The organism is Mycobacterium kyorinense, assembly GCF_001672775.1.
GTDB lineage: Bacteria > Actinomycetota > Actinomycetes > Mycobacteriales > Mycobacteriaceae > Mycobacterium > Mycobacterium kyorinense_A.
This window is the reverse complement of record NZ_LZKJ01000169.1, coordinates 1-47,949: the sequence shown is the minus strand read 5'-3', so window position 1 is coordinate 47,949 and position 47,949 is coordinate 1. Positions and strand designations below refer to the sequence as shown.

The 47,949-nt window shown below is 63.1% G+C and carries 45 protein-coding genes and 1 pseudogene; 27 read left to right on the top strand and 19 right to left on the bottom strand.

What is annotated here, in order from left to right:
* The 4 genes from A5707_RS18650 to A5707_RS18635 form a co-directional block, all read right to left on the bottom strand.
* Positions 1-773: AMP-binding protein (locus tag A5707_RS18650; RefSeq protein ID WP_156658121.1), on the bottom strand; the 773-nt coding region annotated here is incomplete at its 3' end.
* Entirely contained in the window at positions 773-1,972 is a 1,200-nt protein-coding gene (locus tag A5707_RS18645; RefSeq protein WP_065015926.1) for an acyl-CoA dehydrogenase family protein, read from the bottom strand. The genes A5707_RS18645 and A5707_RS18650, both read right to left, overlap by 1 nt.
* Entirely contained in the window at positions 1,969-2,934 is a 966-nt protein-coding gene (locus tag A5707_RS18640; protein WP_065015925.1) for an acyl-CoA dehydrogenase family protein, read from the bottom strand. The genes A5707_RS18645 and A5707_RS18640 overlap by 4 nt, the downstream gene beginning before the upstream one ends.
* A gap of 7 nt (positions 2,935-2,941) precedes the next feature.
* Positions 2,942-4,138 carry an amidohydrolase family protein gene (locus A5707_RS18635; protein WP_065015924.1) on the bottom strand — a complete coding sequence of 399 codons (1,197 nt, stop codon included), beginning with the start codon at positions 4,136-4,138 and terminating at the stop codon, positions 2,942-2,944.
* 118 nt (positions 4,139-4,256) lie between these two features.
* On the opposite strand from A5707_RS18635, the gene A5707_RS18630 reads away from it, so the two are divergent.
* Positions 4,257-5,351, top strand: a complete 1,095-nt coding sequence (locus A5707_RS18630; protein ID WP_065015923.1) for an acyl-CoA dehydrogenase family protein — start codon at positions 4,257-4,259, stop codon at positions 5,349-5,351.
* A gap of 10 nt (positions 5,352-5,361) precedes the next feature.
* Positions 5,362-6,261, top strand: a complete 900-nt coding sequence (locus tag A5707_RS18625; RefSeq protein ID WP_065015922.1) for a TIGR03619 family F420-dependent LLM class oxidoreductase — start codon at positions 5,362-5,364, stop codon at positions 6,259-6,261.
* Here A5707_RS18625 and A5707_RS18620 read toward each other — a convergent pair.
* Positions 6,251-6,688 carry a nuclear transport factor 2 family protein gene (locus tag A5707_RS18620; RefSeq protein WP_065015921.1) on the bottom strand — a complete coding sequence of 146 codons (438 nt, stop codon included), beginning with the start codon at positions 6,686-6,688 and terminating at the stop codon, positions 6,251-6,253. The two genes, A5707_RS18625 and A5707_RS18620, sit on opposite strands and share 11 nt — an antisense overlap.
* A 60-nt stretch (positions 6,689-6,748) precedes the next feature.
* On the opposite strand from A5707_RS18620, the gene A5707_RS18615 reads away from it, so the two are divergent.
* The 3 genes from A5707_RS18615 to A5707_RS18605 all read left to right on the top strand — a co-directional run bounded on the left by A5707_RS18615 (position 6,749) and on the right by A5707_RS18605 (position 9,133).
* Positions 6,749-7,393, top strand: coding sequence for a cysteine hydrolase (locus A5707_RS18615; RefSeq protein ID WP_065015920.1), 645 nt, complete (start codon positions 6,749-6,751; stop codon positions 7,391-7,393).
* Positions 7,394-7,472: 79 nt separating this feature from the next.
* A complete protein-coding gene (locus A5707_RS18610; RefSeq protein WP_065015919.1) occupies positions 7,473-8,666 on the top strand; it encodes an amidohydrolase family protein in 1,194 nt (397 codons plus the stop codon).
* Entirely contained in the window at positions 8,663-9,133 is a 471-nt protein-coding gene (locus A5707_RS18605) for a MaoC family dehydratase (RefSeq protein WP_065015918.1), read from the top strand. Before A5707_RS18610 ends, A5707_RS18605 begins: the two co-directional genes overlap by 4 nt.
* Before the next feature lie 2 nt (positions 9,134-9,135).
* Here A5707_RS18605 and A5707_RS18600 read toward each other — a convergent pair whose 3' ends face one another.
* Both A5707_RS18600 and A5707_RS18595 read right to left on the bottom strand, forming a co-directional pair.
* Positions 9,136-11,499: a CaiB/BaiF CoA transferase family protein gene (locus A5707_RS18600; protein ID WP_065015917.1), complete on the bottom strand. Its 2,364-nt coding sequence runs from the start codon at positions 11,497-11,499 to the stop codon at positions 9,136-9,138.
* Entirely contained in the window at positions 11,496-12,953 is a 1,458-nt protein-coding gene (locus A5707_RS18595; RefSeq protein ID WP_065015916.1) for an aldehyde dehydrogenase family protein, read from the bottom strand. Before A5707_RS18595 ends, A5707_RS18600 begins: the two co-directional genes overlap by 4 nt.
* Before the next feature lie 279 nt (positions 12,954-13,232).
* Here A5707_RS18595 and A5707_RS18590 point away from each other — a divergent pair, with 279 nt between their 5' ends.
* The 9 genes from A5707_RS18590 (at position 13,233) to A5707_RS18550 (ending at position 20,557) form a co-directional block, all read left to right on the top strand.
* Positions 13,233-14,405 (top strand): cytochrome P450, encoded by a 1,173-nt coding sequence (locus A5707_RS18590; protein ID WP_065015933.1) that lies wholly within the window; start codon positions 13,233-13,235, stop codon positions 14,403-14,405.
* Positions 14,405-15,586, top strand: coding sequence for an acyl-CoA dehydrogenase family protein (locus tag A5707_RS18585; protein ID WP_065015915.1), 1,182 nt, complete (start codon positions 14,405-14,407; stop codon positions 15,584-15,586). Before A5707_RS18590 ends, A5707_RS18585 begins: the two co-directional genes overlap by 1 nt.
* A 17-nt stretch (positions 15,587-15,603) precedes the next feature.
* A complete protein-coding gene (locus tag A5707_RS18580; RefSeq protein WP_065015914.1) occupies positions 15,604-16,155 on the top strand; it encodes an FAS1-like dehydratase domain-containing protein in 552 nt (183 codons plus the stop codon).
* Positions 16,155-16,568, top strand: a complete 414-nt coding sequence (locus tag A5707_RS18575) for a Zn-ribbon domain-containing OB-fold protein (protein WP_065015913.1) — start codon at positions 16,155-16,157, stop codon at positions 16,566-16,568. The genes A5707_RS18580 and A5707_RS18575 overlap by 1 nt, the downstream gene beginning before the upstream one ends.
* Positions 16,569-16,586: 18 nt before the next feature.
* The gene (locus A5707_RS18570) at positions 16,587-17,699 is read left to right on the top strand and encodes an acyl-CoA dehydrogenase family protein (protein ID WP_065015912.1); all 1,113 of its coding nucleotides are present in this window, start codon (positions 16,587-16,589) and stop codon (positions 17,697-17,699) included.
* On the top strand, positions 17,696-18,148 hold the full coding sequence (locus A5707_RS18565; RefSeq protein ID WP_065015911.1) for a MaoC family dehydratase: 453 nt from the start codon (positions 17,696-17,698) through the stop codon (positions 18,146-18,148). Before A5707_RS18570 ends, A5707_RS18565 begins: the two co-directional genes overlap by 4 nt.
* Complete coding sequence (locus tag A5707_RS18560) at positions 18,145-19,314, top strand: lipid-transfer protein (protein WP_065015910.1); 1,170 nt, start codon at positions 18,145-18,147, stop codon at positions 19,312-19,314. The genes A5707_RS18565 and A5707_RS18560 overlap by 4 nt, the downstream gene beginning before the upstream one ends.
* 46 nt (positions 19,315-19,360) lie before the next feature.
* On the top strand, positions 19,361-19,963 hold the full coding sequence (locus tag A5707_RS18555; protein ID WP_065015909.1) for a TetR/AcrR family transcriptional regulator: 603 nt from the start codon (positions 19,361-19,363) through the stop codon (positions 19,961-19,963).
* Positions 19,964-20,092: 129 nt separating this feature from the next.
* Positions 20,093-20,557, top strand: a complete 465-nt coding sequence (locus A5707_RS18550) for a hypothetical protein (RefSeq protein ID WP_065015908.1) — start codon at positions 20,093-20,095, stop codon at positions 20,555-20,557.
* 19 nt (positions 20,558-20,576) lie between these two features.
* On the opposite strand, the gene A5707_RS18545 is transcribed toward A5707_RS18550, so the two are convergent.
* Entirely contained in the window at positions 20,577-21,581 is a 1,005-nt protein-coding gene (locus A5707_RS18545) for a cytochrome P450 (RefSeq protein ID WP_232000757.1), read from the bottom strand.
* Between the two features lie 203 nt (positions 21,582-21,784).
* On the bottom strand, positions 21,785-23,005 hold the full coding sequence (locus tag A5707_RS18540) for a CaiB/BaiF CoA transferase family protein (RefSeq protein ID WP_065015906.1): 1,221 nt from the start codon (positions 23,003-23,005) through the stop codon (positions 21,785-21,787).
* A 291-nt stretch (positions 23,006-23,296) separates the two neighbouring features.
* Here A5707_RS18540 and A5707_RS18535 point away from each other — a divergent pair, with 291 nt between their 5' ends.
* Together A5707_RS18535 and A5707_RS18530 are read left to right on the top strand one after the other, a co-directional pair.
* Positions 23,297-24,910, top strand: a complete 1,614-nt coding sequence (locus tag A5707_RS18535) for a class I adenylate-forming enzyme family protein (RefSeq protein WP_065015905.1) — start codon at positions 23,297-23,299, stop codon at positions 24,908-24,910.
* A 107-nt stretch (positions 24,911-25,017) separates the two neighbouring features.
* Positions 25,018-25,794: an SDR family oxidoreductase gene (locus A5707_RS18530; protein WP_065015904.1), complete on the top strand. Its 777-nt coding sequence runs from the start codon at positions 25,018-25,020 to the stop codon at positions 25,792-25,794.
* Here the strand turns inward: A5707_RS18530 and A5707_RS24795 are convergent.
* The 3 genes from A5707_RS24795 to A5707_RS18520 all read right to left on the bottom strand — a co-directional run bounded on the left by A5707_RS24795 (position 25,781) and on the right by A5707_RS18520 (position 28,785).
* Positions 25,781-26,011, bottom strand: a complete 231-nt coding sequence (locus tag A5707_RS24795) for an SDR family oxidoreductase (RefSeq protein ID WP_082969548.1) — start codon at positions 26,009-26,011, stop codon at positions 25,781-25,783. The genes A5707_RS18530 and A5707_RS24795 overlap by 14 nt on opposite strands.
* Positions 26,012-26,038: 27 nt before the next feature.
* Positions 26,039-26,956: a dihydrodipicolinate reductase gene (locus A5707_RS18525; protein ID WP_065015932.1), complete on the bottom strand. Its 918-nt coding sequence runs from the start codon at positions 26,954-26,956 to the stop codon at positions 26,039-26,041.
* 572 nt (positions 26,957-27,528) lie between these two features.
* The gene (locus A5707_RS18520) at positions 27,529-28,785 is read right to left on the bottom strand and encodes a cytochrome P450 (RefSeq protein ID WP_082969547.1); all 1,257 of its coding nucleotides are present in this window, start codon (positions 28,783-28,785) and stop codon (positions 27,529-27,531) included.
* 187 nt (positions 28,786-28,972) lie between these two features.
* Between A5707_RS18520 and A5707_RS24620 the strand changes: the two are divergent.
* A pseudogene (locus A5707_RS24620) lies at positions 28,973-29,098 on the top strand (dihydrodipicolinate reductase); the annotation flags it as partial.
* Here A5707_RS24620 and A5707_RS18515 read toward each other — a convergent pair.
* Positions 29,095-30,138 (bottom strand): dihydrodipicolinate reductase, encoded by a 1,044-nt coding sequence (locus A5707_RS18515; RefSeq protein WP_065015902.1) that lies wholly within the window; start codon positions 30,136-30,138, stop codon positions 29,095-29,097. The pseudogene A5707_RS24620 and the gene A5707_RS18515 sit on opposite strands and share 4 nt — an antisense overlap.
* 12 nt (positions 30,139-30,150) lie before the next feature.
* The gene (locus tag A5707_RS18510; protein ID WP_065015901.1) at positions 30,151-31,389 is read right to left on the bottom strand and encodes a cytochrome P450; all 1,239 of its coding nucleotides are present in this window, start codon (positions 31,387-31,389) and stop codon (positions 30,151-30,153) included.
* 138 nt (positions 31,390-31,527) lie between these two features.
* On the opposite strand from A5707_RS18510, the gene A5707_RS18505 reads away from it, so the two are divergent.
* Positions 31,528-32,607, top strand: a complete 1,080-nt coding sequence (locus tag A5707_RS18505) for a dihydrodipicolinate synthase (RefSeq protein WP_065015931.1) — start codon at positions 31,528-31,530, stop codon at positions 32,605-32,607.
* On the opposite strand, the gene A5707_RS18500 is transcribed toward A5707_RS18505, so the two are convergent.
* The gene (locus A5707_RS18500; RefSeq protein ID WP_065015900.1) at positions 32,578-33,723 is read right to left on the bottom strand and encodes an ABC transporter substrate-binding protein; all 1,146 of its coding nucleotides are present in this window, start codon (positions 33,721-33,723) and stop codon (positions 32,578-32,580) included. The genes A5707_RS18505 and A5707_RS18500 overlap by 30 nt on opposite strands.
* Before the next feature lie 39 nt (positions 33,724-33,762).
* Between A5707_RS18500 and A5707_RS18495 the strand changes: the two genes are divergently transcribed.
* From A5707_RS18495 to A5707_RS18485, 3 genes are all read left to right on the top strand, one after another.
* Positions 33,763-34,395, top strand: coding sequence for a TetR/AcrR family transcriptional regulator (locus tag A5707_RS18495; RefSeq protein WP_065015899.1), 633 nt, complete (start codon positions 33,763-33,765; stop codon positions 34,393-34,395).
* A 118-nt stretch (positions 34,396-34,513) separates the two neighbouring features.
* On the top strand, positions 34,514-35,302 hold the full coding sequence (locus A5707_RS18490) for an SDR family oxidoreductase (RefSeq protein ID WP_065015898.1): 789 nt from the start codon (positions 34,514-34,516) through the stop codon (positions 35,300-35,302).
* 24 nt (positions 35,303-35,326) lie between these two features.
* Positions 35,327-36,490 carry an NDMA-dependent alcohol dehydrogenase gene (locus A5707_RS18485; RefSeq protein ID WP_065015897.1) on the top strand — a complete coding sequence of 388 codons (1,164 nt, stop codon included), beginning with the start codon at positions 35,327-35,329 and terminating at the stop codon, positions 36,488-36,490.
* 186 nt (positions 36,491-36,676) lie between these two features.
* On the opposite strand, the gene A5707_RS18480 is transcribed toward A5707_RS18485, so the two are convergent.
* The 4 genes from A5707_RS18480 to A5707_RS18465 form a co-directional block, all read right to left on the bottom strand.
* Positions 36,677-37,849 carry a CaiB/BaiF CoA transferase family protein gene (locus A5707_RS18480; protein WP_065015896.1) on the bottom strand — a complete coding sequence of 391 codons (1,173 nt, stop codon included), beginning with the start codon at positions 37,847-37,849 and terminating at the stop codon, positions 36,677-36,679.
* 68 nt (positions 37,850-37,917) lie between these two features.
* Entirely contained in the window at positions 37,918-39,441 is a 1,524-nt protein-coding gene (locus tag A5707_RS18475; protein ID WP_065015895.1) for an aldehyde dehydrogenase family protein, read from the bottom strand.
* A 23-nt stretch (positions 39,442-39,464) separates the two neighbouring features.
* Entirely contained in the window at positions 39,465-40,670 is a 1,206-nt protein-coding gene (locus A5707_RS18470; RefSeq protein ID WP_082969545.1) for an amidohydrolase family protein, read from the bottom strand.
* Between the two features lie 65 nt (positions 40,671-40,735).
* Positions 40,736-41,962 (bottom strand): cytochrome P450, encoded by a 1,227-nt coding sequence (locus tag A5707_RS18465; protein WP_197495370.1) that lies wholly within the window; start codon positions 41,960-41,962, stop codon positions 40,736-40,738.
* A gap of 335 nt (positions 41,963-42,297) precedes the next feature.
* Between A5707_RS18465 and A5707_RS18460 the strand changes: the two genes are divergently transcribed.
* The 6 genes from A5707_RS18460 to A5707_RS18435 all read left to right on the top strand — a co-directional run bounded on the left by A5707_RS18460 (position 42,298) and on the right by A5707_RS18435 (position 47,706).
* Positions 42,298-42,987: a TetR/AcrR family transcriptional regulator gene (locus tag A5707_RS18460; protein WP_065015894.1), complete on the top strand. Its 690-nt coding sequence runs from the start codon at positions 42,298-42,300 to the stop codon at positions 42,985-42,987.
* A gap of 62 nt (positions 42,988-43,049) precedes the next feature.
* The gene (locus A5707_RS18455; protein ID WP_232000754.1) at positions 43,050-45,461 is read left to right on the top strand and encodes a CaiB/BaiF CoA transferase family protein; all 2,412 of its coding nucleotides are present in this window, start codon (positions 43,050-43,052) and stop codon (positions 45,459-45,461) included.
* Positions 45,462-45,665 (top strand): ferredoxin, encoded by a 204-nt coding sequence (locus tag A5707_RS18450; protein WP_331713160.1) that lies wholly within the window; start codon positions 45,462-45,464, stop codon positions 45,663-45,665.
* Positions 45,662-46,777, top strand: coding sequence for an NDMA-dependent alcohol dehydrogenase (locus tag A5707_RS18445; protein ID WP_065015893.1), 1,116 nt, complete (start codon positions 45,662-45,664; stop codon positions 46,775-46,777). The genes A5707_RS18450 and A5707_RS18445 overlap by 4 nt, the downstream gene beginning before the upstream one ends.
* 76 nt (positions 46,778-46,853) lie before the next feature.
* On the top strand, positions 46,854-47,267 hold the full coding sequence (locus A5707_RS18440) for a limonene-1,2-epoxide hydrolase family protein (RefSeq protein WP_065015892.1): 414 nt from the start codon (positions 46,854-46,856) through the stop codon (positions 47,265-47,267).
* A gap of 43 nt (positions 47,268-47,310) precedes the next feature.
* Positions 47,311-47,706 carry a nitroreductase family deazaflavin-dependent oxidoreductase gene (locus tag A5707_RS18435; protein WP_065015891.1) on the top strand — a complete coding sequence of 132 codons (396 nt, stop codon included), beginning with the start codon at positions 47,311-47,313 and terminating at the stop codon, positions 47,704-47,706.
* Positions 47,707-47,949: the final 243 nt, after the last annotated feature.

Here is a 47,949-nt window from a genome sequence, read left to right as displayed (position 1 = left end):
GTAGCCGAGCCAAGCATCGTCGGCCGGTGTGCTGCGATCGCCCTCGGTGTGAGCTCTGGGTCGAATGCGTCGAACAGCACCAGTCGCATACCGGTGAGCAGGCTTGCCGCCAGCATCGCCGCACCGCCGATGTGCGACACCGGAAATGCGATCGGATTGACGTCACTGTTCGAGGCGCCGAACATCCCCACCACCCCGGCCGACCCGGCGATCACCGAGCGATCGCAATGCCGCACGCCCTTCGGGGCCGCGGTGGTGCCCGACGAGTAGTAGACCCACCGAGGCATGGTCGCCGCCGTCGGAGGAGCGGGTAGCGACACGGGATCACCGGCAGGAAGCCGCAGGCCGTCGCCGATGGGGGTCGCGTGATCGACGACGACGACGGTCATCGGCTGATCCCTTGCGAGTTCATCGGCAAGGGCAACATGGTCGAAGCCGCGCCATATGCCCGGCACGATGATCATCTCGGTGCCGAGTTGCTCTGTGACGAAACGGACTTCACTTTCACGCCAGATCGGCAGGATGGGGTTTTGCACGGCGCCAAGACGTGTCAACGCCACCATCACAACCATCGTCTCCAACGTCGTCGGTAGCTGCCAGCACACGACGGACCCGTCACCAACCCCGCGTTCGAATAGTGCCGCTGCTGTGCTCGCCGCTGCATCGTGCAGCTGGGAACTCGTCAGGCTGCGGCCGAAGTCGTCGACGAGGACGACCCGGTCGGGATATGTCTCGGCCGCCGCTTCGACAAGGTTCCAATAGGTTCCGGACATCAGCGGCTCGGCAGCAGCAGCCGCCGCTTCGCCAGGATGTTGCGCATCATTTCGTTGCTTCCGCCGGAGATCGTATAAGCACGCGACCACAGCCAGCATTCTCGCAGACGCTGTTTCGCCAGCTCGACACTCGTGTCGGCGGCCACGGTGCATACGGTCGCGGCGAGTTCGGTGCCGTAGGCCGAAACCCGGTGATACGTCTCGGAGAAGCTGAGCTTGGCGATCGAACCGTCGCCCGGTTGTTCCGCACCGACGATGAGCCGTTCGACGTGATCGTCGATGAACGACTTCGCCACTTCGACGTCGACGGCCAGCTCGGCCACTGTCTGCCTGATGTCATCGTGCTCGAACACCGGGACGCCGTCGAGGGTGGCATTGCGCGCCACCATGACCAGGTCATCGATGAGCAGCTCCAGCAGGATGACGTTCCCACCGATCCCGAAGCGTTCGAAATCCAGGCCCGCCATGATGATCGACCAGCCTTGGCCGACTTCTCCGATCAGGCTTGCCGCAGGCACCGTGACCGCATCCAGAAATACTTCGTTCACCTCGATCGCCTCGTTGATCGTCCGGATCGGGCGGACCTCGATGCCAGGCATCGACAGTGGCACCGCGAACACCGAGAGGCCGTGGTGGCGCGTTGAAGCGGGATCCGTTCGGATGAGGGCCAGCCCCATATCCGCCCAGTGCCCGTCGGAGATCCAGGTTTTCTGACCGTCGATCACCCACGTTCCGTCGGGACGCTCGACAGCCCTGCTGCGGACCGCGGCGATATCGCTGCCGGCATCAGGTTCGCTGAGCAGCTGGCACCACACGTGCTCGCTGCGGCGAATCGGCGGCAGCAGTTCGGCCTTCTGCTCGTCCGTCCCGAAGTGCAGCAGCACGTGGGCCGCAAGGTTGACCTGGTCGACGGGCCGCGGAGCGCGGGCGCGCAGGATCTCCTCGCTGAGTATGCGGTCATGCAGCGGGTGGTGATCGGCACGTCCGCCGTGCTCGACGGGCCAGTCTGCGCCGACGAAGCCGGCCTCGAACAACGTGGCGAACCAGCTGCGCAATTGCGCTTCCCGCTCAGGGTTTTCCGGTGCACGGTGCCCTTCTCGCGCGTCGAATCGGGGTGCGTGTTCGGTGATATGCGCCCTGACGCGATGTCTGAACTCGGTCAGCTGTGCTTCGCTGGGCCTGGCGGGTGCGGCGCTCACCAACCCGACCTCTGGGCGAGAAGCGCACGACTGGAGCGAGCGGTTCCGAGCAGATAGCCGTTCGTGAACACCCTGCGCAGTTCGTGGTGCAAGGGGTACTCCCAGGTGAATCCGATGCCGCCCGACAGCTGCATGCACTCGTCGACGGCAGCGGCTGCCTTCGCAGCGACGAATGCGTGCGCCGCAGCGGACAACGCGATCGCGTCTTCCGAAATTTCGTCGGCCTCCAGGGCACGGGCGGCCTTCATGATGACCGCGCGCGCCTTCGCCTCGAAGACCAACAGATCCACCAACCGGTGTTGCACCGCTTGGAAACTCGCAATCGGCACACCGAAAGCGATGCGCTCCTTCAGGTAGGCGACCAGCCGCTCGAATGTGGTTGATAAGGCTCCCAGCGAATCCGCGCTGAGCAGAACCCTGGCGACCGCGAGCAACCGATCAGCTTGTTCGGGTCCGCCGATCAGGACGCTCGCGCTCCCGGAGAGATCAACGCGCCATGCCGCGCGGCTGACATCCAACAACTCGTCATCGCGGCTCCTCGGCATTGCGTCGGACATCTCAAACAGACTGATTCCGTTGCGCCCCAATGTGACCAGGATGTCGATGACATTGCCGCTCGCAACCCGGACCGTGTCGTCCGCCAGCGTACAGCCCGCCGCCGCGGTCCCGTCGAGCATCGCGGGTAACCATCGGTCGCGCACCTCGCCGGGCGCCGAGGCCAACGCCGCGGCAGACAGCACACATCCGAACCATGTCGACGAATTCAGTGCGCGGCCGAGCTCCTCGGCGATGACGGTCGTCTCCACTGGCCGCCATCCGCTACCGCCGAGCTTTTCCTCGACGAGCAGCCCCGTCCAATCCATTGCCGCGAGCTCTTTGACCGAATCCTGCGCGACCCGCCCGCTCAGGAAGTCGCGCGCCGCTTCGCGCAACAGCTCGAGGTCGACGTCATCATCTGCCATCGAGCGCCTAGCTCCGCCCTATTAACTGATCCGCATTGTCCCGCATGATTCGCTTCTTGGCGGCGTCGTCGAGCGGATCGAGCAACTTGACGAAGTCAGCGGGCTCGGCCAGCCCTTCTGCATGCGGGTAATCGGAGCCCATCACGAGACAGTCGTCGTAGCCCAGGCTGGTGACGATCGCGGGCGTATCGTCCTCGGGATACGGCACCACCCGAACGTGCCGCCGGAAGATCGCAGACGGCTTTTCCGTCAGTTTCCCGCCGATCCACGGACCATTTCGGCCCATGCCGCGGCTCTTGTCCATGTGTTTCGTGAAAAAGGGCACCCACTCGGCACCGTGTTCGGCGACAAGCACATTCAACCCGGGAAATCGGCCGAAAAGGTTGTCGAAGATCAGCGCCGAGAGGGTGTCCTCGATCGGGCGTTGACCGTAGACGTTCATCCACTGCCAGGCCGACATGTGCCACGAGGCAGGATCTGCGCAGTGCCCCCAAGCGGGTGAGATCGCATCGAAGTACCAGAAGGGCATGATGTGGAACACCAGAACGCAGCCAGCTTCCTGAAGTCGGGCGTAAATCGGATCGAAGTAGGGGTCGCCCGGGGATCGGCCATATGCCGGGCCCGTCGGCAGCAGGACGAACTTCGCACCCTGCGCGATCAACGCATCGGTTTCGGCCACGGCCGAGTCTCGGTCGCGAAGCGACAGCAGCCCGGTCGCGTAGATGCGGTCCTGGTAGTTGAAGCCCCATTCCTCGTCGAACCATCGATTGAACGACCGGAGATTCGCGTACAGCGCGGCGGTGTCGTCAACGTAGTGTTCGGCAGCCAGAGCCATTCCGCTGGGATAGATGACCATCCGCTCGACGTTTTGCTTCTCCATCACCGCGAGCCGAGCTGAACGCTCGATGTACTCGGGCTGCATGGGCTGCGGTTCGTAGGACTCCTCTGGGTTGCCGGATCCCATCTGTCTCAGCATCTCTTTCAGCGATCCGGGGCGGTATGCAACGTCCAGACCCAACCCTCCTTCGCTGTTGAAGGTCGCGACACGGTGACCGGCGAGGATTACCTCGACCCCGTCCGCTCCGCGCACGGTCGTGATCGCCCGATCTTGGAACTCCTTGGGCAGGTACCGAGTAAACGCATCCCGCGTCTCGTAGCAGTGCGTGTCGCAGTCGATGATCCCGTAGTCGAGTTTCGTCGTCACCGTGCGGCTCCTTCTTGCGAGAATGATGATTCTCTTATTTCAGGAAAGATACTATCCTCTTTCGGCAATGCCTATCCCGGGTCCGGGTCGGGCAGACCCCACACCAAAGGAATCCGCGATGAGTGAGGCCGACGAGCTCCGGCAGGCGGTGCGGGAGTTCCTGGAGGTCACGTCGCCGTCCGGCCGGGTACGCGACCTCATGTCCACCACGGAGGGATATGACGAATCGGTGTGGAGCCAGATGGCCAGCGAGCTCGGGCTGCACGGCATCGCCGTACCCGAGGAGTACGGCGGGGCGGGTGCCACGATGTCCGAACTCGCCGTCGTGTTCGAGGAGATGGGCGCCGCGCTGCTGTGCGCGCCGTTCTTCTCCACCGTCGCACTCGCCACGCAAGCGATTCTCTGCAGCGGCGACACCGCCGCGATGGGCGACTATCTACCGGGTCTCGTCGACGGGTCCAAGACCGCAACGGTGATCCTCAATGAGAGTCTGGGTGCGTGGGATCCGCAAGCGGTCACACTGACGGCACGCGCCGATGGTGCCGGTCACCGGATTCATGGCGATGCTGGTCTCGTGTTCGACGGCCACACCGCGGATATTGTTCTGGTCGCGGCGAATACGAGCGCAGGTACGTCGCTGCTCGCAGTCGCGGCGGACGCCGACGGGCTCACCCGTGAACCACTCGCCACGCTGGACCGCACGCGAAAGGTCGCGCATCTTCAGTTTCACGACGTTCCCGCCCGGTTGATCGGAACGGACGGGGACGCGGCCACGGGCCTGGCCCGGACCAGCGACCTCGCGATCGCCGCGCTGGCCGCCGAGCAGGTTGGCGCCGCCCAACGCTGCCTCGACATGGCCGTGGGCTATGCCAAGCAGCGAATCCAGTTCGGACGGGCCATCGGCAGCTTTCAAGCCGTCAAACACCGGTGCGCGGACATGCTGGTGCTGGTTGAGGGTGCCCGCTCTGCCGCCGTTCATGCCGCGGAGTGCGCCGACAGCAGCGACCTGCCGATGGCTGCGTCAGTAGCGAAGATGGCCTGCTCGGAAGCCTTTCTCCAAGTCGCGTTGGACAACATGCGCATCCACGGCGGAATCGGATTCACCTGGGAACACGATGCTCACCTCTACGTTCGGCGCGCCAAGGCCACGGAGCTGATCTTCGGCAGCCCCGACAATCACGCCCAACGCTTGGCAACCCTAGCCGCACCATGAAAGGACGATTGTGACCATCTCGTACTCCCTCGAACTGCCCACCCACCGGGTAGAAGCGCTATCCGAATTCGTCACCGCCGAAGCGATCTCCGAAATCGCGCGCATCGGCGAGGCGAGCGGATTCGCCGCACTGCACGTCACCGACCACCCCGCCCCCGACGCGAAATGGCTCGATCACGGCGGACACCACGCCCTGGACCCGTTCGTCGCGCTGTCGTTCGCGGCAGCCGCCACAACGGACGTCAAGCTGCTCACCAACGTCTACATCGCCGCTTACCGCAATCCTTTCCTGGGCGCAAAGTCGATCCAGAGCCTGGCCGTGCTCTCCGGCGGCCGGCTGATACTTGGCACCGCCGCAGGCTACCTCAAACCCGAATTCAAAGCGCTCGGAATAGATTTCGACAATCGCGGAGCATTGCTCGACGAGGCGCTCGACGTGCTGGGCAAGGTGCTCACCGGTGAGGACACCGCCTACGAAGGCAGCTCATTCGCCGCTCGAGGTGTGCGACTGCATCCCGTACCGGTGACTCCGCCACCGATTTGGGTCGGCGGCAACAGCAAGCCCGCGGTACGCCGCGCGGTTGCCCGCGCACAGGGGTGGGCGCCGTTCAACACATTCGGCTACGCGATGGCGTCCCGGACCGCGGAGATTTCCACGCTTGAAGAACTAGCTTCGGCAATCGTCTGGGCCAAGAAATACGCGGCGGAGATCGGCCGTACCGCACCGCTGGACATCTGTTTCTCGGCAGGCAACCTGCTCGACGACAGCAAGTCGACCGACGAACGGCACGCTGCGATCGCACAGCTGGAAGCGATGGGCGTGACCTGGCTGACCGTCGCGCCCCACGGAGATACCCGGGCCGAGTACGTCGACCTCGCGCACGCTTTCGCAGCGGAGTTCATCGCATAAGGCTGTCGGGTGCGAAGGCGTCCACGCTGATGCGCCGATGCGCGAACAGCCACCGGCCGTCGAGTGGGACGAGAACGTCGCGATAGCGTCCCCAGTGGTCGAGGCCGATGTCGGTGTGGACGGCGAAATAGCTGCTGACCTCGACCCGATCCCTGGCCACAGCGCCAAACCGAATGCTCGAAACGTGATGGCGCACATGTGTTGGCGCTTGTCCCTTTGTGTCAGGGTCTCTGGACACGGCGGCGCCGAGTCCCGCCTCGATCTCCGCAGGACCGGTGAGTGGTCGTGCTCCGCCGGTGAACTCGAGGACGCCGTCGGGTGCGAAGCAGGCGGCAAGGCCGCGGAGATCGAACCGGTCGGTGGCGGCAGTGTAGTCGGCGAGCGTCTGGCGCACCGACTCGCGGATGTCGAGTTCCCAGGCCTCCATCTGCACTCCTCGGTCAATTAACTGGAAATTGCGTTCTCACACACGATAACGTCTATTCTCATGCCGCAACCGAGCCTGCTCGACCTGTTGACCCCCGCCACCACTGCCCTGGTCACCCAAGAATGCCAGGGCGGTGTGATCGGCGCCCAGGCCGGCCTGCCGATGCTCGCCGAGGAAGCTAGACGGGAGGCGATCCCCAACATTGTCAGGCTCCTTGGCGCGGCTCGCGCGTCGAGCGTCTCGGTCGTGCACTGCCTGATCCAGAAACGCCCAGACAACCGAGGGTCCAACACCAACGCCAGGCTGTTCATGGCTGGGAAATCGTTCAGCGCCGATTTGACTCCGGGCAGCCCCGGCGGCTCGGTACTGCCCGAGCTCGGCCCGGATCCGCGTGATCTGGTCCTCACCCGCACACACGGTGTCGGACCGATGACTGGTACCGACCTCGACTCGGTGCTGCGCAATCTCGGGATCAAGACCATTGTCGGCGTCGGTGTTTCGGTCAACATCGCGATTCAGAACTTCGCGATGGACGCGGTTAACCGCAGCTATCAGTTCGTGCTGCCCCGTGATGCGGTATGTGGTTACCCGCGCGAATACGCGGAATCGATCATCGACAACACGTTGGCGCTGTTGAGCACGGTGACCACTACCGAAGCAGTCGTCAAAGCGTGGCAGGAACTCGCGGGAGGTAGCCCCGCATAGCTGTTGCGGAGCGTTGGTGATAACGTCGTTTTCACATAGCGTAAATGATCATATTCGCTGCTCTGGAGGGATTAGCCACATGTCTACCCGGTCCTTGCCCTACCCGATCTTCGACATCGACAACCACATGTACGAGACGACGGACGCGCTCACCAAATACCTGCCCAAGGAGCACCGCGGCAAGGTCGGCTATGTCGAGGTCAACGGACGGCCCAAGCTCGTCGTGAAAGATCACATCAGCCACATGATTCCCAATCCGACGTTCGAGCGGGTGGCGAGGCCGGGCAGCGCCGAGGACTACTTCTTGGGCAACAATCCAGAGGGGCTCAACTTCCGCGAGTTCATCGGTGAGGCAATGAATGTCATCCCCGCCTACCAGGATCCGGGTCCCAGACTAGAGCTGATGGATGAGCTCGGCATCGACCAATGCGTCATGTACCCGACCCTCGCCAGCCTCATCGAGGAACGCACCACCGACGACGTCATCCTGACCCACGCGATCATTCACGCCCTCAACGAGTGGATGCACGAACACTGGACGTTCAACTACCACGACCGTATCTTCGCGACGCCCGTCATCTGCCTGCCACTCGTCGACGAGGCCATCAAGGAGCTGCACTGGTGCCTCGAGCGGGGAATGAAAACGTTTCTGGTCCGCCCTGCTCCGGTGCCCAGCCGCTTCGGCGGCTCGCGGTCGATGGGCCTGCCCGAGTTCGACCCGTTCTGGGAGGAAGTCGTCAAGACCGGCATTCCGGTGACCATGCACGCCTCGGACAGCGGATACCAGAAGCACCTCATGGAATGGGAGGGCGGCGACGAGTACCTCTCATTCAAGCCGAGCGCACTGCGCGAGGTGGTCATGGGGCACCGCGCCATCGAGGACACCTTGGCCGCGATGATCTGCCACGGTGCGCTGTCGCGCTTCCCCGACCTGAAGATCTTTTGCGTCGAGAATGGCAGCGGTTGGGTGCGCAATCTCCTCGAACAGCTCAACACCGCGTACAAGATCATGCCCAAGGAGTTCGACGAGCATCCCGTCGAGGTGTTCAAACGCAACATCTACATCCACCCGTTCCTCGAGGACGACGTCAAGGGGATCGTCGACATCATGGGTGATGACCACGTGATGTTCGGCTCCGACTTTCCCCACCCCGAGGGCATCGGCGATCCGTTGAGTTTTGTCGACCGGCTCGACGGCATCTCCGATGCCGCGAAGGCGAAGATCATGGGCGGCAACGCCATTGAGCAGCTAAAGCTCAAGGTCCCGGCATGACACAGGCCTCCCCCACCGTCTACGAGGGCATCTCCGGCTTCGAATCCCACGTCGGCGAACACCTCGGCTACAGCGGGTGGCACGAGGTCACACAGAAGGAAATCGATCTGTTCGCCGAGGCGACCGGTGACCACCAGTGGATCCATGTCGACGCGGAGCGGGCGGCCAAAGGTCCGTACGGTAGGACGATTGCGCACGGATATCTCACGCTGTCGCTGGTTCCCATTCTCGTGCAACAGATTTACCGGGTGTCAGGGCTGTCGATGCAGATCAACTACGGTTCTGACAAGCTCCGCTTCCCTGCCCCGGTGCCGGTCGACTCGCGCATCCGCGCCGGCGCCGAACTGATCAAGCTGGAACGCAACGACAAGGGCGGCAGGGCTACCGTGCGGGTCACCGTCGAGGTTGAGGGATCCGAGCGGCCGGCATGCGTGGTCGACACCATCGCGGCCATGGTCGATGCCTGAACCTACGCGTTGCGCAGGCGTTCGCCGATCACCTGATTGTCGCGCAGCTTCGTCAGCTCATCGTCGGACAAACCCAGGGCGCCCAGCACCTCGTCGTTGTGTTGACCGAGCGTCGGCGACGGTGTGCGGTGATGCCGAAGGGGTCCGGGCGTGATCCGAAATGGCCAGCCCGGGAACCTCTGTCGGCCAGAGAGCGGATGCTCGAGCTCCTGATAATAGCCGCGCGCCGCGAGCTGGTCGACGTCGTACATCCGGTCCGCGGTGAGGATCCGCTCCGCGGGCACACCGCGGCGACGGAGCGCCTCGGCGATCTCGTCGGGCGGTCGACCCGCCGTCCATCCAGAAAGGATTTCGTCGAACGCCTCTTGGTTGTGCAGCCGTGCCCGTGCTGAGGCGAACCGCGGATCGTCGCGCAGTTCGGGTCGGCCGATCATGTCGACGACGGCGGCCCAGTCGGAGTCATCACGTACCGAGATGGCCACCCACTCGTCGTCGCCACTGCCCGGGTAGACACCTTGTGCATAGTTGCGGTGGCGGTTGCCTTCTCGCTCGTACGCCCGGCCCGTGAGCGAGTATTCGATGACCGGCTCGGCAGTCACCGCGGCACCGACCTCGATCTGTGCGACCTCGATCAGTTGGCCTTCACCGGTTTTGCGCTTGTGCTCGAGCGCGGCCAGCAGTGCGACGGTCGCGTGCACGCCGACGATCGGATCGGCAGGCCCTTGCAGGTTGCACGGTGGACCGTCGCGGTAACCCGTGGCTGCCGACATCCCCGATATCTGCTCGAAGTTCAGTGCCCACCCGACGTAGTCACGCCATGGACCTTCGAGCCCAAGGCCCGGCATGCGGACCATGATGACGTTCGGATTCACCTTCACCAGCGAGGCGTAGTCCAAACCGAACTGCTCCACCACGCGCGGCGAGAAGTTCTCCACCACGACGTCTGCCTCGGCGGCCAGCTTGAGGGCCAATTCGTGGCCGGTTTCGGTGCCGAGATCCAAGGTGATATCGCGCTTGTTGAGGTTGGTGCCCTGCCACATCGGTCCTATCTCGTACCAGTCATCGCTGCTGCGCAGCAGCGAGCCCGAATATCGGTGACCGTCCGGACGCTGGATCGACTCGACCTTGACGACATCGGCGCCGAATGCACCCAGATAGCAGGTGAGGTAGGCGCCGGACCAGAAAGTGCTCAGGTCGAAAACCTTGAGATTCGCGAAGGGCATTGTCACATCGTCAACTTCGATTGCGGCGGGCTTCGCTCGTCGACCGTGCAATGAAGCTGCCGCTCGATCGCCGAGCTGCGGCGCTGGCCCCGGTGGCTCAACCGGCGTGCGGGCCAACCGGAACGGAGCGCCCGGCCGGAGGAAGCGCCGGCCCGCCGATTCGCTCTCGATGAAGAAACCGCGCTCGCGGTACTGGGGACAGTCGAGGATGGAGGCTCCGTCGTTGACCGGTGCCGCGGGGATTCGCATCGCCTGGCTCAACTCGACCAGATCGGCCACCGTCATCGAATCGATCCACGGCTGCGCCTTCGCGAAGAACTCCTCACGTTCGGGCCCGCCCAGCATGATGGCTATCTGGCACTCTCCGAATTCCGGCAGCCCTACCATCGCGCAGACGTCCAGCCAGTGCTGCCCGGTCAAGCAGTTGATCCCAATCCAGCCGTCCGCGGCGCGCACGATGCCGAGCATAGGACCCGCCTTTGAATTCGCCGGAAGACCAAGGCCTTTCAAACGCTCAGCCATCAGCATCGGATACGCCAAGGTTGACAACAGAGACTCGAACGCCGAGACATCGACCTCGATCACCCGCTCAAGACCCGCATCCGCGACCCGCAGGGCCGTCAGGGTCCCGAGAGCGGCGTAGCTGCCGGCGATGTACTCGGGGATACGGACGCCGGCCTGCACCGGCGTCCGGCCAAGTTCGCGAGTGTTGACCCATCCCGACGCGGCCTGCAGGGTCAACGACGTCGACTGGCGATTCCGGCGTGGGCCCTCCTGGCCATAGTCGGATATGCGGACGACAACGAGATTCGGATTGAGGCGTTGGAGAGCTTCGCGATCGAGCCCCCAGTGCAACCTGTCGGCCGATCCGACCGGCAGATCCTCGACTACCACGTCTGCTTTAGCAAAAAGCTCAGCAAGCGCACCGGGGTGTTCCTCAAGATCAATTGTTATCCCGTGCTTTCCACTGTTCAAATACTCGAACAGTCCGCTCGACGCACCCCAGCTTCGCAGCGGATCCCCGGCCGGCGACTCGACCTTGTAGACGTCGGCGCCGAGGTCGACGAGCAGTTTGGTGCAATACGGTGCCGCGATGTCGGTGCCGACTTCCACGACTCGCAACCCCGACAGAGATCCAGTCACGCAGGAACTCCGATTGCCTTCGGTTCCATGTATGCCCGCAGCCCCATTACGCCGCCTTCGCGCCCGATTCCGCTCTGTTTGAACCCGCCGAAAGGCGCGTCGCCGGGTATCGTTCCGTTGATCGAGATCTGACCGGTCCTGATCCGTCGGGCAAGTCCGACCGCTCGTTCGATGTCGGTGCCCCACAACGCGCCACCGAGGCCGTACGCGGAATTGTTTGCGATGCCGACCGCTTCGTCATCGTTGCGGTAACGCAGCACCGTCAACACCGGACCGAACACTTCCTCCTGCGCGATGCTCGACTCGACGGTGGCATCGGCCAGAACCGTAGGCTCAAAGTAGAATCCGCGATCGCGCCCGTTCGGCCGCCTACCGCCGGTGACAATTTTGGCGCCGTCGCTTTCGGCGCGCATGACGAAACCCTCGACCCGTTCCAGATGTTGGCAACTGATCAGCGGGCCCATGCCGGTCGCATCATCGGTGGGGTCTCCCACTGTGATGTTGCGAGCCCGTTCGGCCAGGCGATCGACCACGTCGTCGTGCAGCTTCTCCGGGACCAGCAGACGACTGTTGAGGATGCACGCCTGTCCCGCGTGCATCGTGCAGCCTTCGAACAGAAGCCGTTCGAACAATTCGTCGGTCAGCTCGACATCGTCGAGCAGAATGCTCGCTGATTTGCCACCGCACTCGAGCAGGATTCGCTTCATTGAGGTTGCGGCGCCAGCCATTACATCGCGACCGACAGCCGAGCTTCCGGTGAAGCTCACCATGTCGACCCGCGGGTCCAAAGTCAGAGTCCTGCTGGCCTCGACGCTGCTCGGGGTGACGATGTTGACCACGCCGGGTGGAATATCGGTCTCCTCGTCGATGAGCCGCGCGAGCGCGAGACCGGCCAGCGGAGTCAGCGGCGAGGGCTTGAGGACGAGCGTGTTGCCGGCGGCCAGTGCGGCGCCCAGTTTCATCACGTTCAGCGTGTGCGGGAAGTTCCACGGCGTCAACGCCGCCACCACGCCGAGTGGCTCGTAGCGCAACAATGTGGTGCCAGCCGCGCCCCACGCGTCCATCGGTGCCTCGGCCGGCTCCATCGCGAGTTCCGCGGCATGACCGACCATGAAGGCAGGCCCCTCGACATGGATCAGGCGCTCGTTTGCTGTACAGCCCCACTCGGCCTGCGCGAGCGCGTAGATCTCCTCGCTCCGGGCGAGCAGCGCGTCGCTGAGCTGCTGAAGGCAGCGAGATCGCTCGGCAGGATCCGCCGCCGCCCACGGCCCAGAATCGAACGCGGTGCGCGCCGCGCTGATCGCCCGCTCGACTTGACCGATCCCAGCATCCGGCGCCGAGGCGATCACCTGTTCGGTGGCCGGGTTGACCACGTCATATCGCCCGCTGTCCGATTCGACCCATTCGCCGTCGATGTAGACGCCGTAGCTGTCGACGAGGCCCGACTCGGCCATTACATCACTGGACCTTCCTGGTTGGTCTCCGAAGTCTTCGATGTCGCCCGATGCCGGCGCAACAAGTCCGACAATTCATCAGATTATGTACACCTGCAAAGCCTGCGCCGTCAACACTATTGATTTTCAACTGGGAAAAGAGTGATTGACACGGTCGATGCTGGTGCTGTAGACACAGCATCACTGGACAGATAGAGATTTGATGTCCGGTCAGCCCTGTCTCGAGGAAGGCCCGCAGTGTCCGCTAACTCCACCTCCAGACCAACGTCCGTGCTGCCTCTGCACTCGCCGGACTACTACGCCGGCGACCCGTATCCGGGTTATCGAGAACTGCGCAACAGCACCCCGGTCGTCTGGAACGACGTAACGAGTTTCTGGGCGCTGACGAAGTACGAGGACATCCGCCACGTCTCCGGCCACCCGCAGACATTCTCGTCGACGAAGGGCATCACGATCCCGGACCCGTCCATGCCCACCCCGGTGCAGGAGGGAAACCTGATCTTCACCGACCCGCCGCGGCACCGGCAGCTGCGCAAGCTGATCAACTCGGGCTTCACCCGACGGCAGGTCACGTTGCTGGAACCCAAGGTGCGCGAGATCGTCAAAGGCATTCTTGACGGCGTCGACCCATCGCGGGAGTACGAGTTCGCCGAGGAGATTGCCGCGCCGCTGCCGACCCGGATGATCGCCGAGATGCTCGGCGCGCCGCCCGAGGACTGGGAGCAGTTCCGTACCTGGTCGGACGCGGCCGTGGGCACCGCCGACCCCGACATCGAGCTGGACAACATGGTGGCACTCGGCGAACTGTACGAGTACTTCACCAAACTGATCGATGCGCGGCGCTCCGGCAAGGTCACCGGTCAAGACGATCTGCTGTCCATCCTGGCCGCCGCCGAGGTAGACGGCGAGCGCCTCACCGATGCGGACCTGCTCAACTTCTCCTTTCTATTGCTGGTTGCGGGCAACGAGACGACACGAAACCTGATCTGTCTTGGCACGCTGGCGCTGCTGGACCACCCTGATCAGTTCACCCTGCTTCGCTCGAAGCCCGAGCTTCTGCCACTGGCGGTCGAAGAGATGTTGCGGTTCACCAGCCCGGTGACCCACATGGCACGCGAGGCTACCCAGGATGTCGAGATCCGCGGCCAGCAGATCAGGGCGGGCGAAACGGTGGTCATGCTCTACGGTGCGGCCAACCGCGACGAGGAGATCTTCGGCCCCACCAGCGAGGAGTTCGATATCACCCGAAACCCTAACCCCCACATAGCGTTCGGGGCGGGCGAACATGCGTGTCTGGGCGCCCAACTGGCACGGCTGGAGGCAAGGGTGATGTTCGAGGTGCTGCTGGGCACCTATCCGAGCATCGAACTGACCGGCGATGTGACAAGGCTGCGCGCCACGATGGTGCCGGGCGTCAAGCGCATGCCGGTACGGATGCGAGCGGGCGTCTGATGGATTTCGACTACACCCCCGAGCAGGAACAGCTCCGACAGAACTATCGCGAACGCCTCGAGGCTGTCATGACCCCCGAACGGCGCAAGGCCGTCGCGGGGATGATGGAGGGCGGCGTGGCGGTAGCCGAGTGTCGGCGTGCGCTCGGCGAGGCCGGATTGCTCGGTGTGGCATGGCCGGTCGAATACGGCGGCAGCGGCTTGACAGCCCTCGAGCAGTACATTTTCGGCGAGGAAGCGCGCCGAGTCCATGCGCCACTGCCAATGATCACGCTGAACACAGTTGGTCCCACACTCGTCCAGTACGGGACCGAGGAGCAGAAGCAGAAATTCCTTCCGGCAATCCTCAAGGGTACCGTCGAATTCGCGATCGGCTACTCCGAAGCCGGTGCGGGAAGCGACCTGGCCTCGTTGCGAACCAGTGCGGTACGTGATGGCGACGAGTTCGTAATCAACGGCTCCAAGATGTTCACCAGCGGCGCGGAATTCGCCGACTACATCTGGCTGGCCGCTCGCACCGATCCGGAAGCCAAGAAGCACAAGGGCATAACGGTATTCATTGTGCCCACCGACTCCCCCGGCTTCTCCTGGAAACCCCTGCATACGATGCCTGGTGTCTCCACGTACTACACCTTCTACGACGATGTGCGCGTCCACGAGAGCGCCATCGTGCTTGGTGAGAACCAGGGCTGGAAGCTAGTCACCAATCAGCTGAACCTCGAGCGCGCTGCCCTGGGCAACCTCGGTGCGCTGGAGCCGTTGTTCGACAAGACGCTGGAATGGGCCAAGACCACCAAGCTCGACGACGGGTTCGTCATCGACCAGCCGTGGGTGCAACAGGCTCTGGCGCGGGTAGAGGCGCAGGTCGCAGCCTACCGACTGCTCAATCTGCGGGTGAACACCAACATGAGCTCCGGTGCGCTGGGTATGGGTAAGGCTTCGGCAGCAAAGGTTTTCGGCACCGAGCTCACCCAGCAGGTGGCCCGTGAGCTGCTCGACGTGGTCGGCCAAGCAGGCCTGCTTAAGGGTGCGTCGGCCCCACTCAAGGGCGAACTCGAGAGCGCCTATCGACTCGCCGTCATCAACACATTCGGCGGCGGCGCCAACGAACTGCAACGCGACATCATTGCGATGGCCGGCCTCGGAATGCCGCGCGCACCCCGCGACATGCGAGCCTCCTGAAAGGATTACCCAACCCCGTGACCGAATTGACCAAAGATGAACTGCGCCGGCGCCTCGACGCGCTGATCGGCACACCCACCGACGGCGTCGGCAAACCTTCACGCGCGCCGGACCCGGTAAATGCCGCCATGATCCGCCACTGGGCCCACGCGTTGGACGACATGAACCCCGCCTACCTCGATGAGGAATTCGCCCGAAACTCTCGCTACGGCGGCTTGGTCTCCCCGCCGGTGATGCTGCAGAGTTGGACGATGCCGGCACCGAAGCTGGTCGGTATTCGCGAGCGCGGCGGTGTGCCGATCGAAATCAAGAGCAACCCGCTGCAGTTCCTGTCCGACGCCGGCTATACCGGCATCATCGCGACGAACTCCGAGTTCGAGATCGAACGCTATCCCCGGGTAGGAGACCAGATCACCGCCGAGACCGTGTTCGACTCGATCTCCGACGAAAAGAAGACGGCGATGGGCGACGGCTTCTTCGTCACCTGGGTGACCACCTACCGCGATCAGAATGACGAGGTCATCGGCCGCCAATGGTTCCGCACGCTGCGATTCAGGACGGGAACCTGATGGCCAGCAGACTCGCCCCCTCCGTCAGTCCCGACACCGAATTCTTCTGGTCGGGCCTGAAAGACCACGAACTTCGCATTCAGCGCTGCGGGGACTGCCAAACGTTGCGCGTACCGCCACGGCCGATGTGCGGCAAGTGCCAGTCACTGAAGTGGGACTACGTCGTGGCTTCCGGTCGCGGCACCGTGTACAGCTTCGTGATGCCCCAATACCCGCCGCTGCCGTTCCTCCAGTACCCATACGTCGCCGCGCTCATCGAACTCGACGAGGGTGTACGCATCGTGTCGAACCTCTGCGACATCGAACCCGCCGCCATCGAGGTCGGCATGCCCGTCGAGGTCTTCTACGAGACCTTCGAAGCCCTTCCAAGTGGCGACGAGTTGGTACTGCACCAATTCCGCCCAGCCGGCTGACCAAAGGCGATCGGGGCAATGGATTTCACCTTCACCGAAGAACAAGAGACAGTCGGTAAAGTCGCGCGGCAACTGTTCGAACATCGCGCCACACCCGAGCACTTAACCGAACTGGAGTCCGCCGACGTGCGTTACGACGCCGGACTATGGAAGGAACTCGCGTCCGCCGACTTGCTCGGCATCGCACTACCCGAATCCGTGGGCGGCAGCGGTGGCGGATTCCTCGAATTGGGCATTTTGCTCAGCGAGGTTGGATTCAGTGTTGCGCCGGTACCCGTCTATGCCACCCTCGTTCTGGGTGCAGACACCATTGCGCGGCACGGGAATTCCGCGATGCAACACCAGTATTTGCCCGGTGTGATCGACGGCAGCACGATCCTTTCCGCGGCGCTCATCGAACCGGGCAACTCTTCTCCGACCGCACCGCGTACCACCGCACGCTCCGAGGGCGACACGTGGCGGCTTGACGGCAGCAAGGAGCTCGTCCCCGCGGCGCAACTCGCATCGGCCGTCGTGGTGTCGGCGCAGACCGACGACGGCCCCGGGCTGTTCATCGTCGACACCGCAACCGATGGGGTGGCCATTACACCGGTGTCCACCACCAACGCTGAACCGCACGCCGAGCTCGGTTTGACCGGCGCGGTCGGCCGCCGGCTCAGCGAGCACAGCACAGGTAACATCGTCGGCTCGCTCTACAACCGGGCACTCGTCGGCCTGTGCGCGATCCAAATCGGCGTCGTGGATAGGGCTTTGAAACTGGCTGCCTCGTACACCAGCGAACGTGAACAGTTCGGCCGCCCCATTGGGTCATTTCAGGCCGTCCAGCAGCGACTCGCCGACGCGTTCATTGACGTCGAAGCTATCCGGTGGACCACATGGCACGCAGCATGGTTGATCGCGCGAGGACGACCGGCCGATCGCGAGGCCGCCATCGCCAAGTTCTGGGCCGCCGAGGCGGGCGCCCGTGTCACGGCCTCGGCCCAGCAGGTGCACGGCGGCATGGGAATCGACGTCACCTACCCGCTGTCGCGTTATTTTCTGTGGGCCAAGCAGAACGAACTCGCGCTCGGGTCCGCCTCACAGCAGTTGGTCCGGCTCGGTAATACATATGCGGAAGGAAACGGCACATGACCTCCACCGTCAAGCGCGCAACGACCCTGGCTTGGAACGCCATTAATGTGGATGACGAGGTCACACCCATGGACGTGCCGGTGACCACCACGCTGATCGTCGCGGGCGCCATCGCCTCGCGTGATTACATGCCGGTGCACCACGACCGCGACTTCGCCAATTCCCAAGGCTCCAAGGACATCTTCCTCAACATCCTGACCACCAACGGGCTGTGTGTGAAGTTTCTGCACGACTGGGCTGGACCCGAGGCGATGATCAAGAAGCTTTCCGTTCGCCTAGGTGTGCCCGCCTACCCCGACGATCCCCTGCGCTTCGAAGGCAGCGTCACCGGCAAGTCGTCGGCCGACGGCGAGGGCTTGGTCGAGGTCACCTTCAAGGGCACCAACAGTCTGGGCGACCATGTCTCCGGCACCGCGGTGCTGAGCCTGCTCGCGGGAATCGATACATGAGCGCGAGCATCAGTGGGAAAGCGGCCCTCGCCGGTATCGGTCAGACCGAATTCTCCAAGGAGTCTGGGCGAACCGAAATGCAACTGGCCTGCGAGGCGGTTAAGGCGGCCATCGACGATGCAGGCTTGCAGCCCAGCGATATTGACGGCATGGTGACGTTCACCGTGGACGAGAACGAGGAGATTGAGGTCGCCCGCAACGTCGGCATCGAGAACCTGTCGTTCTTCACCAGGGTGCCGCACGGGGGCGGCGCCGCTGCGGGCACCGTGATGCAGGCCGCGATGGCTGTCGCGACTGGCGTCGCGGATGCGGTGGTGTGCTATCGGGCGTTCAACGAGCGCTCCGGCTTCCGGTTCGGTGGTGCTGGACGCCAACCCGGTGTGACGCCGTTGTGGATGGCTCCGTATGCCCCATTCGGTCTCATGACGCCCGCCGCGTGGGTCGCCCTGCACGCTCAGCGGTACATGTCGACGTATGGGGTCACCAACGCCGACTTCGGCAAGATCTCGGTCATCGACCGCAAACACGCCGCGAACAATCCGGATGCCTGGTTTTACGGCAAGCCGATATCCCTTGAGCATCATCAGGAGTCGCGCTGGATCGTCGAACCGGTACTGCGTCTGCTGGATTGCTGCCAGGAAAGCGACGGCGGCGTCGCGATGGTAGTGACAAGCGTCGAGCGGGCGCGGGATCTGCCCAAGCCGCCTGCCGTCATCACCGCGGCCGCCCAGGGCGCGGCCTACGACGGCGAGGTGATGACGAGCTACTACCGCGAAGAGATCACCGGGCTACCTGAAATGGGTGTGGTCGGCAACAAGCTGTGGCGCGACTCCGGGCTGAAACCGGATGACATTTCGACGGCGTTCCTCTATGACCACTTCACTCCGTTCGTGTTCACCCAACTCGAGGAACTCGGGTTCTGCGGACGGGGCGAGGCGAAGGATTTTGTGTCGATCGACGAGTTGTCGTTGGGCGGGCGGATGCCGATCAACACCAACGGCGGGCTACTCGGCGAGGCCTACATCCATGGGATGAACGGGATCACGGAGGGAGTCCGACAGGTCCGCGGAACGTCCTGCAACCAGGTCGACGGCGTGGAGCACGTCCTGGTCACGTCGGGGACCGGGGTCCCGACCAGCGGACTGATCCTGGCACCCGACCGGTGAGCGGCAGCACCGCTACTCTCGTCGGGAGACCAGAAAGGGGACCTCAATGACGCAGGCAACCGCGACCGATACTCGCAGTGTGATCATCTCGGCGGCCTTCGCCTGCTTTCGGACCCAAAGCCTGGCTAAGACGACCATCGTCGACATCGCCCGGGCCGCCGATGTATCGCGCAGCACCTTCTACGAATACTTCCGGGACAAGGAGACAATCGTCGAGGCTTGCGCCGAGGCGGCGTCACAGCGGTTCTACCGCAACATGGCGAAGGCGATCGACCGTCGAGGCGGTAGCACGCTGGAGGGCCGTCTCGTGGAAGCCGCCGTCTTCGTCAGCCAAGCACGGCGCGTCGTCGAGCCGGAGGCGTACTTCGACGAGGCGGAAGTCAGCCTGATGATGACGAAAAACGCGGCGATGCTCCTCAAGGAATGCACCGAGTTCCTGGCACCCTACGTATCGGCAGCCAGGTTGACGGGCGAGGTTCGGAGTGATCTCGACATCCCCACGGCGACAGAATGGTTTGCTCGAATCCTGTTCTCGCTCTTCACGACCCCGTCACCATCGATCGACATGCGCGACGACGACGCGGTCGCCGAATTCGTGCGCGCCTATGTCGTTAATGGATTCGTCGACGGCCGCGCGCGACGGCGATAAACGGCAGCCGAGGAAGGCGGAGGTGGACTGACTGTGGCATCTGCGATGCACGATCCCCCGACACGACCCACTCGTGGACGTCAGGCCAGCCTCGGCAGAGCAACCCCGCACAGACTTCTGGTGCTCGGCATGGATGCGGCCGACATGATTTCCGGTGCGGGCGGACTCATTTGTGATTCAGTTCGCACCGGGTTATATGTGGACGTCTATTTGCAGACCGTTGGCGATGAAATGGCGCTTCAGATCCTCGGTGTCTGCGCACAGACCTTGCCGGCTGAGTTTGACTTCGGGGCAGACTGGCCGGATGCGATCGTCGTCACAGCCGCGTTGCAAGCGCAACACCAAGGTGTGCGCAATCTCGTCATGGATGCGGCTCGAGCTCGACGTTCCGAATTGGCGCTGTGGGGCGGAACGCGGCCGACGAACTTCGAAGCCAGTACCGAGATCGAACATCGACTCAGTACTGCCGCGCAGGCGTTCAAGCGTCACGCGATGAAAGCCGTTGGAGCGGCTTCGGAAATGACATTCACGGAATCGTTCCACGTCGGCAAGAACCGGACAGCCGGACCTGTGTCGCCTCTGCTCGCCAGATAGCTGGCCTTCTCGTCAGTCCTCAACCGATCCTGCGCACGGGAACATTAGACCAGCCACAGACATTCGCCATCGCCACCCGCTGCAGCCCGTCGCGGTCGACTTCGTACATGGGAAGGAGGTCCAACAGCGCGTCGAGTGCGATGCGGCTCTCCATGCGCGCCAGCGCCGCACCGAGACAACTATGTATGCCGTAGCCGAACGCGAGGTTGAAACCCATCTTGCGGTCTCGATCGATGTCCAACCGGTCGGGGTCATCGAACATACGCTCGTCCCGTGTCGCCGACCCTGTGACCAGTAGCACGGCACTGCCAGCCGGAATCGTTGTCCCGTAATAAGTTACGTCCCGCGTCGCGGTCCGAACCTGATATTGGGAGGGAGCCTCGTAGCGCAGCAACTCCTCCACCGCGGCCGGGATCTTGCTTCGGTCGTCGCGAAGCTTGCGCCACTGGTCGGGAAAATCAGCGAAGGCGACCATCGCATTGCCCACCAACTTGGTGACTGTTTCAGCGCCCGCCCCGCCGAGCATCGTTGCGAAACCGGTGATGTCGACGTCGGTGAGCTTTTCCACCACCCCATCGCGTTCGATCTCCGTCTCGATCAAACGGCTGATCATGTCGTCTTCGGGTCGGGCCCGCCGCTGCTGCACCAGGTCGTAATAATACAGACCGGTGTTCACCGACGCCTGGTAGCCCCGCTTGGTGGTAGCGATCTCGCCAGGATGGCGCTCAAGCAGCAAGTCCAGCCAGAGGCGGATCTGGTCGCGGTCCTGTTTCGGCACACCGAGCATCGTCGTGATGACCTCGTTGGGAAACAGGGCCGAGAAGTCGGCAACGACATCGAAAGACGCGGGATCCAGCGCCTCGACACGCTCATAGACCTTCTCGCGCACCATGTCTTCCAACGTGGCGATCGCCCGCGGGGTAAACACGTTGCTGACAAGCCTGCGCATCTTCTGATGCTCGGGCGGATCCATGGAGATGATCACCTTCGGCACCGGGATGGCGTCGTCATGGGCCTTGACCATGTCCAGCGTCGCGCCCTTGGCCGACGAAAAGGTTTCGTGGTCTTTTGTCGCGTGAGCTACATCCTCATACCGGGTGAGCGCCCAGAAATCCCACTTCGCGCTGTAATAGATGGGCGTCTCGTCGCGAAGCCGTCGGTAGGTGTCGTAGGCGCCGTTGAAAAAGTCCGCGGAGAAGGGGTCGAATTCGATGGAGATCGCGGAGCTCACAGGATCGCCCCGGATTCCTTGTACTTCGTGATCGTATCCCAGTCCATGCCCGCATCCATCAGAACTTCCTCGGTGTGCTGGCCGTGCTCGGGTGCGCCTGGCGGGATGACCGCCTGTTCGTCGAATTGAACAGGGTTGGTGGGCAACGAAAATGGCGCACCGTTCACGGTTTGGGTGAGGGCCACGTAACCGTTAGCGACGACGGCGGGGTCCTGACACAGCTCGGCCGGTGTCTGGACGATTCCCCACGCCCCGGAGAGCTCCGCAAGAGTCTTGCGCCATTCGGCCAACGTGCGCTTGGCAAACGCCGCGTCTAGTAGCGCGACCAGGCTGACACGGTTCTCGAACCGCGAGGCGGGATCGGCGAACCGCGGATCGTCGACCAACTCGGGAAGACCGATCACCCGCATCGCCTCTGCGTAGAACTTGTCGAGCTGCAGCATCATCAGCTGCACGTAGCGGTCGTCTTTTGTGCGGTAAGTGGCCACCAGCGGATTGGGCGAATCGGCGTGCCCGTACTTGGGAATGGCGCTGCCACCGTGTATCTGGCTCACCGCGACGTCGGGACTGAGATTCCACGCGGCCAATCCGAGAAGGGAGACGTCGACCACCGAGCCCTTCCCGGTCGTTGCCTTTTTGTAGAGGGCGGCGGCGATCCCTCCCGCGATCGTCATCCCGCCGAGCAGGTCTCCGAACGCGGGCCGCGAGCGCACCAGCTCGTCGGCATCCTCGGTAAGAACGTTAGCGATTCCGCCACGCGCCCAGTAGGAAACACCGTCGTAGCCAGGGTTGTCGGCATCGGGCCCCTTCGGCCCGTGCCCTGATCCCCGGACGTAAACGATGCTCGGGTTGGCCGCTCTGATGTCCTCGACGTCGATGCCGAGCTTCTTGCGGCGCTCCGGCAGATAACTGGTCAAGAACACGTCGCAGGTCTTGGCCAGTTCGCGCACCACTTCCTGACCGCCGGGGGTGCTCAGGTCTACCCCGATAGATTTCTTGCCCCGGTTAGGAATTTCGATCATGTAGTTGACCGATCCGCCGCCCGCGTCAACGATTCCCATCGTGACCAGGCCGCGCTGCGGATCACCGCCGTCGCGCGGCTCGACCTTGATGACTTCTGCGCCCCACTCCGCGAGTACCGCGCCGGCCGAGGGCACGAAAGTCCACGCGGCGACCTCTAGCACACGAACTCCGCTGAGCACCCTCTCCTCGGAAATGACGCCTCCCTGAACTTGCGATAACCGACATTTACGTAAATGAGAATGTCACTTTCGATCGGTATTGTAAACGGACTACGGGCGCCGCGAGAGCCGCCCGGGTTGCTCGGGTTCTCCGTTCTCCCAGAAACGCTCGCCAACGCGGCATCCGGTGCGGCACGGCCGCGCGAAGCGGCACGTCCGTCGACGGCGGGGTATTCCGAGAACCGGTGTTCTCGTTTGCTGGAAAGCCAACTATCCTGTTGAAGCTCAATGAACGTTCGTCGCGAGGATGCCAGGGAGGACCCGGCCATGCCCTTCCCGACCATAATCCCGACGATCCCCGCGCTGGTGAGATCGTCTGCGGCGCGGTTTGGTGACAAACCGTTCCTCATCGCCGACGGGCACGTTCTGACGTACGCCGACCTCAACCTGCGTTCCTCGCAATTGGCGATCGCGCTGCTCGCCGAGGGCATCGGAAAGGGTGACCACGTCGGGATTCTGATGCCCAACAGCGTGGAATCGGCCCTCGCCTGGTTCGCCGCCACACGCATCGGCGCCGTCGCCGTCCCGCTCAACACGTTCTACAAAACGTCCGAGCTGGCCTGGACCGTCCGCCACGCTGACCTGAAAGCGATCCTGGCGTGGTCGGCCTTCCGCAACCACGATTTCGTCGAGCGACTCGAGGAGGCCTTGCCCGGCCTTGCCGAACAGCGCGAACCGGGTCGCATCGTCCTGCCCAAGACGCCGTATCTGCGCACGATCGGGGTGTGGGGACCCTGTGATCGAACCTGGGCGGCCACATTCGAGGACAAGGAACTTCCGACCAGCATCGATGCGCGATTCCTCGTCGATGTTGAGTCGTGCGTGACGCCGGCAGACGAAGCGGCCATCATTTACACCTCGGGCAGCACTGGTGATCCGAAGGCGCCCGTGCACACCCAGGGCACCCTAGTTCGCCACACCTACAACCTCACCTTCCAGTACGGCATCATGCCCGACACTGTCTTGTTTACCGCAATGCCGTTCTTTTGGGTGGGAGGGTTGATCACCGCGTTGCACGCCGTCATTCACCACGGCGCCACGCTCGTCACCCAGCCGGCGTTCGACGCGGCGAACGCCTTGGAATTGATGGAGCGCTATCGCGCGACCATTGCGCTCGGTTGGCCGCAGCAGGGCAAGTCTTTGTCGGAGCACCCCGATTTCGCCGGGCGCGACCTGAGTTCGGTGCAGCGCACCAGCATGCCTGCGATCGTGCCGCTGGACCAGCGACCCAAAGGTCCGAACGCGTTGGGCATGACCGAACTGTGCGGCAACCACATCGGAGTCGATCCGTATTTGCCCCAGCCGCCGGATCGCGCGGAGATTGGCGGATTCTCCGTCGAGGGCCTGAGCCACATCCTCGTCGATCCCGCGACAGGAATACCGGTCCCGGTAGGAACGGAAGGCGAGATCTGGGTGCGCGGGTACTCGCTGATGCAGCGCCTCTACAAGCGCGAGCGTGAAGAAGTGTTCACCGCAAACGGTTACTATCGCACCGGTGATTGCGGTGTCGAGTACGACGACGGCTGGATCAAGTTCACCGGCCGGTTGGGCGATCTAATCAAGACGAGCGGGGGCACCAACGTCACACCCACTGAAGTTGAGCTAGCGCTGACAGAATGCGAAGGCGTGCTCGAAGCCTACGTGGTCGGCGCCGAGAATGGCGCTAACGGAACGGTGGTTGCGGCGGCGGTGGTGCCGCGCGGGGAATCAGCACTCGACGATGAGTCATTGCGAGCGCAACTGCGCGGCAGACTCGCCGCATACAAGGTGCCGAAGTTCATCTGGGTCACCTCAAAGCAGGAGCTTCCGTTCACTGCGACAGGAAAGGTCAAGAGGGCGGAGCTGGCGCAGCAGCTCAGCGGATTGCTGTTGCGCCGCTAGGATTCGTCACGCCGCTTCCAGGTCCCCGGTGGTCTCGCTACCCTCGCAGAGAATTCTCATTCTCCCGTGCGAGAATTATTTCAACTACGGCGCAAGGGGAGCGATTCATGAGCGACCGGCACTCCAGCATTGCAGGGACGCGAATGCTGATCATCGGGGCGTCATCAGGTATCGGACGGGCGTTGGCCATTGGTGCCCAATCCCGGGGCGCTAACGTGGCCCTGGCCGCACGACGAGTGGACCTGCTCTCGGAACTGGCCGATCAACTCCACGGATCGGCGCACGAGCTCGACGTGTCTGACGCGCGCGCCATCGAATCCGTCGTCGGAGAGGTCGTCACCAAATTCGGCAAGCTCGATGCAGTGGTGTTCACCAGTGCCGTGGTGCCGTTCGCGCTGATCGAAGATACCGAAGTGGAGACCTGGCTGCATGCGTACGCCATCAATGCGGTTGGCGCCTCGCACGTATTGCGCGCGACCCTGCCCCATTTGTCCGACGACGCCGTGGTCATCGTCGCGTCGAGCCACGATGTTGGCCGACCTCGTGCAGGGGTGGCCGCCTACCATGCGAGCAAGGCGGCACTCGACGAGATCCTGCGGTCCTGGCGAGCCGAGCATCCCAATCTCGCTGTGATTCGAGTCAGCGTTGGCCCGACCTGTGACACCGAGATCCTGCGCGGAGCCGATCGGGACCTACTGGCGGATCTATATCGGGCCTGGGCGCACGAAGGCCAGATCCCAGATGAGATGTCCACGGTCGAAGACGTGGCGAATGCCATGCTTTCACTCATCGCCATTTCGCGCGCCTATCCCACGGTGGTCAGTGAGATCGTGCACCTCGCGCCCCGAATTACCCAGGCCCAACCGGCTTTCACCGGCAGCTGATCAGGGCAGGACCACGAACGGACCTAGGCTCGCGTGCCAGGATGGAACACCTGTACATCGGACCGCGAGGCGCTCCCCGGACCTCGTTGCCGCTGCTGGTCAGTTCCTCGATGTGGAGATAGCTCTGAGTGGTGGCAGCGTCGGTCAGCCCCGGTCGTACCGCGTTGACCCGAATACCGCGCGGCCCGAGTTCCGATGCGGCGACGCGGATGAGCATTTCGAGCGCGGCCTTGCCCGGACGGACCTAGATGCGCGACTGGCGGCTGACGATCGACGGTCCCGACAGCGGATTGGCGATCACACCCGGCGCGGCGTCGACGACGTCGGGAACCGCGTTGACCGCGGCCATCGCCGTGACCGCGATACCTGGGTTCACCGGGTCGGTTGCCGACTGCTCAAAATGCAACTCCAGGCTCATACTGGGACTGCCCTCGACACGAAAAACCATTCCGCCCTCACCTTCACGGGCAGGCTTCGGCCAGCGATCCGGCCATGGCGTGCTGCTCACTGTCGCGAAGTATTGCACCGCGACAGCCGGCCTCGTGGCGACCACTCCGGCGAGTTGCCAGCGATGGGCGCAAATCGTCCCCTTGGGGATGACCCCTAGCGCGGTCTCCAGATCCGACGGTGCAAGCAGCGTCTCCCACTCCAGTTCTATGCGGTCGAGCTCGAAGCCGAGGATGTCAGCGATGTAGCGAACCACGGTGTCCCAGTCTTTGTTCACCTTTCCTGAGGCGATGCGAGCCGGCACATGACCGTCTGGCTTCCCGAAGCCCATCGACTCGTGCAAGACATCCCAGATCGGATAGGCCTTGTCCAGATCAACCGCGTACTCGTCCATCCGATACGAGTCGACCCGACCTGCGCCTGCGAGAAGAGCAGTGGGAATGTTCAGGCTGATGAAACCCGGCTCACTGCCAGTGGCGTAGAACGTCGAGCTACCCTTAGCTGCAGCGCTTTCCAGAACTGCACGCCATTCGACTGGAGCTGCCGGAGGATAGACCATCGGAATCGTCGAGAATGTCACCACGTTGATGCCCGCCTCAAGATAGGCGGCAATGTCTGCGATGGCTTCCTCTTCGCGGCGGACCGCTGTCGCGCAGTATGCGACACAGTCCGGAGCCAAGGCCAAGACTTCTGATAGGTCGCCGGTCGCCGCGATGCCGACATCCGTCTTCCCGCATAGCTCGCCCGCATCCACGCCGCACTTCTCCGGCGTCGACACTTTGACCGCAACGAGGTCCAGCGCGGGGTCGTCGATGATCGCCCGCAACGCCTCACGGCCGGTCAGTCCGGTACCCACGTGGGCCACCCGGTAGCGTCGCTTAACCTTGTTCCCCAATGTCCAACTACCCCTGACTAGTTCGGTACTACGCTGGTGCGAATCACCGGTAGAAAGGCCCCGGCTTGCCGGCGTTCTGCAGATCGCCGTACGGATCGTAGACTTTCACGCTCGGATAGGGGTTCTGGAAGTAGGCGGGCTCGGATAACCCCGCCTCCCGCAAGCCCGCGAGCACCGCCAGCGGTACTGCGGATAGGGCGCAGGGCCAGGGAGCGGATTGGTCCTCGTCGGGTCACCGTGCAGACCCGATTGGATCGTCGCGATGGTGATGATCGCGAAGGCCAGGTAGGTGATGATGAACAGCTCCCACCCCGCCCGTGCGGGCCACGACGACAACCGGCGCTGGGTCACGGCGGCGGCGCCGGAATCCGAGGCACAATCAACGGTATTCGTCATGTCACCCGTGCTGGCAGGGTCGCCCAGCCCCTGACACTTGTGGTGTGAGCGCGCTTCGCCTTGTCGTAGTCGACTTCAAAATCGGGCCACCTGGTAAGCACTTCCTCGAGCGCAATGCGTGCCTGAAGCCGAGCAAGCGCCGCACCCAGGCAGAAATGGATGCCGTGCCCGAAGGACAGATGAGCGGCCTGCCGGTGGATGTCGAATCGGTCGGCGTCGGCGAACTGCCGCTCATCGCGGTTGGCAGATCCATTGAGCAGCAACATCACCGACCCCTGGGGAACGGTCTGCCCATAATGTTCGACATCACGCGCGACATAGCGCGCCTGCACGGGTGACGGAGCTTCGTAGCGCAGCACTTCCTCGACCGCCCCGAGGATAAGGCTGAAGTCCGCTGCGAGCTCGCGGCGCTGGTCCGGATGATCGGACAACAGCTGCCCGGCGAAGCCGATCAGCCGCGTCGTCGTCTCGTTGCCGGCACCCACAACGGTGCCCGCGTAGGTCAGCACCTCCGCTCGGGTCAACCGCCTGCGGCTACCGTCGGTTTCCTCAACCTCCGCGTTGACCAGATCGGTCATCAGATCATCGGAGGGGTGGTCGTAGCGCCAATCGATGAATTCTTCCAGCATCGAGCCTTGCCGCGTCAGGATGTCATCGGCGACCTCGACGAAACCCCCGTCTTTCAGTTCGAGCATCCGGTCCGTGTTCTGCCGGATCGCGACCTGCCTGTCCTCCGGTATCCCCAGCAGGTATCCGATGGTACGCATCGGCATCCAAGCGCCGAGGTCGGTAATGAAGTCGAACGTATCGGAGTCCGCAATCGGTTCCAGTGCGCGCCTGCAGAACTCCCTGGCCAGCGGTTCGATGGCCGCCATCCGGCGCGGCGTGAACACCCCCGACAACAACCGCCGGTGCAGGTCGTGAATCGGCGGATCCTCGAACAGGATGATCCCGGGTGGAACGTCGACCCCGTTGAGGATGATGTCGATGGTCGTGCCTTTACCGGACCGATAGTCCGTCCAGTTCACCAGCCCGCGGGCGACATCTGAGTGCCTGCTCAGCGCGTAAAAGCCGTACTTGTCGTTGTGGTACAGGGGCGCGATATCACGCAACTGCGTCCACACGGGATACGGGTCGTCATCGATCTCGAAGTCGAAAGGGTCGTAGTACGGGTCAACCTTCACCCTGTATGTCACACGACGAGAATAGGCGTTATCCTCTGCCGTAAAGGCTTTTTGCCTTACTAAGGTCATCACCGCCGGTACCTGGAGTTCTGCGGAATGATCATGAAGGGAGTCGATGCGTGACGGCCAGTACCCGTCCGTTACGAGTCATCCAGTGGGCCACCGGCGCCGTGGGTACCGAGATGGTCAGGACCATCCTCGATCACCGACCGGACATCCGATTGGTGGGCGCCCGGGTCTATTCCGACGCACCGTCGCCATGCAGGTCGTCAACGCGATTCCGGCCGTGTGCGCGGCGCCGGCGGGCTTCGCGACAATGGCCGATCTCCCACTGATCCGGAGCTACACGGGTTTCGGCAATCGAACCCCGGAAGCGCCCTAGCTACACCAGTGCGCGACGAATGGTGCGATCGTGGAAAGGTCGTAAAGGCCCGGATCGGCCGCGATTACCGTCGGGATCGCGTTGATCGCATGCATGGCAGTGGCCAAGCAGGCCTGTTCGGAGTGATCCTCGTCGTGCGAGCCGATCACGAGTTGGATCCTCAAGTTGGGCTCACCGTCGAAGGTCACCTCGTATCCGATCTCCGTAGGCCAGTCCGGTGCGAGATCATCGGCCATACGGGTGAGGTGCTCGACCACTAATGTGGTTGCACCGCAATCGACCTCGACACCGAACCGCATCGCGCCGACCGTGCCCGCGGGGATCTCGCCGGCGGCGACTGTCAGCGCCCGCGGCGTGGTCGCGACTTCGCGGAACCCCTGCACCGACCTGATCTCAAGTCCCAACGACTGCGCGAGCAGGGTGGCACTGCCGATCCAGGCGCTCGCCGCGTAATCGGTGTTACTCAGTAGCGGCGTCGTGTCGTCGGGGGGATGGCCAAAACCCATGGCATTGAAAACCAGATCATGGCTGGCGTAGGTCGAGTAGTTCAGCACCTCACGGATGCCGATTCGCCCGGCGCGCGCGGTGAGTCGCGACAGGATGGGCGCCAGTGATTCGCCGACGAATCCCGGATATAAACCAAGCCCGAGAAATGAGGATTGTCCCGTGCGACAGGCCTTCTCGATGCCATCTGCCAACGATGAGTGGAGCGAACGGGGATGGATGAACCGGCTTCCGGTGGCCACGACGTTCTTTCCCGACGCGAGCAGTTCGCAGACGTCGGCAAAACAGCCCGGTGTATCGGTCTCGACCTTGCCCATGTAGAGCACCACGTCCGCGTCGGTACTGACGATTTCGTCGCGATCAGCAGTGGTACGAAGTCCGACTTCGCGGGCACCGCACAGCGTCCCTGCGTCCATCCCCGCCTTGGCGGGGTCGTACACGCGCACCCCGGCCAGTTCCAGATCCGCCCGGCCGATCACGTGACGAAGCGACATCATCCCGGTGACGCCGGTCGCCCACTGGATCACACGTGTCATCACATACCTCTCTTAGTCCCACACCACGTCGAGGTGGGGCGGGGAACGGAACATCGTGCCGGTGATGTACGGGGGCGGTGCGTCCGGGTCGAGCCGCAGACCAGGGAGTTCGTCGAACAGCGCGTTGAATATTTTGGTGGTCTCGAGCCTGGCCAAATGCATACCGAGGCACACATGTGCTCCGTGGGCGAAGCCGATGTGCGGCTTGCGATCCCGGAAGATGTCGAACTGCTCTGCTTCGTCCCACCGCGTCTCGTCGTGATTCGCGCTTCCCAGATTGAGCATCATGGTGGCGCCCTTGGGGATCTGCACGCCACCGATCTCGGTATCGCAGGTGACCTCGCGCATGAAGTTGAGCAGCGGGGTTTCCCAGCGGATCCCTTCCTCGATGGCCTGAGGCAGCAAGCTGCGATCGTCGCGGACGGCGTCGAGTTGGTCAGGGTGCGTCAACAGCGCCATGGCGAGGTTGGCCGTCGACCGTGACGTCGTCTCCGCGCCGGCCGGCAGCAGGTTGCGCATGAAACCGTAGATCTGCTCGTCGGACATCTTCACGCCGTTGACTTCGGCACCGGCCAGGATCGAAACCATGTCGTCCTTAGGGGCCTTGCGCTTGTCGGCAAGTACCCCGACGAAGTACTCCTTCATCTCGGCCGATGCGCGCAACGCGCATTCCATATCCCCGCGGAAACCCAGCAGGTCGATCGCGAGTCGGTGGAACTGGAGCACATCGGCTTCCGGAAGGCCCAACAGAGCCGCGATGACCCGCACCGGGATCGGCATGAAGACCGCGTCGACGAGATCGGCGCGATTGGCGTCCTTGAATTTCGTGATGGTTTTGTCCACCAAGGGGCCAACGAGTTCGGTGTCCCAGCGCTTCATCGAAGAGCGGGCGAAGGCGAACTCATGAAGTTTGCGGTAGACCGCGTGTTCAGGTTCCTGCATCTCCAGAATCGTCGGACCTTGGAGCGGCCGGACGACATCTTCGTAGCAGCGCGTGCTGAAGGTGGTGTTGTCGGTCAAGATCGCCTTGACGGTGTCGAATGTGTAGGCGGTGAAGGTCGGCGGGCCGTCACCCGAATTGCCGAGCATCCCCATCTCTGGCCAGCCGGCGTGCACCGGGCTCTGTGCACGAAGTTCCTTGAGCATCGGGTACGGCGACGCGTCGCCGTCGGCGCCCATGCCTTCGTTGAACCTGTCCTGAGCATCCCGAATGCTTTGTTCAAGCTCTTCGACAGTCGCCGGCTCGGCCATGTGACGGCTCCTCACTGTGCACGGCTCACGCAACATACATATTGCCGGTTGATAACCTACATGATGTAGGTTGAACGTGGCCAGTAACCTCAAATACGCGAAAGAGCAACCAGGAGCGTTCGATTGGCAACTCGAGTGGTGCAGTGGGCTACCGGCGCCGTTGGTCGCGCGGCCTTGCAGGAACTGATTGAGAATCCCGATTACCAGTTGGTCGGCGTGCTGGTGTACGACCCCGACAAGGCCGGGCAGGACGCTGGAACATTGTGTGGGCTGCCAGCCACCACGGGAGTGCTCGCCACCTCGGACAAGGAGGAGATCTTCGCGCTGGGCGCCGACGTCGTCATCCACGCCGCCAGCAAGGCCCATGCCGTCGAAACCAACGCCGAAGATATCTGCCTACTGCTCGCGTCGGGAACCAGTGTCATCACGACCACCTCATACAACCATCTGCCCACCTACGGGACGGAGACCGAGCGCGCCTTTGTCGAAGCCTGTCGCGCAGGTGGGTCTCGCTTCCACGCGGCAGGTGAGAATCCGGGCTTCATGTTTGAACGCCTGGTCGCCACGGTGACGGCGCTGTCCAAGACCATCGACCGGATCGATCTCTACGAGGCCACCGACGTGTCGGCAGTCGACAGCAAGCCGATGCTCGTTGACCTGATGGGCATGGGTCGACCACCAGAAGACGTCAGCGTGAATTCGCCAATCATCAAGAAGCTCGACCTGGCCTATCGCCAGGCACTCAATGCCACCGCCGACGTACTTGGGGTCACGCTCTCCCATGTCGACGTGTCGGTCGACGCCACGACGCTCCCCCACGACCTCGAGGTCCGCGCCGGCACTATCGAGGCGGGAACCGTCGTCGGACAACGATTCTCGTGGGTAGGCCACTGGTCTGACCGGCCACTGCTCGCCATCCACGAGGAGTGGGTCCTTACCCGCGACCTCCCACAGTGGGGCCTGAAGCCCCTCGCTCCCGGCGAGAAGGCGCCGTTGATCCGGGCCGTCATCAAGGGCAAACCCAGTTTCGACCTACAGCTGGACGTCGGATGGGACGACAAGCCGCCCACCGGAACGCACGCCGAGCCGGGGCATCTCATGATCGCCATGGGGGCGGTGCGCGCGATTCCCGACGTGCTGGCTGCACCACCGGGCGTCGTAACCGCCCCGGTGTTCGGCGCGATCCGATTAGCGCGGGCCGACACCGACTGCTCGTGAGATGTGGTCGCTGGGCGCAGCATGAAACACGTGCGCCGAGCCGTCGGGCAGCACCCGCCGCGCGATCAAATAGTCCGTACCCATCCAGCCCTGCCGGATGTAGCGGCCGAAGCGCAAGAAAGTTCCCGGCGCCCCACTGGCCGACGGGACCAGCTTGACCTGCTCGATACCGTGCTTGACGCCGTCGCCGGTCAACGGGCGCGCCGCCGCGAGCCCGCGCGCGATCACCGTCGCCACGTCGTGCGAGAGGCCAGGCATCGAGTGTTTCGGCCTGCGGCCGTAGCGAGCCTCGAAACGATCCAGGAACGCCTGCCCCACGAGATTGCGCTCGTCATAGCTGTCCAGCCCGATCCAGCCCGACAGCTGCCGCATCCACTCGGCGTTGATGTGGGCCATCTCGAATGCGGTGGTGGTGTACCGCGGCGGATCCCACCCCGCCGCCAGCAGCGCATCGGTGAAGCCCCACAGCCCGTGACCGAACCCGACGTGCACCAGCGCGTCTGGCTCGGCGTCGCGCAGCTCGTTGACCACCTGCGTTTTGTCGGATTCCACCTGAGGTATCGCCACTGTGGTGACGACCTTCAATCCGGCAGCCGAATAAGCTTTTTCGGCGAATGCCAAGTACTCCTTGCCGATCAGAGATGCTTCGTAGGCGATGGCTATCCGGGTCCGGCCGTCACCGAGCATCACCGCGGCAAGCATCACTGGCTCTTCAGGCATCGATCCGTTGTTGAGCGCGAACGTCCATTCGCCGAGTACTCCCTCGGAGCCCGACAAAACTATGTTGGGAACCTTGGCTACTCGATCGGCGTGTGCGGCTAATGGCACCGCGTTGTCCGAAACATACGGACCGTAGATGACCAGACACCCCTGGGCGACCAGTTCGTCGTATGCGGTTTCCACGGCGTGGTAGGTGCCGTTCGGCAGGCCGATCACATGGCGCTCCACCAGTTCTATCGGCCGGTCGACGAGGCCGGCGGTGACCGCCTCATCGAAGACCATCCGCAGGGTGTCGAGCGTGTCGTTCTCGGTTCCCGTCTTCGTCGGATAGTCATTGAGCAAGCCGACTTTCAACGGGGCCACCAAGCCGTACGCGCGAACCTGTTCGTCTGCCATTAGGGCAACATACAATACGAAGGTTGCTACGATGCTGGCATGGCCAAGCGCGGTGGCACCGATGTCGAGCGGCGGGCTCGTGGGGATCAGACTCGGCGCGACCTCGTTGACGCCGGCCGGGCATTGTTCGTCGAGAAGGGATATTTCGGAACCAGCATCTCGGACCTGGTGACGAGGTCCGGCGTGGGCACCCGCGGTGCGTTTTACCACCACTTCAAGGACAAGGCGGAATTGTTCCGCGCGGTGTTCGAAGAGGTCGAGCGTGATCTGACGCTGCGTTCGCTGGCCTCACCCCCGCAGGGCGCAGACGCGTGGGAAGTGCTGTCCGCCGGGATGCGCGGATTCCTCGAATCGGCACTCGAGCCCGAAGTGCAACGCGTCATGCTCATCGACGGACCGGTGGTGCTGGGTTGGCAGACGCTGCGGTCCATCCAGAAGAGCAACAGCATCGCCTTGATCAACGAGATGGTGGACGAGGCCATCGCCGAGGGCATCATCGACGACCACCCGGTCGGCGAGCTGACCCATCTACTGGTGGCGGCCGTCGAAGAGGCGGCCCTGCTGGTGGCGCACGCCGCCCGCCCCGCCAAGGCGCGGGAGAGGGCGGCCAGGGTCCTCGACCGACTCCTGCTGAGCTTTGCGCTCGAGCCGCGAAAAGTCCTGCGACGATAGTCTTCTAGCCCCGAAATCGGCATCCTTGTGCCCGTGCGAAAATGATCGTTTTCGGCAACTGAATATCGTGCTTCTACCGAACTGATAATGTTCCTCTCGACTTCTTCTAGGAGAGCCGATGCCTGACACGCCACCGCTGAGAGTTGCCGTGATCGGAGCGTCTGCAGGTCTAGGCCGGTGCATCGGCATGGGCCTGGCCGATAGGGGTGCGCGGGTCGCTTTCCTCGCCCGGCGTCGTGACCGTCTGGAGCGCGCTGCCAAAGAGGCGGGCAACGGAGCAGTCGCGGTCGCCTGCGATGTCACCGACGGTGCGTCATGCCGGCAGGCGATCGCCGAGGTCGTTGATACCTTCGGCGGACTCGACGCGCTCGTGTACACCACGGGCGTCGGTGTGCTCGCACCGCTCACCGACGTCAGCGCCGAGCAGTGGGGGAAGCTGTTCGCCACGAACGTGACCGGTGCATCACTGATCACCGCTGCCGCCGCGCCCCACCTCGCCGCGAGCGCGGGATCTGCGGTGTACCTCTCGTCGCTGAGCGCCTCGTATTCTGCACCGTGGCCGCTACTCGGCGCCTACGCGGTGTCGAAAGCGGCGCTGGACAAACTCGTCGAGGCGTGGCGCATCGAGCATCCGAACATCGGTTTCACTCGGCTCGCAGTGGGCGATTGCTTTGGTGGCGAGGGCGACTCGCAGACCGAGTTCAACAAGACGTGGGACCCCCGCGCGCTGGAGGACGCCATCCACTACTGGATGGAGCACGGCTACATGCAGGGCGGTCTCGTCGAGGCCGACCATCTCGTCGACGTCGTCCATTCCGTACTTCGCTGCGGTAACAGCAGCTTTATTCCGAATTTGACCCTGGCGCCGCGGCCGTCCGGCGCCGTAGCCGAGCTTCGGCAATGGTGAAGGGCCCCCAACGAAAGAGGCGCGATGAAGTCTAAGGCAGCGGTGTTGCGCGGTGTCGGTGTGGACTGGGAGGTCACCGAAGTAGAGCTCGACCCGCCCCACGCCGGCGAAGTTCTGGTCAAAATGGCGTACGCGGGCATTTGTCACTCCGATGAGCACTTCTACACCGGCGACAGTGTCCCGACTTCGGAGATGGAAGAGATGATGCGGGCGTCCGGCGTTCCGGTACCCGAATGGTTCCCCATGCTCGGCGGCCATGAAGGCTCCGGCGTCGTCGAAGCAGTGGGCCCCGAGGTGACAGCGCTCAAACCCGGTGACCACGTTGCCATCTCGTTTCTGCCCGCCTGCGGAAGCTGCCGTTGGTGCGCCACCGGCTACACCTACCTGTGCGACGTGGGCGCCGACATCTACAACAAGGCAATGACCACCGACGGCACTCCACGCCGCCATCTCGGAGATGAAGACCTCATGGCGATGATGCAGGTCGGTACCTTCTCCGAGTACGTGGTGGCATCTGAGCGCTCGCTGGTCAAAGTGCATGACTGGATTCCGTTGGAGGCCGCTTCCCTGGTTTCCTGTGGTGTGACAACGGGATTCGGTTCGGGCTCGGTAGCAGCCGGTACCCAACCGGGCGACACCGTCGTCGTGGTCGGGGTCGGCGGGATCGGCATGAACGCCGTTCAGGGAGCGAAGCTGGCCGGCGCCAAGCACATTGTCGCCGTCGACCCCAACGAGTTCAAACGTGAGATCGCGCCGACGTTCGGCGCCACCCACACCGTCGCCGACATCGGAGCCGCGCTGGAACTTGCCAAGGAGACCACCTGGGGCGTGATGGCCGACCGGGTTGTGCTCACACCCGGGGTCGTGCCCGCGGACATGATATTGACCGCAATGATGTTGTTGCGCAAGGGCGGAACCTGTGTGCTGACCGGGGTGCCGAAGATCACCGACCTGATGGTGCCAATCGTCCTCACGGACATGATCAGTTCATGCAAGACGCTCAAGGGCGTGCTCTACGGCGAGATGAACCCGCGCGAGGCCATGCCGAAACTACTGTCGATGTACGAGGCCGGCCTGATCAAGCTCGACGAGCTGGTCACGCAGAAGTACAAGCTCGACGACATCAACGAGGCGATGAAAGACCTTCGCGCGGGCAACAACATCCGCGGTGTCATCGCCTTCGAGTGAGTGAATCAACGACTCGAAACAAGTGTGATGCGGTGGTGATGAGCACGGTACCAGCCGACGGCTCGTCACAGCCGGTTGCCGTGCTAGGACCGCAGCGCCGGCGAGGCGTCGCACTCGTCGGGGTTGCGCATCCGCAGATGCCGAACCTCCTCAGATGTGAACTGTGAGCGGAGCATCCGCCGGTGTTCAGATTGCACCCGACGAACGAAGCCGTTCCATTCCGGCCGCGTCGTAGCCCGCCAGCGCGCCGAGTAACTCTTCCGTATGCTGCCCGACGTGCGGTGCTGCTGGCGGTGCAAATCGTTCGTCGGGTTTTGTCTTGATGCACGTCCCAATCAATTGCTGCGACGTCCCGTCCGGATGAGCCTGCTCGTAGATGAGTCGGCGAGCCTTCGCGTGGTCGTCGTCGAACAGGTCTGCTCCCAAAAATGCTGGTGCTCCTGCGATGTCAGTCGCAATGAAGAAGTCGGTCCATTCCCTGCGCGTGCGGCTCGCAAAAATCGCTGTCAACTCCTCGCGTAGCCGGGACTCTGCCTCGACATCCTGCCCCGGCTTCTGGCATCCCGGTTCGTAGAGATCCATCCTGTCGAGCGACTCGCAGAATCTCAGCCAGAACTTGTCCTCCAAGGCGTTGAACACCACATAGTTAGCGTCGCGAGTTCGGTAATACTGGTAGCGAAGCGATGCGCGGATTCCCTCACCGTAGGCCGGTTGACCGTTCGCCAGTGCTGTGAGGTGTTGAAAGTTCCAATTGATCGCCGCATCGACCTGCGCTACTTCGACGTACTGCGGCTTGCCGTCGCGTCCGGCGGCATGTAGCGCGGCGAGTACGCCCATCGCTGCGTACAGCGGCCCCGCCAGAACACCTGTCGTCCCTGTCGCCGCCCCCGAAAGGCGTGGCGTTCCATCCGCATCGATGATCGGCGGACTCAAGCCGGCGAAACAGTCGAAGGAAAGCCCGTGGGTGGCTAATCGGGTGTACGGTCCATAGCTGCCCATGCCATTGAGCACGCAATAAACAACTGTCGGGTTGACTGCGACGATGTCGTCATAGCTGAAGCCCAGCCGCTGCGCGGTTCCGTAGCGTAGTCCGTCGATCACCACCGCCGATGTCGCGGCCAGCCGGCGAAACGCCTCTTGACCCTCCCGCGTTTTCAGGTTTATCGCCACACTCTTTTTGCCGCGATTCCAGTGCGAGTCCTGCAGCTCGCCGCCGGAAACCGCCGCACCGCGGAAACCGCCGCCGCCAGGCGGCTCCACCTTGATCACCTCTGCGCCGAGGTCAGCCAGATGCCCGCCTAGTGCATCCGCGGAGAAGAGGGCCACCTCGAGGACGCGGACACCCTTGAGAAGTTCCATCACGCGACCTTTCCATCCCGGATTCCGGACGCAACGCGGTGCGGCGCGTCTTCAGAACTGCGGTGCGACTACATCATCGTGATTGATTTCAGCTCGGTGTATTCCTCAAAGCCCCAGCGCCCCTGCTCTCGGCCAAGTCCGCTTTGCTTGAAGCCGCCGAACGGCCCCCCGCCGTTGAACATGCCGCGCGCCGGCAAAGACCAGCCGGGGCCCTGCCCGCCACCCGGATTGGCTCCTAGATCGACACCGGGTGCGACAGTCTGCACCATCATGGTGCCGGTTCGGATCTGCCTGGCGACGTTGAATCCCCTTGCGGAATTGCGGGTCATCACCAGACCCGCCAGACCGTAGATGGAGTCGTTCGCGACGCGGATGGCCTCGTCTTCGGAGCTGTAGGTCATCACCGCCAGTACAGGGCCGAACACCTCTTCCTGGCATAAGCGCATGTCGCTGCGACAGTCGACAAATGCCGTCGGTTCGTAGTAGAAGCCGCGTTCGAGATGTTCGGGACGTTTGCCGCCGACCACCAGCCGCGCGCCGTCTTGTAGGCCCGCCTGAACGAAGGATTCAACTCGCCGACGCTGCTGATCCCTGATCAGCGGACCAACAACAGTCGTGGGATCACGCGGGTCCCCGACCGTGATCATTGGGGCCATGGCTTTGAGACCCTCGACATAGGCGTCGAGCAGGTGCTCAGGCAACAGAAGTCGCGACGTGACGGTGCATGCTTGTCCGGCATGCATCAGCACCTGTCCGAATCCTATTCCCGCAACGTCACTTTCGGTGACGTCGTCGAGGACAATGTGCGCGCTCTTGCCGCCTAGCTCCAGTTGTGCGCGTTTCATCGTTGCCGCCGATAGCTCGCGGATGCGCCGACCGGTGGCCGTCGAACCGGTGAACCCGATCATGTCAACGCCTCGGTGCCTACACAGCTCCTCCCCCACGTCGGCACCGCCCACAACCACATTGAACACTCCCGGCGGGAGGCCCGCTTCCTCGCCAACCTTGGCCAGCTCCAAGGCGTTCATCGGAGTCCATGGGTGAGGCTTGAGCACCACAGTGCAGCCGACGGCCAACGCGGCCAGGCACTTCTGAATGTTGATCGAGAAGGGAAAGTTGAACGGCGTGATGACGCCGACCACCCCGACCGGTTCACGAACCACCGTCACGCCGCCCAGGCCAGTCGGCGAAACTATCGGCCCGCCCGGTGTCTCCACCCACGTCACATCGTGTTCGACGAACTCGCCATAGTAGTGGGCCGCCTCGATGGCGCCGCCAACCTGAATCAGGTCCGTGATGAAGCCGGTCGAGCCAATCTCGGCGACGACCAGCTCTCGAAGCTCCGCTTTGCGCTCATCGAGGATCTCAGCGAATCGCTTGATGATCTTCGCCCGTTCCCGGACGGACATCCACGGCCACGGACCTTCGTCGAAAGCCCGCCGGGCAGCCTCGATCGCCAAAGCCGCCTGCTTTGGCCCACCATCGACGACTCGGCCGATCAGCTCCTCATTGGACGGATCGATAACATCGATCGTGCCGAGAGCGTTGTCGCTCAGCCACTTACCGTCGATGAAACTCTGGTACTCACGCATCAGGGGAAGCCGTCAGCCGTTGACTACGCCAGCGCCGGATACGGGGCGGGCTCAAAGTCGAAGACCCGGCGAGCGTTACCCTGCAGCACCTTGTACTTGTCGAGGTCGGACCGGCCGTCGAGTGCCTTGTGAGCGGCCTGAAGAGAGTTGGGCCAGAGGCTGTCGGTGTGCGGATAATCCGTTTCGATCATCACATTGTCGACGCCGATGGCGTCGAGGTTAGCCGCCCCGAAGTCGTCCTCAATGAAGCAGCCGTACATGTGGTCGTGGAAGAGCTGGCGCGGTGACTTCGGAAAAATCTCGGGGTCGGTGGGCACCGGGGTCAAGCGCATCGTGGCCGGATCAACCGCCCAGTTGTTGGCGCGCAGGTACTGGTAGTCGGTGGCGACATGTTCTGCACGCTCGATGAGGTAGGGGATCCAGCCAATGCCGCCCTCAGCCAGCACGATCTTCAGGTCGGGGTACTTCTGTAGCTTGCCCGAGAACAACCAATCCGTGGTCGAGTTCGCGAGATTGAGGTTGATGTTGACCGCCTGAACCCCGAAAGGTGCGTCAGGCGACGTAGTGGGACTAACCGACGACGAGCCGATGTGTGTGCACAGCGGCATCTTCGTCTCGTTTACCACCGCGAAGAAATCGTCCCATGCTCCCGAATGGATGGACGGAAATCCCAGCGGGTGCAAGTTTTCCGCGAAGGCGATGGCTTTGGCGCCCTTGCCGGCGCACCGCAGCGTCTCCTCGAGTGCCAGTCGGGTATCCCACAACGGGACGATGACCATGGGGATGTAGCGGCCGGGCGCCGCCGCGCACCACTCATCGATGACGAAGTCGTTGTATGCACGCACGCACTTGAGAGCTAGGTCGCGGTCGCCGAGGTGGGCGAACATCTGACCACAGAACCGGGGGAAGAACGGAAAGTTCAGTCCCGCGATCACGTGATCCTCGTCCATGTCAGGGATGCGGGCAACCGGGTCGAAGTAGGCACGGGGCATCTCGTCGTAATTCACTGGCAGCGGGGAGTACTCGGCCGGCCTCTGGTGAGCCGCGACCAAGATGCCCAAAACCGACGCGCGCGCTTGGTCGTAGATCCACGTATCGACGCCGTCGATGCGCTCCACGTGTGGCACTCGATCGCGGTCGGCGGCCGATGCGCGGTCGACCCACAGGTTCGGGGGCTCGATGATGTGGTCATCGACAGAGATCATCCACTGAAGATCTTGCTTGTCCACGACTTCCTCCCTGATATCGCTATTACGTTGGCTGCGAGACGATGTCGGCGGTCGGCCGCCGCGTCTCACCGACCGATGCGGCCACCCGGCGTGAAGACGACGGGCAGGGCGCGGTAGCCCCGGGTGACCGAGTTCCCGTGGAAATCAACTTTTGCTCCAGGCGGGATGACGTAGTCGGGTATCCGATTCAGGGTCTGTTCGACGCCCACCCGAAACTCGAGCCGGGCGAGATTGGAGCCCAGACAGCGATGGACGCCGGCTCCGAACCCGAGGTGGCGGTTTGCCTGCCGGTCGAAAATGCACCTGTCCGGCTCGTCGAACTCGCGCGCGTCGCGGTTGGCGGCCGCAAAGTTCACCACGACCGTCTCACCGGGACAGAACTTGTGGTCGCTTAGTTCAACCTCCTCCGCGACTGAGCGATGCAGACCGTGGACGGAACCGGCGAACCGGATGAATTCCTCTATCGCCCTCGGCAGCAACCCCGGTTCGTGTATGAGTCGGTCGCGTTCCGAAGCATGGGTGCCCAGATAGAAGAAGGCGAATGACATTGCACTAGAGGTCGTTTCGAGCCCCGCTTGCACCAGCAGCATCACATTCGCGACAACGTCGTCGAAGCTCAATTTCTCGCCGTCGATCTCAGCGGCGAGTAAAACATCGATCAGGTCGTCACGCGGCGGTTCACCACGACGTTTGTCGATCTCCTCGCGTACGCGGAGGTACAGATTCGTCATCGAACCGTTTCGGATCTCTTCGCTCTCCCCATTGATCGCGAGGTCAGCTGTCTCGATGTAGAGCGGTATATCCTCAACGGGCATGCCGAGTAGATACCGGAAGAACACGATCCCAGGTTGCTGCCATGCAACGTCTGCGAGATCGCCGCTGCCCAATTCGATGAAATTGTCGATCAACCCATCGGTGACCGCGCGCACCTGGGGCTCTAGCTCCTTCATCCGGCCCGGCGAAAAATATGGGTTGAGAACTTTGCGGAGCTCCTGCTGGCGCGGCGGATCCGCGGTGATCACGATGTCGCCCAACGACATCGGGTGGCCTTCCATCCCAAGGGGCTTGCTGGAGAAGCTGCCCCAGTCCCGCAAGATCTCGTAGCAGTCGTCGTAGCGGGTGGCGATCCACGCGCCCCCCGGCGTGGGGCCCAGGAATGGCACGTCTTGGTGACTGAACGGTCCGTTCTCCCGCATCACCGAGTAGACCTCGTAGAGGAATTCTTGATCATTGAAATCCTCGTGACGAAGGTCGAGGTTCCGGGCGTGTTCCTCTGGTGATTTGCTCACCATGGCTAGTCCTTCCCGCCCGCGAAAGCGGGCACGCCGACCTCGAGACACCGCCAGCGGTCAGCCCGGCTAGACAGCCACCACCGAGGGGCCGACCACATTCCAGGCACGCCGCAATCGTGCCGCCGTTCACGTGCCATTTGCGCCGGCCCTCGGATTTCTCGCACTCGCCGAAATTTGCTTTGGCAGAACAGTAAATGGTCGACTGGGCGGAGTCAAGTCGCACTCGATAACTACCTGAAAGCACTGAGGATCGACGCGCCCGCGCAGTGCGCGCGAACGGGCGGCACGCGTGCAGGCCTCCCCTCAGCCGACGGCTGCTCGCTAAAGTATGTGTGATGACCACAGGCGCGCGGCGGCGAGTCCGCGACAAGGACGGCAAACAACGAGCCCTCCTTGAAGCAGCCGCTGAGGTGTTTGCCGAAGCGGGATACGCGGCCGCGGCGACGAAGGAGATCGCCCGTCGCGCGGACTGCTCGGAGGCGATGCTGTTCCACTACTTCGTAGACAAGCGAGGCATCTTCGAGCAGGTCGTTTCTCGACAGATCGCGGACCTGGTCAGTGAGGCAGAAGAGCAAGTCGTGGCGGACCTGCCTACGCGCTTCGAGGACTATATCGAGCGCCTTTTCTTTGCGAGATTGAGGATCGATGACCGGGCCAGCGGCGTTCCCGGCTGGGACATCTCCGGTCGGGCGTTGTCAGATCCCGACTTCTCGCTGCGAGTGCTGCAACCCAATCACGCACGCCGTACAGCCGTGATCGCCGAAGGCGTTCGCCACTACCAGGCGGCGGGGCAGATCCGGGCCGACGTCGACGCCGACCTGTTCGCCGAACTGCTGGCCAATTTCATCATCTTCACGACGAGCCTCGGACCACGCTGGTTTGGTACGGCGGAGTCAGACATCCGCGCGCAGATCGAACTGGGTTCGCACATCCTCGCCAAAGGGGTAAGCACGTCGACTACGAAGCCGCCCGCCAAACGCAGCGGGCGGGTCCAACGGTCCTCCAAGGTGCGCGCGGCCGACTGAAAGCCCCAACGACTCAACTGCGGCCAGGATTATCGAGTCGCACTTGACACGTCAGCTTTCCCGTGGCTAGCGTCGTTGCCAACCAAGCCGCAGCCATGCGGATGCAGAACACGGAAAGCCGCACGATGATCGCTCTGCGCGGGGTTCGTGTCGTCGAGTGGGCGACGGAAATTTCAGGCCCGTACTGCACCAAGTTGTTCGCCGACCTCGGAGCGGAGGTCATCAAGATAGAAAATCCGGACGGGGATCCATTCCGCCGCAGGACGTTTGGCGATCGCCACGACGCCGGCGCGCTGTTCAAATTCTTGAACGCCGGCAAGCGTTCGGTCGTTGGCACTTCGTTGGCCGACATGGAGCCTCTGATCGTTTCCGCCGATGTGTTCGTCGATTCTCTGGGCCCCGGAGCACTCGACCGCGAGGCCCTCCTACGGCGAGCGCCGCACCTGGTGATCGTGACGCTCTCTCCTTACGGGTTGACCGGACCGTACCGGGACCGACCCTCGACGGAGTTCACGATCCAGGCCGAGAGCGGAACCCTGGCGTTACGAGGTCGTCCGGACCAACCGCCCATTCAAGCCGGCGGTCGAGTCTTCGAATGGGTAATGGCCAGCTACGCCGCCGTCGCGGCGCTTGGCACATTGCGGCGAGTTCAACTCGGCGGCGCAGGCGAAATCGTGGACTGCTCATTGCTGGAGACGTGTCACCTCAGCGCCAGCGGATTCGCCGACCTCTACCACGAGTTGGCCGGCCGTCCCCCGCTGACCGTGCCGGCGCGACAGGTTGAAATCCCTTCCATCGAACCAACGGCGGACGGATGGGTGGGCTTCAATACCAATACCCGCCAACAATTCGAGTCATTCCTCGCGATGATCGGCCGGTTGGATCTACTCGACGATGACCCGGCGTGGGCCCTCGCCACGACGCGGTGGGAACGGCGGGACGAGTGGAATCGGATTGTGCGGGAATGGACGACGCAACGTTCCACAGACGAGATCGTCGCGCTGGCCTCCGATCTGCGGATCCCCGTCTCACCGGTCAACAATGGCCAGACCGTGTTGGACCACCCGCAGTTCGCGGCGCGCGGCGTGTGGGGCACGTATGCCGACGGCAGCTTCACCCACCCGTTGGCGCCCTACCGGATCAGAGGCCGACGACCCTCGCCCACCGCCGGCGCTCCCCCGCTCGGCGAAACCACAGAAGTACCCGACCACAGCAGGATTACGATCGCTGCCGACCGCGCACCGCGACTTCCTCTGGAGGGCATACGAATTCTCGACGCGACAGCGTGGTGGGCGGGCCCCTCCTCCACGCACATTCTCGCCGCGCTCGGCGCTGAGGTCATTCACCTGGAGTCGACAAAACACCCTGACGGCGCGCGGATGGCCGCCGCAGCGTTCGCCGATCAGACTCAGTGGTGGGAACGGTCTGGGATGTATCTGGCGACTAACACCAATAAGCGAGGGCTCACCCTCGACCTGTCCTGTCCCGAAGGCCGGGAGCTGTTTTTCGGACTCGTCGCGCGCTCGGACATTCTGGTCGAGAACTTCTCGCCCCGCGTCTTCGACAATTTCGCCATCACGTGGGAGGCCGTCAGTGAGCAGAACCCCCGAATAGTGATGGTCCGCATGCCTGCGTTCGGCCTCGACGGGCCGTGGCGCAACAATGTCGGTTTCGCGCAAACAATGGAACAGATGACCGGAATGGCTTGGGTGACCGGCCACGAGTACGACCAGCCGCGAATCCCCCGCGGCCCCTGCGACCCGCTCGCAGGGATGCACTCCGCATTTGCGATGCTCGCAGCACTCCGGCAACGTGACCAGACTGGCCAAGGGTCTTTCATCGAAGTATCGATGGTTGAGTCCGCGCTCAACGCAGCCGCCGAGCAGGTTGTCGAATTCACCGCGTACGGCAACCTGATATCGCGACTAGGGAATCGCAGCCGTGACGCCGCCCCACAAGGGCTCTATCAATGTGTGGGGACCGAGCGGTGGCTGGCGATTTCGGTCGCCACGGACGAACAGTGGCGCCAATTGAAGTCGGCTCTGTGTGAACCGGACTGGGCGAACGACACCGCGTTGGACACTCACGAAGGACGGGTACGGGCACATGATCTGATCGATAAGCACCTCGAGCAATGGACTGCCCAATACGATTCCGCAGCCGCCGCACAGTTGCTCGTTGAACGTGGTGTTCCGGCTGCGGATTTGGCAGACGCCAGGGTCGGTTCAATGCACCCTCAGCTGGCAGCGCGGGGCTTCTTCGAAAGCCTCGACCATCCCATCGTGGGACGGCATCACGTGCCGGCGATTCCCTTCAGGTACCGCAGCGTTGAGAGGTGGTATCGGTCGGCAGCGCCGACCTTAGGGCAGCACAACGCGAGCGTCCTCGGCGACCTACTCGGCCTCGACACCGCGTCGATTGCAGCGCTCACAGAAAAAGGAGTCATCGGGGCCAGCCCAGGCGGATTGGACTGAGTGGTGAAACTTCGTGTCGACTCAGAAGTGTGCCAAGGCCACAGCCGTTGTTACGCCGCGTATCCCGAATTGTTCGACATCGACGATGAAGGGACCGCCTTCGTGACCATGGAAGATATCCCATCCGGGTGGGAAGACCGGGCGCACAACGCAATCGCGAACTGCCCGGAGCGTGCCATACATATCCTCGAGGAGTCGCCATGAAGACCAAGGGAGCAGTTCTGTGGGGGCTGAACGAGAGGTGGTCGGTGGAGGAGATCGAACTCGATCCGCCACAGGAAGGCGAGGTGCTCGTCGAGTTCGAAGCCACCGGTCTATGTCACTCCGACCACCATATCCGCACCGGCGACATGTTCGGGGTGAGTTTCCCCTTGATAGGTGGGCACGAAGGGGCGGGCGTCGTTCAGGAGGTTGGTCCAGGGGTCCGCGATCTGGCGGTGGGCGACCACGTGGTCACGTCGTTCCTGCCGGCATGCGGCCGCTGCCGCTGGTGCGCCACGGGGCGTCAGAACCTCTGTGATTACGGGGCGATCATCCTAGCGGGGGTCCAAGCCGACGGCAGCTTCCGGCGCCGAGCCAGAGGACGGGGCATCGGGGCGCTCTCGGGCGTCGGCAGTTTCGCGCAGTGGGGTGTGTTGTCGGAGGCTTCCGTCGTCAAGATCGACGACGATGTGCCGCTGTCGCGCGCATGTCTTCTCGGTTGCGGCATCACCACCGGCTGGGGTTCGGCCGTGAATACCGCCAACGTCAGTCCCGGCGACGTGGTTCTCGTGGTCGGCTGCGGAGGGATCGGCAGCGGTGCCATTCAGGGCGCGCGGCTGGCAGGAGCGGAGCATATCGTCGTGGTGGATATCGAACCGAGCAAGCGCGACAAAGCGTTTCAGTTCGGGGCCACGCACTTTGCTACCTCGATGGAGGAAGCAACCCAGTTAGTTGGTGAGATCACGCGCGGGGTCATGGCCGACTCGGCCATCCTCACGCCAGGTGTGCTCGAAGGCGCGATGATCAACGACGCGCTCAACGCGGTGCGCAAAGGCGGTGCCGTGGTGGCCACCGCGCTGGCATCGATGTCCGACGTGACGCCGACCCTGCCGCTGACGTTGTTCACGCTGTTCCAGAAACGCCTCCTGGGCAGCCTCTACGGCGAAGCCAACCCGCGCGCCGACATCCCTCGACTGACCAGCCTCTATCGAAGCGGCAAGCTATTGCTTGACGAAGCCGTCACCACCGAGTACAAGCTCGACGACATCAATGAGGCCTACGACGACATGCTCGCCGGGCGCAACATTCGCGGGGTGATCATCCATGAGCACTGATGTGGCGCGAGGCAGATCCGCATCATCTTCCAGCCCGCGCAGTTGATTCACCTACGCGCAGAAAAGGATTCATTTCATGTCTTCGCCAGCCGATATCGTCCGCCACTTCTGCGCTTTGATGGAGAATCGGGACGCCGAAGCGTTACGTCCCCTCCTCGCCGAAGGGGCCGTTTATCAGAACGTGGGAATGCCTGCCTTCACCGGACCGGACGCCATCGTGGAGAACATGGCGGCCCAGTTCGCTATGTTCCCGGAGGCCTACGCCTTCGAGATCGTAAACCTCGCCAGCGAGGGTTCCGTGGTGCTCACCGAACGCCTGGACTACATCCAGACTCCCGATGGACGCAAGCCGGCCATCCCCGTAATGGGGACCTTCGTCGTCGATGGCGACGGGAGGATCACACGCTGGACCGACTACTTCGACCTGAATTTGACGTTCAAGCTGCTTCAAGGCGAGGACATCAGCGCGCTGGTGCCCGCGACCGCATGAGTTGGCACATCGATGATTCGAACTTAGCTGAGGATGAGGAGCCATGCGGGTACCAAGGGCCGTCGCCAAATTCAATCGTCGAGTCACCAATCCAGCGGCTCGGTCGATAACGCCGTGGCTTCCGTACCAAGGGACGCTCGAACACATCGGACGCAAATCAAGCAGGCGTTATCGAACACCGCTATTGGTCTTTCCCACCCCCGACGGCTTCGTCGTCCTCATCGGATACGGGCTGCATTCGGACTGGGTGAAGAATGTTTTGGCCGGCGGACAGGCGGTATTGCACAGGCGCGGCAGGAGTATCGCGCTGGTCAATCCTCGTCTGGTGAGTAAGGCCGAGGGCGCAGCGATCGTTTCGGGGCCATCAGGGATGTTCTACCGCCTGTTTCCGTACAACGAAGCGGCGATGGTGTTGACCAAGGCCGATTCCGCGCAGTGACTTCGGGATCAAAACTACCCAGTCCAGACACCAGCCGCCGCGGTGCCCCAATACCGACGCGGAAGCCGCAGCTCCAAGAGGCTCGCTGGGAGCGTTAAAGATCAGCCGAAACCGCTGTAATCATCAGCCGAAACATTGTCACCCATCAGCCGAGGTCATACACCTCTGTCGGTTCCGGTCGAATCCTGAGCAGTTTCTTCCGGTCGAAAATTGAGCAGGTGTGTTACGGGGTTGAGTCTGCCT

What these genes read in the sequence shown, in the direction of transcription:
- A5707_RS18555 (WP_065015909.1), top strand. Translation starts at nt 19,361, where the DNA reads ATGACGCAGGCAACCGCGACCGATACTCGCAGTGTGATCATCTCGGCG.
- A5707_RS18595 (WP_065015916.1), bottom strand. Translation starts at nt 12,953, where the DNA reads ATGGCCGAGTCGGGCCTCGTCGACAGCTACGGCGTCTACATCGACGGC.
- A5707_RS18445 (WP_065015893.1), top strand. Translation starts at nt 45,662, where the DNA reads ATGAAGACCAAGGGAGCAGTTCTGTGGGGGCTGAACGAGAGGTGGTCG.
- A5707_RS18535 (WP_065015905.1), top strand. Translation starts at nt 23,297, where the DNA reads ATGCCCTTCCCGACCATAATCCCGACGATCCCCGCGCTGGTGAGATCG.
- A5707_RS18465 (WP_197495370.1), bottom strand. Translation starts at nt 41,962, where the DNA reads ATGGTGAGCAAATCACCAGAGGAACACGCCCGGAACCTCGACCTTCGT.
- A5707_RS18620 (WP_065015921.1), bottom strand. Translation starts at nt 6,688, where the DNA reads ATGGAGGCCTGGGAACTCGACATCCGCGAGTCGGTGCGCCAGACGCTC.
- A5707_RS18460 (WP_065015894.1), top strand. Translation starts at nt 42,298, where the DNA reads ATGACCACAGGCGCGCGGCGGCGAGTCCGCGACAAGGACGGCAAACAA.
- A5707_RS18630 (WP_065015923.1), top strand. Translation starts at nt 4,257, where the DNA reads ATGAGTGAGGCCGACGAGCTCCGGCAGGCGGTGCGGGAGTTCCTGGAG.
- A5707_RS18475 (WP_065015895.1), bottom strand. Translation starts at nt 39,441, where the DNA reads ATGCGTGAGTACCAGAGTTTCATCGACGGTAAGTGGCTGAGCGACAAC.
- A5707_RS18520 (WP_082969547.1), bottom strand. Translation starts at nt 28,785, where the DNA reads ATGACCTTAGTAAGGCAAAAAGCCTTTACGGCAGAGGATAACGCCTAT.
- A5707_RS18480 (WP_065015896.1), bottom strand. Translation starts at nt 37,849, where the DNA reads ATGGAACTTCTCAAGGGTGTCCGCGTCCTCGAGGTGGCCCTCTTCTCC.
- A5707_RS18565 (WP_065015911.1), top strand. Translation starts at nt 17,696, where the DNA reads ATGACCTCCACCGTCAAGCGCGCAACGACCCTGGCTTGGAACGCCATT.
- A5707_RS18545 (WP_232000757.1), bottom strand. Translation starts at nt 21,581, where the DNA reads ATGGTCAAGGCCCATGACGACGCCATCCCGGTGCCGAAGGTGATCATC.
- A5707_RS18530 (WP_065015904.1), top strand. Translation starts at nt 25,018, where the DNA reads ATGAGCGACCGGCACTCCAGCATTGCAGGGACGCGAATGCTGATCATC.
- A5707_RS18605 (WP_065015918.1), top strand. Translation starts at nt 8,663, where the DNA reads ATGACACAGGCCTCCCCCACCGTCTACGAGGGCATCTCCGGCTTCGAA.
- A5707_RS18440 (WP_065015892.1), top strand. Translation starts at nt 46,854, where the DNA reads ATGTCTTCGCCAGCCGATATCGTCCGCCACTTCTGCGCTTTGATGGAG.
- A5707_RS18560 (WP_065015910.1), top strand. Translation starts at nt 18,145, where the DNA reads ATGAGCGCGAGCATCAGTGGGAAAGCGGCCCTCGCCGGTATCGGTCAG.
- A5707_RS18495 (WP_065015899.1), top strand. Translation starts at nt 33,763, where the DNA reads ATGGCCAAGCGCGGTGGCACCGATGTCGAGCGGCGGGCTCGTGGGGAT.
- A5707_RS18490 (WP_065015898.1), top strand. Translation starts at nt 34,514, where the DNA reads ATGCCTGACACGCCACCGCTGAGAGTTGCCGTGATCGGAGCGTCTGCA.
- A5707_RS18575 (WP_065015913.1), top strand. Translation starts at nt 16,155, where the DNA reads ATGGCCAGCAGACTCGCCCCCTCCGTCAGTCCCGACACCGAATTCTTC.
- A5707_RS18640 (WP_065015925.1), bottom strand. Translation starts at nt 2,934, where the DNA reads ATGGCAGATGATGACGTCGACCTCGAGCTGTTGCGCGAAGCGGCGCGC.
- A5707_RS18610 (WP_065015919.1), top strand. Translation starts at nt 7,473, where the DNA reads ATGTCTACCCGGTCCTTGCCCTACCCGATCTTCGACATCGACAACCAC.
- A5707_RS18515 (WP_065015902.1), bottom strand. Translation starts at nt 30,138, where the DNA reads ATGACACGTGTGATCCAGTGGGCGACCGGCGTCACCGGGATGATGTCG.
- A5707_RS18500 (WP_065015900.1), bottom strand. Translation starts at nt 33,723, where the DNA reads ATGGCAGACGAACAGGTTCGCGCGTACGGCTTGGTGGCCCCGTTGAAA.
- A5707_RS18585 (WP_065015915.1), top strand. Translation starts at nt 14,405, where the DNA reads ATGGATTTCGACTACACCCCCGAGCAGGAACAGCTCCGACAGAACTAT.
- A5707_RS18570 (WP_065015912.1), top strand. Translation starts at nt 16,587, where the DNA reads ATGGATTTCACCTTCACCGAAGAACAAGAGACAGTCGGTAAAGTCGCG.
- A5707_RS18510 (WP_065015901.1), bottom strand. Translation starts at nt 31,389, where the DNA reads ATGGCCGAGCCGGCGACTGTCGAAGAGCTTGAACAAAGCATTCGGGAT.
- A5707_RS18615 (WP_065015920.1), top strand. Translation starts at nt 6,749, where the DNA reads ATGCCGCAACCGAGCCTGCTCGACCTGTTGACCCCCGCCACCACTGCC.
- A5707_RS24795 (WP_082969548.1), bottom strand. Translation starts at nt 26,011, where the DNA reads ATGCTCATCCGCGTCGCCGCATCGGAACTCGGGCCGCGCGGTATTCGG.
- A5707_RS18485 (WP_065015897.1), top strand. Translation starts at nt 35,327, where the DNA reads ATGAAGTCTAAGGCAGCGGTGTTGCGCGGTGTCGGTGTGGACTGGGAG.
- A5707_RS18435 (WP_065015891.1), top strand. Translation starts at nt 47,311, where the DNA reads ATGCGGGTACCAAGGGCCGTCGCCAAATTCAATCGTCGAGTCACCAAT.
- A5707_RS18550 (WP_065015908.1), top strand. Translation starts at nt 20,093, where the DNA reads ATGGATGCGGCCGACATGATTTCCGGTGCGGGCGGACTCATTTGTGAT.